The sequence below is a fragment of the Streptomyces sp. NPDC001315 genome, from assembly GCF_042896175.1.
Lineage (GTDB): Bacteria > Actinomycetota > Actinomycetes > Streptomycetales > Streptomycetaceae > Streptomyces.
In genome coordinates, this window is the sequence record NZ_JBIAWZ010000020.1 from 1 (window position 1) to 55,251 (window position 55,251).

General features: G+C 71.4%; 53 protein-coding genes and 4 pseudogenes (1 of these 57 only partly in view). 18 read left to right on the forward strand and 39 right to left on the reverse strand.

The features are described 5' to 3' along the window. Positions 1 to 92: 92 nt before the first annotated feature. A pseudogene (locus ACFY16_RS34610) lies at positions 93 to 206 on the reverse strand (IS630 family transposase); the annotation flags it as partial. Between ACFY16_RS34610 and ACFY16_RS34615 the strand changes: the two are divergent. Continuing rightward, positions 162 to 515: a hypothetical protein gene (locus tag ACFY16_RS34615; protein WP_390651191.1), complete on the forward strand. Its 354-nt coding sequence runs from the start codon at positions 162 to 164 to the stop codon at positions 513 to 515. The pseudogene ACFY16_RS34610 and the gene ACFY16_RS34615 overlap by 45 nt on opposite strands. A gap of 71 nt (positions 516 to 586) precedes the next feature. On the opposite strand, the gene ACFY16_RS34620 is transcribed toward ACFY16_RS34615, so the two are convergent. Further along, positions 587 to 1,471 carry an NAD(P)H-binding protein gene (locus ACFY16_RS34620; RefSeq protein ID WP_390651192.1) on the reverse strand — a complete coding sequence of 295 codons (885 nt, stop codon included), beginning with the start codon at positions 1,469 to 1,471 and terminating at the stop codon, positions 587 to 589. A gap of 48 nt (positions 1,472 to 1,519) precedes the next feature. Between ACFY16_RS34620 and ACFY16_RS34625 the strand changes: the two genes are divergently transcribed. Continuing rightward, positions 1,520 to 1,891 carry a MerR family transcriptional regulator gene (locus ACFY16_RS34625; protein ID WP_390651193.1) on the forward strand — a complete coding sequence of 124 codons (372 nt, stop codon included), beginning with the start codon at positions 1,520 to 1,522 and terminating at the stop codon, positions 1,889 to 1,891. 109 nt (positions 1,892 to 2,000) lie between these two features. On the opposite strand, the pseudogene ACFY16_RS34630 reads toward ACFY16_RS34625, so the two are convergent. Next, positions 2,001 to 2,435 (reverse strand): annotated as a pseudogene (locus ACFY16_RS34630) (M15 family metallopeptidase); the annotation flags it as partial. Then, entirely contained in the window at positions 2,432 to 3,265 is an 834-nt protein-coding gene (locus ACFY16_RS34635; protein ID WP_390651194.1) for an alpha/beta fold hydrolase, read from the reverse strand. The pseudogene ACFY16_RS34630 and the gene ACFY16_RS34635, both read right to left, overlap by 4 nt. Positions 3,266 to 3,463: 198 nt before the next feature. Between ACFY16_RS34635 and ACFY16_RS34640 the strand changes: the two genes are divergently transcribed. Further along, positions 3,464 to 4,492, forward strand: a complete 1,029-nt coding sequence (locus tag ACFY16_RS34640; protein WP_390651195.1) for an SDR family oxidoreductase — start codon at positions 3,464 to 3,466, stop codon at positions 4,490 to 4,492. A gap of 47 nt (positions 4,493 to 4,539) precedes the next feature. On the opposite strand, the gene nrfD is transcribed toward ACFY16_RS34640, so the two are convergent. From nrfD to ACFY16_RS34680, 8 genes are all read right to left on the reverse strand, one after another. After that, entirely contained in the window at positions 4,540 to 5,505 is a 966-nt protein-coding gene (gene nrfD / locus ACFY16_RS34645) for an NrfD/PsrC family molybdoenzyme membrane anchor subunit (protein ID WP_390651196.1), read from the reverse strand. Further along, a complete protein-coding gene (locus tag ACFY16_RS34650) occupies positions 5,502 to 6,320 on the reverse strand; it encodes a 4Fe-4S dicluster domain-containing protein (protein ID WP_390651197.1) in 819 nt (272 codons plus the stop codon). Before ACFY16_RS34650 ends, nrfD begins: the two co-directional genes overlap by 4 nt. After that, the gene (gene fdh / locus ACFY16_RS34655) at positions 6,317 to 9,562 is read right to left on the reverse strand and encodes a formate dehydrogenase (RefSeq protein ID WP_390651198.1); all 3,246 of its coding nucleotides are present in this window, start codon (positions 9,560 to 9,562) and stop codon (positions 6,317 to 6,319) included. Before fdh ends, ACFY16_RS34650 begins: the two co-directional genes overlap by 4 nt. Before the next feature lie 17 nt (positions 9,563 to 9,579). Next, positions 9,580 to 9,813 (reverse strand): hypothetical protein, encoded by a 234-nt coding sequence (locus ACFY16_RS34660; protein WP_390651199.1) that lies wholly within the window; start codon positions 9,811 to 9,813, stop codon positions 9,580 to 9,582. Positions 9,814 to 9,876: 63 nt separating this feature from the next. Then, positions 9,877 to 11,169 carry an ROK family protein gene (locus ACFY16_RS34665; RefSeq protein WP_390651200.1) on the reverse strand — a complete coding sequence of 431 codons (1,293 nt, stop codon included), beginning with the start codon at positions 11,167 to 11,169 and terminating at the stop codon, positions 9,877 to 9,879. 140 nt (positions 11,170 to 11,309) lie between these two features. Continuing rightward, positions 11,310 to 12,287 (reverse strand): phosphotransferase family protein, encoded by a 978-nt coding sequence (locus ACFY16_RS34670; protein WP_390651201.1) that lies wholly within the window; start codon positions 12,285 to 12,287, stop codon positions 11,310 to 11,312. Between the two features lie 25 nt (positions 12,288 to 12,312). Beyond that, positions 12,313 to 12,450 carry a hypothetical protein gene (locus ACFY16_RS34675; RefSeq protein WP_390651290.1) on the reverse strand — a complete coding sequence of 46 codons (138 nt, stop codon included), beginning with the start codon at positions 12,448 to 12,450 and terminating at the stop codon, positions 12,313 to 12,315. Positions 12,451 to 12,520: 70 nt separating this feature from the next. After that, positions 12,521 to 13,435 carry a DUF3626 domain-containing protein gene (locus ACFY16_RS34680; RefSeq protein ID WP_390651202.1) on the reverse strand — a complete coding sequence of 305 codons (915 nt, stop codon included), beginning with the start codon at positions 13,433 to 13,435 and terminating at the stop codon, positions 12,521 to 12,523. Between the two features lie 108 nt (positions 13,436 to 13,543). Here ACFY16_RS34680 and ACFY16_RS34685 point away from each other — a divergent pair, with 108 nt between their 5' ends. Next, positions 13,544 to 14,038: an FBP domain-containing protein gene (locus ACFY16_RS34685; RefSeq protein ID WP_390651203.1), complete on the forward strand. Its 495-nt coding sequence runs from the start codon at positions 13,544 to 13,546 to the stop codon at positions 14,036 to 14,038. An 8-nt stretch (positions 14,039 to 14,046) separates the two neighbouring features. On the opposite strand, the gene ACFY16_RS34690 is transcribed toward ACFY16_RS34685, so the two are convergent. Beyond that, positions 14,047 to 14,292 (reverse strand): hypothetical protein, encoded by a 246-nt coding sequence (locus tag ACFY16_RS34690; protein WP_390651204.1) that lies wholly within the window; start codon positions 14,290 to 14,292, stop codon positions 14,047 to 14,049. Between the two features lie 90 nt (positions 14,293 to 14,382). Next, positions 14,383 to 14,976, reverse strand: coding sequence for a TIGR03086 family metal-binding protein (locus tag ACFY16_RS34695; RefSeq protein ID WP_390651205.1), 594 nt, complete (start codon positions 14,974 to 14,976; stop codon positions 14,383 to 14,385). Positions 14,977 to 15,093: 117 nt separating this feature from the next. On the opposite strand from ACFY16_RS34695, the gene ACFY16_RS34700 reads away from it, so the two are divergent. The 3 genes from ACFY16_RS34700 (at position 15,094) to ACFY16_RS34710 (ending at position 18,922) form a co-directional block, all read left to right on the forward strand. Continuing rightward, positions 15,094 to 16,356, forward strand: coding sequence for an aromatic acid exporter family protein (locus ACFY16_RS34700; protein ID WP_390651206.1), 1,263 nt, complete (start codon positions 15,094 to 15,096; stop codon positions 16,354 to 16,356). Positions 16,357 to 16,524: 168 nt separating this feature from the next. Next, positions 16,525 to 17,574, forward strand: a complete 1,050-nt coding sequence (locus tag ACFY16_RS34705) for a hypothetical protein (protein ID WP_390651207.1) — start codon at positions 16,525 to 16,527, stop codon at positions 17,572 to 17,574. 115 nt (positions 17,575 to 17,689) lie between these two features. Next, entirely contained in the window at positions 17,690 to 18,922 is a 1,233-nt protein-coding gene (locus ACFY16_RS34710; protein WP_390651208.1) for a lactonase family protein, read from the forward strand. Here ACFY16_RS34710 and ACFY16_RS34715 read toward each other — a convergent pair. Together ACFY16_RS34715 and ACFY16_RS34720 are read right to left on the reverse strand one after the other, a co-directional pair. Then, positions 18,890 to 19,615, reverse strand: coding sequence for a DUF2470 domain-containing protein (locus ACFY16_RS34715; protein WP_390651209.1), 726 nt, complete (start codon positions 19,613 to 19,615; stop codon positions 18,890 to 18,892). The genes ACFY16_RS34710 and ACFY16_RS34715 overlap by 33 nt on opposite strands. A 194-nt stretch (positions 19,616 to 19,809) precedes the next feature. Further along, positions 19,810 to 20,424 (reverse strand): TetR/AcrR family transcriptional regulator, encoded by a 615-nt coding sequence (locus tag ACFY16_RS34720; RefSeq protein WP_390651210.1) that lies wholly within the window; start codon positions 20,422 to 20,424, stop codon positions 19,810 to 19,812. A 108-nt stretch (positions 20,425 to 20,532) separates the two neighbouring features. Here ACFY16_RS34720 and ACFY16_RS34725 point away from each other — a divergent pair, with 108 nt between their 5' ends. Next, the gene (locus tag ACFY16_RS34725; protein ID WP_390651211.1) at positions 20,533 to 22,074 is read left to right on the forward strand and encodes a cytochrome P450; all 1,542 of its coding nucleotides are present in this window, start codon (positions 20,533 to 20,535) and stop codon (positions 22,072 to 22,074) included. On the opposite strand, the gene ACFY16_RS34730 is transcribed toward ACFY16_RS34725, so the two are convergent. Then, positions 22,036 to 22,866 (reverse strand): pentapeptide repeat-containing protein, encoded by an 831-nt coding sequence (locus tag ACFY16_RS34730; RefSeq protein ID WP_390651212.1) that lies wholly within the window; start codon positions 22,864 to 22,866, stop codon positions 22,036 to 22,038. The two genes, ACFY16_RS34725 and ACFY16_RS34730, sit on opposite strands and share 39 nt — an antisense overlap. Before the next feature lie 295 nt (positions 22,867 to 23,161). Here ACFY16_RS34730 and ACFY16_RS34735 point away from each other — a divergent pair, with 295 nt between their 5' ends. After that, positions 23,162 to 23,362: a DUF5999 family protein gene (locus tag ACFY16_RS34735; protein WP_390651213.1), complete on the forward strand. Its 201-nt coding sequence runs from the start codon at positions 23,162 to 23,164 to the stop codon at positions 23,360 to 23,362. Positions 23,363 to 23,368: 6 nt separating this feature from the next. Here ACFY16_RS34735 and ACFY16_RS34740 read toward each other — a convergent pair whose 3' ends face one another. The 10 genes and pseudogenes from ACFY16_RS34740 to ACFY16_RS34785 all read right to left on the reverse strand — a co-directional run bounded on the left by ACFY16_RS34740 (position 23,369) and on the right by ACFY16_RS34785 (position 33,617). Next, complete coding sequence (locus ACFY16_RS34740) at positions 23,369 to 24,289, reverse strand: sigma-70 family RNA polymerase sigma factor (protein ID WP_390651214.1); 921 nt, start codon at positions 24,287 to 24,289, stop codon at positions 23,369 to 23,371. Between the two features lie 105 nt (positions 24,290 to 24,394). Beyond that, positions 24,395 to 24,553, reverse strand: a pseudogene (locus ACFY16_RS34745) (PIG-L family deacetylase); the annotation flags it as partial. Between the two features lie 54 nt (positions 24,554 to 24,607). Next, positions 24,608 to 25,909: an alpha/beta fold hydrolase gene (locus tag ACFY16_RS34750; RefSeq protein WP_390651215.1), complete on the reverse strand. Its 1,302-nt coding sequence runs from the start codon at positions 25,907 to 25,909 to the stop codon at positions 24,608 to 24,610. Between the two features lie 97 nt (positions 25,910 to 26,006). Continuing rightward, positions 26,007 to 27,038, reverse strand: coding sequence for a LacI family DNA-binding transcriptional regulator (locus ACFY16_RS34755; RefSeq protein WP_390651216.1), 1,032 nt, complete (start codon positions 27,036 to 27,038; stop codon positions 26,007 to 26,009). 79 nt (positions 27,039 to 27,117) lie between these two features. Next, entirely contained in the window at positions 27,118 to 28,530 is a 1,413-nt protein-coding gene (locus ACFY16_RS34760; RefSeq protein ID WP_390651217.1) for a BNR repeat-containing protein, read from the reverse strand. A gap of 12 nt (positions 28,531 to 28,542) precedes the next feature. Next, positions 28,543 to 28,863, reverse strand: coding sequence for an L-rhamnose mutarotase (locus ACFY16_RS34765; protein ID WP_390651218.1), 321 nt, complete (start codon positions 28,861 to 28,863; stop codon positions 28,543 to 28,545). 76 nt (positions 28,864 to 28,939) lie between these two features. Continuing rightward, positions 28,940 to 30,022 (reverse strand): rhamnose ABC transporter substrate-binding protein, encoded by a 1,083-nt coding sequence (gene rhaS, locus ACFY16_RS34770; RefSeq protein WP_390651219.1) that lies wholly within the window; start codon positions 30,020 to 30,022, stop codon positions 28,940 to 28,942. 58 nt (positions 30,023 to 30,080) lie between these two features. Continuing rightward, positions 30,081 to 31,070: an ABC transporter permease gene (locus ACFY16_RS34775; RefSeq protein WP_390651220.1), complete on the reverse strand. Its 990-nt coding sequence runs from the start codon at positions 31,068 to 31,070 to the stop codon at positions 30,081 to 30,083. Beyond that, the gene (locus ACFY16_RS34780) at positions 31,063 to 32,103 is read right to left on the reverse strand and encodes an ABC transporter permease (RefSeq protein ID WP_390651221.1); all 1,041 of its coding nucleotides are present in this window, start codon (positions 32,101 to 32,103) and stop codon (positions 31,063 to 31,065) included. The genes ACFY16_RS34775 and ACFY16_RS34780 overlap by 8 nt, the downstream gene beginning before the upstream one ends. Continuing rightward, positions 32,100 to 33,617: a sugar ABC transporter ATP-binding protein gene (locus ACFY16_RS34785; protein WP_390651222.1), complete on the reverse strand. Its 1,518-nt coding sequence runs from the start codon at positions 33,615 to 33,617 to the stop codon at positions 32,100 to 32,102. Before ACFY16_RS34785 ends, ACFY16_RS34780 begins: the two co-directional genes overlap by 4 nt. Positions 33,618 to 33,880: 263 nt before the next feature. Between ACFY16_RS34785 and rhaI the strand changes: the two genes are divergently transcribed. The 7 genes from rhaI (at position 33,881) to ACFY16_RS34820 (ending at position 42,986) form a co-directional block, all read left to right on the forward strand. Then, the gene (gene rhaI / locus ACFY16_RS34790; RefSeq protein WP_390651223.1) at positions 33,881 to 35,041 is read left to right on the forward strand and encodes an L-rhamnose isomerase; all 1,161 of its coding nucleotides are present in this window, start codon (positions 33,881 to 33,883) and stop codon (positions 35,039 to 35,041) included. 67 nt (positions 35,042 to 35,108) lie between these two features. Continuing rightward, positions 35,109 to 37,148, forward strand: coding sequence for a bifunctional aldolase/short-chain dehydrogenase (locus tag ACFY16_RS34795; protein ID WP_390651224.1), 2,040 nt, complete (start codon positions 35,109 to 35,111; stop codon positions 37,146 to 37,148). After that, positions 37,145 to 38,623, forward strand: coding sequence for a rhamnulokinase family protein (locus ACFY16_RS34800; protein ID WP_390651225.1), 1,479 nt, complete (start codon positions 37,145 to 37,147; stop codon positions 38,621 to 38,623). The genes ACFY16_RS34795 and ACFY16_RS34800 overlap by 4 nt, the downstream gene beginning before the upstream one ends. A gap of 72 nt (positions 38,624 to 38,695) precedes the next feature. After that, the gene (locus ACFY16_RS34805; RefSeq protein ID WP_390651226.1) at positions 38,696 to 39,451 is read left to right on the forward strand and encodes a (Fe-S)-binding protein; all 756 of its coding nucleotides are present in this window, start codon (positions 38,696 to 38,698) and stop codon (positions 39,449 to 39,451) included. Then, positions 39,448 to 40,926 (forward strand): LutB/LldF family L-lactate oxidation iron-sulfur protein, encoded by a 1,479-nt coding sequence (locus tag ACFY16_RS34810; protein ID WP_390651227.1) that lies wholly within the window; start codon positions 39,448 to 39,450, stop codon positions 40,924 to 40,926. The genes ACFY16_RS34805 and ACFY16_RS34810 overlap by 4 nt, the downstream gene beginning before the upstream one ends. Then, positions 40,923 to 41,591, forward strand: a complete 669-nt coding sequence (locus ACFY16_RS34815; RefSeq protein ID WP_390651228.1) for a lactate utilization protein C — start codon at positions 40,923 to 40,925, stop codon at positions 41,589 to 41,591. The genes ACFY16_RS34810 and ACFY16_RS34815 overlap by 4 nt, the downstream gene beginning before the upstream one ends. A gap of 240 nt (positions 41,592 to 41,831) precedes the next feature. Beyond that, positions 41,832 to 42,986 carry a betaine/proline/choline family ABC transporter ATP-binding protein gene (locus tag ACFY16_RS34820; protein ID WP_390651229.1) on the forward strand — a complete coding sequence of 385 codons (1,155 nt, stop codon included), beginning with the start codon at positions 41,832 to 41,834 and terminating at the stop codon, positions 42,984 to 42,986. A 51-nt stretch (positions 42,987 to 43,037) separates the two neighbouring features. On the opposite strand, the gene ACFY16_RS34825 is transcribed toward ACFY16_RS34820, so the two are convergent. From ACFY16_RS34825 to ACFY16_RS34840, 4 genes are all read right to left on the reverse strand, one after another. Then, positions 43,038 to 43,979 (reverse strand): ABC transporter substrate-binding protein, encoded by a 942-nt coding sequence (locus tag ACFY16_RS34825; protein WP_390651230.1) that lies wholly within the window; start codon positions 43,977 to 43,979, stop codon positions 43,038 to 43,040. Next, positions 43,976 to 44,647, reverse strand: coding sequence for an ABC transporter permease (locus tag ACFY16_RS34830; RefSeq protein ID WP_390651231.1), 672 nt, complete (start codon positions 44,645 to 44,647; stop codon positions 43,976 to 43,978). The genes ACFY16_RS34825 and ACFY16_RS34830 overlap by 4 nt, the downstream gene beginning before the upstream one ends. Then, positions 44,644 to 45,324 carry an ABC transporter permease gene (locus ACFY16_RS34835; RefSeq protein ID WP_390651232.1) on the reverse strand — a complete coding sequence of 227 codons (681 nt, stop codon included), beginning with the start codon at positions 45,322 to 45,324 and terminating at the stop codon, positions 44,644 to 44,646. The genes ACFY16_RS34830 and ACFY16_RS34835 overlap by 4 nt, the downstream gene beginning before the upstream one ends. A gap of 103 nt (positions 45,325 to 45,427) precedes the next feature. Continuing rightward, on the reverse strand, positions 45,428 to 45,997 hold the full coding sequence (locus ACFY16_RS34840; protein WP_390651233.1) for a TetR/AcrR family transcriptional regulator: 570 nt from the start codon (positions 45,995 to 45,997) through the stop codon (positions 45,428 to 45,430). A gap of 155 nt (positions 45,998 to 46,152) precedes the next feature. Between ACFY16_RS34840 and ACFY16_RS34845 the strand changes: the two genes are divergently transcribed. Further along, positions 46,153 to 47,010, forward strand: a complete 858-nt coding sequence (locus tag ACFY16_RS34845; RefSeq protein ID WP_390651284.1) for an AAA family ATPase — start codon at positions 46,153 to 46,155, stop codon at positions 47,008 to 47,010. Continuing rightward, a complete protein-coding gene (locus ACFY16_RS34850) occupies positions 47,007 to 48,365 on the forward strand; it encodes a VWA domain-containing protein (RefSeq protein ID WP_390651234.1) in 1,359 nt (452 codons plus the stop codon). The genes ACFY16_RS34845 and ACFY16_RS34850 overlap by 4 nt, the downstream gene beginning before the upstream one ends. 37 nt (positions 48,366 to 48,402) lie before the next feature. On the opposite strand, the pseudogene ACFY16_RS34855 reads toward ACFY16_RS34850, so the two are convergent. The 8 genes and pseudogenes from ACFY16_RS34855 to ACFY16_RS34890 form a co-directional block, all read right to left on the reverse strand. Then, positions 48,403 to 48,540 (reverse strand): annotated as a pseudogene (locus ACFY16_RS34855) (cupin); the annotation flags it as partial. 103 nt (positions 48,541 to 48,643) lie between these two features. Further along, positions 48,644 to 49,621, reverse strand: a complete 978-nt coding sequence (locus tag ACFY16_RS34860) for a pyridoxal-phosphate dependent enzyme (protein WP_390651235.1) — start codon at positions 49,619 to 49,621, stop codon at positions 48,644 to 48,646. Between the two features lie 232 nt (positions 49,622 to 49,853). Continuing rightward, entirely contained in the window at positions 49,854 to 50,261 is a 408-nt protein-coding gene (locus tag ACFY16_RS34865) for an SHOCT domain-containing protein (protein WP_390651236.1), read from the reverse strand. A gap of 111 nt (positions 50,262 to 50,372) precedes the next feature. Next, entirely contained in the window at positions 50,373 to 51,032 is a 660-nt protein-coding gene (locus tag ACFY16_RS34870; RefSeq protein ID WP_390651237.1) for an HdeD family acid-resistance protein, read from the reverse strand. 262 nt (positions 51,033 to 51,294) lie between these two features. Then, a complete protein-coding gene (locus tag ACFY16_RS34875; RefSeq protein WP_390651238.1) occupies positions 51,295 to 51,492 on the reverse strand; it encodes a hypothetical protein in 198 nt (65 codons plus the stop codon). A gap of 113 nt (positions 51,493 to 51,605) precedes the next feature. Further along, complete coding sequence (locus ACFY16_RS34880; RefSeq protein ID WP_390651239.1) at positions 51,606 to 52,145, reverse strand: hypothetical protein; 540 nt, start codon at positions 52,143 to 52,145, stop codon at positions 51,606 to 51,608. A 16-nt stretch (positions 52,146 to 52,161) separates the two neighbouring features. Continuing rightward, on the reverse strand, positions 52,162 to 53,070 hold the full coding sequence (locus tag ACFY16_RS34885) for an MFS transporter (RefSeq protein ID WP_390651240.1): 909 nt from the start codon (positions 53,068 to 53,070) through the stop codon (positions 52,162 to 52,164). A 127-nt stretch (positions 53,071 to 53,197) separates the two neighbouring features. Beyond that, positions 53,198 to 55,251: the 3' portion of a LuxR C-terminal-related transcriptional regulator gene (locus tag ACFY16_RS34890; RefSeq protein WP_390651241.1), read on the reverse strand. It continues 649 nt past the right edge of the window; only the last 2,054 of its 2,703 coding nucleotides appear in the window; its start codon lies off the right edge, out of view — the gene reads right to left on this strand; its stop codon occupies positions 53,198 to 53,200.

Here is a 55,251-nt window from a genome sequence, read left to right on the forward strand (position 1 = left end):
GGGCTCAGCCTGCCTCCAGCTTCGACCGGTCACTGCGATGACCGGCGGCGGGTCCTTCCTCCCGCACGGTTTCCATCAGCGCCTCGTGGCGCACGTGACCTCTCGTCCACGCAGAACACCAACGCCCGCTCGGGCGGATCGAGATACAGGCCCACCACGTCGTGGACCTTGTCGACGAAGTACGGATCCGTCGACAGCTTGAACGTCGCTCTCGCGGCCGAGGCCGGTGTTCACCGCATGGCCTCCAGAAACGCCACGCCGACCTGAAGAACGAGTTCTACGAGCGCGTCCGCGCCGAGACGAAGCAACTCCCAGAATCGGAAAGGCGACTCCGGAAAACCGTCTCCGACCTCAAAGAAGTTGCCACGCGGAAGGCTGAAATCAGAGCGCTCCGACACCAAGTCACTCAGCTCGCGCTCGCGAACGCCGTCCTCACGCATCAAGGGAAGAGGCCGGAGAAGCGCTCGGAAGAGGCACGGGACAACGTCGTACCCCTCCGCCCGACGGAAGGCTGACCTCTCGACCAGAGAGGGGAGCGTCAACGAGTACCCCTGCAAGGGTCTGGCGACGTGCCGCGGCTCTCCCGTCAGCTGAACTCAGCCGCGTGGTCGATGGCCCACCTCGCGAAGGTGCCGGCCGGTCGGCCAGTAAGGCGCTCAACATGATCGGTGGTGCGGTTCGACTCCGGTCGACACACCGAGGCAGCCAGCAGCGCCTCTACCAGTCGCTCGGGACGACCGTCTGCGAGCATTCGCGAGCGAGCGAGATCAGCGGGAAGTGACTGAAAGCTCAGACGGCGCCGGAGTGCGGCACCGAGTTGAGCGACCTGATCGGCGCGACTGAGCACCTCGGGTCCGGTCAACACGTATGGACTGGGACCCAGTTGGGCATGGTGCGGCGCGAGCAATACGGCAACCGCCGCATCGGCGACATCGCGTTCGTCGACGACGGCCGTGCGCGCGATGTCCGAGCCTGCGATCACGTTGCCCGCCCGCAACTGTGCCGCCCATCCACGAGCGTTGGAGGCCAGCGTGTCGCTGCGCAGCACCACAGGTCGCAGCCCGACATCGCGCAGCAGGACTTCCATGTCAGCGTGCACCTGAACGATGGGATCGCTCTGTCGGGCGGCTTCGTCGTCTATGGCTGTCGAGGACACGTAGACGACACGGGGCGCCGCTGCCATGAGTTCTGCGACCACTTCGTGGGCAGGGGCGGATTCGAGCAGTGGCCAGATGAAAAAGACAGCGTCGATGCCCAGGAGCGCAGTGCGGACCACCGCGGGGTCTGTGAGGTCGCCGACCACCGACTCGACTGTGGATCGGGGGCCGGTTTGATGGCGCACGAGGCGTCGCACGCGCGCGCCGTGTGTCTGGAGGCGGTCGACGACCTCACGGCCGAGGTTGCCGGCCGCGCCGGTGACCAGGATCGATGCCCTGTGTTGGGTGTCCGTGGGGCGATTGATGTCAGGCATGATCGAGACGCTAAGGGTTCAGGTCGACATGAAGGCAAGGCGTGTGTGATGCAGACGATCGGAGAAGCAGCCGCGGAACTCGGCGTCGAAGCTCACGTGCTGCGGCACTGGGAAGATGTGGGGGCACTCACCGTGGGCCGCGATGGCAACGGCTACCGCATCTACGACGACAACGCTCTGGAGCAGGCGCGCACCGTGCTGAAGCTGCGGCGCGTTGGGCTCTCGCTGCCAGAAGTCATTGCTGCCATGGCGCCGAAGAAGCGGGCAGCACAAGCGGTCGTGAGGGCGAAGATAGCCGCACTCGAAAGTGAGGTCGTCCGCACACAACAGGCCATTACCTTCCTGCAGCACACCGTTGAGTGTCGGCATCGATATCTCGATGACTGTCCGGACTGCGTGCATTTCGTCCGTGACGCCTAAGCCGACCTCCTGCTGGGAAGTTCGTGCGCCGAGTAGCCCCTTCAACCTTTCCTCATGGCACAGTCGCAGAGGGTTACCCGTGCCGCCGTCATCAATGCTGACCACCCAGAGCCGCGCTCAGCGCGGCGCCCAGCACATCGCGGTTCGTGCGGGCCGCGTCGCTGATGTTGGCGGCCCCGGTGTAGCAGGCGCCCGCGCTCTGCTCGGGGTCGGCGTTCATGGGCGTGCCCAGGTCGAGTTCACGGCCGTCGGCGTCGGCCAGGGTCAAGTCGACGGCGGCGCCCGCGCTGTGCGGGGCGGTCTCGGGCGGGGAGACGTAGCGGCCCGCCGCCGCGCGGAGTTGCTCGGCGGTCCACTCCGGGTGCTCGGCGCGCAGTTCGTCGGCGTACCGCTCGAAGTAGTGGCGCTGGAGGGACAGCGGGCGGTATCCCTCGACGAACAGCAGGCGCAGCCCCTCGGGCAGCAGCGCCTGCGCTTCGAGGAGCCGGTCGAGGACGCCCTGCCGCAGGTGGACCTGGGCGCCCACGGAGCCAAGGCGGCTCAGCCGCCGGCCATGAACTCCCTTAGATCCGTGTTGAGTTGGTCGGCGTGGGTGGCGAAGAGGCCGTGGCCGGCGTTCTCGTACACCTTCAGCGTGCCGTTCGGTACCAGCTCCGCCGTGCGGCGGCCGGTCAGTTCGTACGGACCGGAGGCGTCGTGGGTGCCGTGGACGACCAGCACGGGCAGGTCGAGCTTGGTCAGTTCGGGCGCGACGTTCAGTCCGGCGATGAGCTCGCCGAGCGCGACCCCGGCGCGCGCCGTCGCCCCGTGACAGCGCCGGACCATGGACTGCACATAGGCGTCGGAGAGTTCGTTGCCCGGCTGATCGAGGGCGAAGAAGTCACGGGCACCGTCGGCGAAGAAGGCGGCCCGGTCGCGTCGGAAGGCGTCGTTGCCCGCCTTGGCGAGCTCCGGGTCGATGCCGTCCGGGTGGTCCGCCGACCGCACGGGTCCGGGCACCATGCCGGCGACGAGCGCCGCCCGGGCGACGCGCCCGGCACCGTGCCGTGTCAGGCACCGGACGATCTCGGCGGTGCCCACGGAGTGGCCCACGAGGGTGACGTCGCGCAGATCCAGGTGCTCGATCAGGCCCTGCAGGTCATCGGCGAGGCTGTCCAGGTCGAACCCGGCCCACACGTCGTCCGACCGCCCGTGCCCGCGCCGGTCGTAACCGACGCAGCGGTAGCCCTCCTCGGCCAGCGGCAGCATCTGGTACTCCCACATCTCCGTCCCGAAGTAGGAACTGTTCACGAAGACGACCACGGGTCCGTCGGCCGGACCGTAGTCGACGTGGTGCAGCCGCGTACCGTCGACGGGGCTCTCGAAGTACGGCATGGGTTCCTCCCGGAATGCGGTGGCGGGACGGTCGGTATGCCTTTCATGCTTCCGGTCGGCGCGGAGTGCGTCGATTACCTCCGACGTCATGCCGCTCCGGCTCCTGGGCAGCGCGCACGCGTTCTCCCCAGGACGTTGCGGGTCTCCGTCGGCCGGGTACTCGGTCAGCCCGCCCCACCCCACAGGGAGGAGACCGAGGTGAGCAGCGAACCGGGCCGGAGGGTCGTCGTCACGGGCGCCACCGGCAATGTCGGCACGAGCGTGGTGCGTGTGCTGTCCGAGGATCCGGAGGTGGGTTCGGTGCTGGGTCTGGCCCGCCGGCTCCCGCACTGGTCGCCGCCGAAGACGGTCTGGGCCGCGGTCGACCTGGCGGCCGAGCGGCCCCGTCCGGTGAAGGAGTTCCAGGGGGCTGACGCCGTGATCCATCTGGCCTGGGCGTTCCAGCCGACGCACGATCCGGCGGTGACCTGGCGCACGAATGTGCTCGGCAGCATCCGCGTGTTCCAGGCGGTCGCCGAGGCCAAGGTGCCGGTGCTGGTGCACGCGTCGTCCGTGGGTGCGTACTCTCCGGGGCCGAAGGGACACACGGTGGACGAGTCGTGGCCTACGCACGGCTGGCCGGGCGCCGCTTACTGCCGGGAGAAGGCCTACCTGGAGCGCGTGCTGGACACGTTCGAACGGGAGCACCCCGAGGTGCGGGTGGTGCGGATGCGGCCCGCCTTCCTCTTCAAGCGGCAGTCGGCGAGCGAGCAGCGCCGGATCTTCGGCGGGCGTTTCCTGCCCGGCCCCGCGGCCCGGCCCGATCTGCTGCCGTTCCTGCCCTCCATCCCTGGACTACGGGTGCAGGCCCTGCACACGGACGACGCGGCGCGGGCGTACCGGCTGGCCGTGGACTCCGAGGTCCGGGGCGCCTTCAACCTGGCGGCCGAACCGCCGGTCGACGCGGAGCTGCTGGGCGAGATGTTCGGCGCCCGCCCGGTGCGGCTCCCCCGTACCGCGGCCCGCTCGGCGGTCGCCGCCGCCTGGGGTCTGCGTCTGCTGCCCGCCTCGCCCCATCTCTTCGACGCGGTCCTTCGGCTGCCCCTGATGGACTGCACGCGTGCGCACGCCGAGTTGGGCTGGCAGCCCCACCACACGGCGACCGAGGTGCTGGAGGAGTTCCTGCTGGGCCTGCGGCGTGGCGAGGGCGAGGAGACGGAGCCCATGCGGGGGCGCAAGGTGGGCTGACCTCACTGGACTTCGGAAAACTTCGGAACTTCGCAGGACTTCGGCAATCAGTCGAGCCCTTCTCGGCCTTGGCCCAGACCGTCGAGCCGCTCCCGCTGCGGCGCCACCGTGTACTTCGGGTCCTGGGCCGAGGCGATTCCCGCCGCGAACACGCCGAAGCGGGTGCACGCCGAGCCGGCGAGGAGGGCGAGGCCGGAGGCCGCCGCGACGCCACGCCGTCGTCCCGCCAGCGCGCTCGCGAGGGCGCCCGCCGCGGTGAGCGTCCGGGCGACCCGCAGCAGGGTGCCCGCCCGGCCCTCCCGCCAGGTCTCGGCGACGATGCCCAGCCGTCGCTCCGCCGCCTTCGACACCGCCACGTCGGCCAGCGCGGCGAGGCCGGCGGCGCGGCGGGCGGGCGCGTTCTCGTGCGTCGGACCCACCACCAGGGCCATGCCGGCCGCCGCGGCCGCCGCGGAGGCCGCGAAGAGGTAGGGCAACTCGCGGTGGGCGCCGTGCCAGGCAGGGACCGCGGTGTCCGCCGCCAGCACGCCGGTGTACGTGGCGATGCCCGGCCCCAGCAGCGCCGCGACGCCGGTTGCCGCGCCCCCGAGCCGCGGCAGCCGCCCCGTCACCGCGCTCGCGGCAGCGGCACCCGCCGCCGGTCCGTACGCGGACAGCAGCCATGAGCCCATGCTCATCGGCGAGGTCGGCTTGAAGACCCGCAGCATGTTGGCGAACCGGCTCGGCCGCCCCAGGTCGTGCACCAGCGCGGCCGCCGAGAGCGAGACGGCCGCGAGCGAGGACACCTTCAGGGCCGTCGCGGTGGTGGTACGGCCGGTGAGGTGGGCGCCCGCGGCGAGCACCGAGCCGGCGCCCGCGAGCCCGCCGAGGAAGAAGTATCCGGCGATGTCGGGGGCGGCCCAGGACGGCGCCTTGATGACCGGGCGCCCGTAGTACGACCGGAACTCCGCTCGCGGGACGACAGGTTGCTCGCCGCGCCGGCGCCGGTGCCCGGTGCCCGGGGTGGCCGTCATCGTCGTCCCCTTCCCGTCAGCGCGAAGGACAGCGCGAGCCCGCCCAGCAGCGACACGGCGGCCGCTCCCGCGTGCTTCCACATCGCCGGCAGGTCGCGGGTGGTCACGACGGGGTCCGGCGGCAGCCCGTACACCTCGGGCTCGTCGAGGAGCAGGAAGAACGCGCCGTCGCCGCCCACGCCGTCGTCCGGGTCGTGCCCGTACAGGCGCGCGTCGGTGACTCCCGCCTCGTGGAGCTGGTCCACGCGCAGCGCGGCTCTCTCGCGCAGTTCGTCCAGCGGACCGAACTGGATGGACTCCGTGGGGCAGGCCTTGGCGCAGGCCGGTTCCTGGCCGACGCCGAGGCGGTCGTAGCACATCGTGCACTTGAACGCCCGCCCGTCGGCCGGTCGTTGCTCGATCACGCCGTACGGACAGGCGGGCACGCAGTAGCCGCAGCCGTTGCAGATGTCCTCCTGGACGACGACCGTGCCGAACTCGGTGCGGAACAGCGATCCGGTGGGGCAGACGTCCAGGCAGGCGGCGTGGGTGCAGTGCTTGCACACGTCGGAGGACATCAGCCAGCGCATGTCGCCGTCACCGACGTCGCCGTCCGCCAACGGGAGTTGTGTGCGCCCCTCCGGCTTCGGTTGCTCGATGAACGCCACGTGCCGCCACGTCGACGCGCCGAGCGCCTGCGTGTTGTCGTAGGACATGCCGGTCAGCGACAGGCCGTCCTCCGGGATGGCGTTCCACTCCTTGCAGGCCACCTCGCACGCCTTGCAGCCGATGCAGACGGAGGTGTCGGTGAAGAAGCCGACCCGCTCTTCGCTCACTTGCGTGCCTCCGTTCCCGTGGCCGCGGTGATCCCGGCCCGCCTGCGGTACTCGGCGACCAGCTCCGGCAGCGCCGGCCCGCGCGGGCGGCGGCCGGGGCGGATGTCGGCGGTCAAGGCCTTGTCCTCCTGGATGTGGGCGTTGGGGTCGAGGGCGATGGACACGAGTTCGTTGACGGCGTCGCCCGTCGACACACCGTTGGGTCCCCAGTGGAAGGGCATGCCGATCTGGTGGACCGTGCGGCCCTGCACGCGCAGCGGCCGGATGCGGTCCGTCACCAGGACGCGCGCCTCCACGGCGTTGCGCGCGGTGACGATCGTGGCCCAGCCGCCGTGTTCCAGGCCGCGTTCGGCGGCCAGCGCCGGCGAGACCTCGCAGAAGAACTCCGGTTGCAGTTCGGAGAGGTACCCCGACCAGCGGCTCATGCCGCCCGCGGTGAAGTGCTCGGTCAGGCGGTGGGTGGTGACGACGTACGGGAAGACGTCGGCGCCCGGCTCGTCTCCGCTGGGGTGGTAGCGGTTGCCCTCGCGGGGCATCAGCTGGCGTACCGGGTTGCGCGGGGTCGACGGGTAGAGGGCGTTGGTGAACGGCGAGTCCTGGGGCTCGTAGTGGGTGGGCAGCGGGCCGTCCTCCAGTCCCGCGGGCGTGTACAGCCAGCCCTTGCCGTCGGCCTGCATGATGAACGGGTCGTCGCCGCGCAGCGCGTCGGGCCCGGTGGCCTCCTCGTCCGGTACGAAGTCCGGGGCGCGGTCGGGCACGAAGTCGGGCACGTCGTGGCCGGTCCACCTGCCGGCGTCCGCGTCCCACCAGACGTACTTCTTGCGTTCGCTCCACGGTGTGCCGTCGGGCGCCGCGGAGGCCCGGTTGTAGAGCATGCGGCGGTTGGCGGGCCAGGCCCAGGCCCATTCCGGGGCGACCCAGTCCTGTTCCCAGTGCGGTTTCCTGCGGGCGGCCTGGTTGACGCCGTCGGCGTAGACCCCGCAGTAGATCCAGCAGCCGCAGCGCGTGGAGCCGTCGTCCTTGAGTTCGGTGTACGAGCTCAGCGGGGCACCGTCCGGACCGTGGCCGTTGATCTCGGCGAGCACGGCGTCGGCGACCGGCTCGTCGTGCGGGCCGCTGACCGGGTAGTTCCAGGTGAGGTCGAGGAGCGGGCGGTCCATGGGGTCCGTGGAGCCGGCCAGCTTCTCCTTGATGCGGCGGCCCAGGTGGTACATGAACCACAGGTCGCTGCGCGCGTCGCCCTCCGGCTCGACGGCCTCGTGATGCCACTGCACATAGCGGTTGGTGTTGGTGAAGGAGCCGGACTTTTCGGTGTGGGCGGCGGCCGGGAAGAAGAACACCTCGGTGGCGATGTCCTCGGTGCGCAGTTCACCGGTCTCGGTCTCGGGGCCGTCCTTCCACCAGGTCGCCGACTCGATGAGGGAGAAGTCGCGGACGACCAGCCACTCCAGGCCGGCCATGCCCAGGCGCTGGAGGCGGGTGTTGGCCGAGCCCACGGCCGGGTTCTCGCCCAGCAGGAAGTATCCCTTGCAGACGCCGTCGAGCTGGGCCATCACCGTGTCGTAGGTGGAGTGGGAGCCGGTCATGCGTGGCAGGTGGTCGAAGCAGAAGTCGTTGTCGGGGGTGGCGGCGTCGCCGTAGTAGGCCTTGAGGAGGCTGACGAAGTAGGCCCGCATGTTCGACCAGAAGCCCTTTTCCGTGCGCGTGGCTGCGACGAAGTCGTCGAGGTGCATGTGGGCGTGGGCGTGCGGCATCGGGATGTAGCCGGGCAGCAGGTTGAACAGGGTCGGGATGTCGCTGGAGCCCTGGATGGAGGCGTGGCCGCGCAGGGCCTGGATGCCGCCGCCGGTGCGGCCGATGTTGCCGAGCAGCAGTTGCAGGATGCTGGCGGCGCGGATGAACTGGGCGCCGGTGGAGTGCTGGGTCCAGCCGACGGCGTAGGCGAAGGCGCTGGTGCGGTCGCGGCCGGAGTTGGCGGTGAGGTCCTCGCACACCGTCAGGAAGGTCGCGCGCGGGATGCCGCAGATCTCCTCGACCATCTCGGGGGTGTAGCGGGCGTAGTGGCGTTTGAGGACCTGGTAGACGCAGCGCGGGTGCTGGAGGGTCTCGTCGGTGGGGGCGCGGTGACCGGTGCGGGCGCCGCCGGAGCCGTGGGCCTCGGGGCCGGCCGTCTTGCGGGTGCGGTCCTCGTACTGTTCGTCGACCTCGCCGGTGGGCTGCTGCACCTCGACGCCCTCGTACTGCCAGCTGTGCGGGTCGTAGTGCATCCCCTCCTCGTCGAGGCCGGAGAAGACGCCGTCGAGGTCCTCGGTGTCACGGAAGTCCTCGCTGACGAGGGTGGCCGCGTTGGTGTACTTCAGGACGTACTCGCGGAAGTCCTTCTCCTCGGTGAGGACGTGGTTGATGATCCCGCCGAGGAAGGCGATGTCGGTGCCCGCGCGGATCGGCACGTACAGGTCGGCGAGCGCGCTGGTGCGGGTGAAGCGGGGGTCGACGCTGATGATGCGGGCGCCGCGCCGCTTGGCCTCCATGACCCACTGGAAGCCGACGGGGTGACACTCGGCGAAGTTGGAGCCCTCGATGACGATGCAGTCGGAGTGCTGGAGGTCCTGCATGAACGTGGTGGCGCCGCCACGGCCGAAGGAGGTGCCGAGGCCGGCGACGGTGGAGCTGTGGCAGACCCGGGCCTGGTTCTCCACCTGGACCACGCCGAGGCCGGTCAGCAGTTTCTTGATGAGGTAGTTCTCCTCGTTGTCGAGGGTGGCGCCGCCGAGGCTGGCGATGCCCATGGTGCGGGCGGTGCGTTTGCCGTCCTGCTCCCACTCCCAGCTCTCGCGCCGGGTGCGGATGACCCGGTCGGCGACCATGTCCATGGCGGTGTCCAGGTCGAGCGGCTCCCAGTCGGTGCCGTGCGGGCGCCGGTGGAGCACCCGGTACTCACGGGCGGGCCCCGTGGTGAGCTGGAGCGTCGCCGAGCCCTTGGGGCACAGGCGGCCGCGGCTGACCGGGGAGGCGGGGTCGCCCTCGATCTGGACGACCTTCTCGTCCTTGACGTAGATCTGCTGGCCGCAGCCGACCGCGCAGTACGGGCAGATGGACGGCACCACCCGGTCGGCGGTCTCGGTGCGCGGTCGCAGGCTTTCGGTGTGCGCGGACTTCGCGGCGCTGCCCCGGCCCGTGCGGTCGGCGCCGGTGAGCTGACGGTAGACGGGCCACGAGCGGACCCGGTCGGCCATACCCATGGGGGCTCCTGTGGCGGTCAGTCGGTGGGCTCGTCCGGGGTGGGGTGTTCGGGGTGGACGTTCGCCGATCGTGGCTCGCCCCGCCTGCCCGTGCCCGCCTCATCGGTGTCGGGGACATCGGGCTGCTCCGCCTGGGAACCCTCCGGGCTCGCCTCCCACGGGTCCTCGCCCTCGCGGGCCTGCTGGTCAGGCAGGTCCCGCGGCACGGGCGTACCGCTTCTTCCGCGCTCCTCGGGACGCTGGTCTGCCACGACGTACTCCCTTCGTGTCGTCCGAGCGACACGCGAGTACCTCTGCGCCGGGCCCGTGAAACGTCAGTGCGGCGCGCGTTCCTCCAGGGCCGTGCGCCAGGCCGGGGCCGGTCCCTCGGGTGCGGGTTCCGGGCGGCGGCCGCCGCGGGCGAAGAAGTCGGCGAGTGGCAGGATCGCGGCGCCGACGGTGACCGCGTCCGGGCCGAGCTTGCCCAGGTCGACGGTGACCTTCTCGGCCGGGTGGCGCAGGGCGTACGCGGTGGCGTGGCGGCGTACGGCGGGCAGGAAGCGGGCGCCGAGCTGGAGGCCGGCCCAGCCGCCGATGAGGATGCGTTCGGGCTGGAAGAGGTTGATCAGGTCGGACAGGCCGGCGCCCAGGTACTCGGCGGTCTCCTCCAGGACGGCCAGCGCGACGGGATCGGCCGGGTCGCCGCCCTCGGCCGGGTAGGCGGCGGCCAGCATCGCGGTCAGCGCCGTCTCCTCGTCGGTGCCCTCCGGCGGCTGCCCGCCCGCCTCGCGCCAGCGCTGCAGCAGCGACTCGGCACCCGCGTACGCCTCCAGGCAGCCGAGCGCGCCACAGCGGCAGCGGCGCCCCCTGACCCGTACGGTCAGGTGCCCCCACTCCACGGCCCGGCCGTGCTCCACGTCGGGGGTGACCAGGCAGGCGCCGACGCCGGAGCCGAAGAGGACGACGACCGCGTTGTCGGCGCCGCGTCCGCCGCCGAACCACATCTCGGCCTGGCCGAGGGTCCTCGCGCCGTTGTCGATGAAGTACGGCACGGAGTCGGGGAGCTGGGAGCCGGTACGGAGCAGGGCCTCCAGCGGGACCGCGTCCCAGCCGATGGTCTGGCCGTGCACGACGGCGCCGCGGTCCGGGGTGTGCTCGACGATGCCGGGGACGCCGATGCCGACGCCGAGGAGCCGCTCGGGTGCGATGCCGGCGGCGGCGAGCACCTCGGCGATGCCGTCGCGGATGTGGCCGACGATCACCTCGACCTCGTATCGCTGCTGCTCCAACGGGTGTTCCGCGCGGGCGAGTTCGGTGAGGGTCAGATCGAACAACTCGATCCGCACCCGGGTCTCGCCCACGTCGACGCCGATCATGTGGCCGCTGCCGGGTGCGACGCGCAACAGGGTGCGGGGGCGGCCGCCGTCGGAGTCGACACTGCCGGCCTCCTCCAGCAGGCCGTCGGCGACCAGGTCGGCGACGACGTTGCTGACCGAGCCGGAACTCAGACCGGTGACCGGGCCGAGCTCGAAGCGGCTGAGGGGGCCGTCGAAGTACAGCCGTTGCAGCACGACCGCGCGGTTGGCCCGCCTGAGGTCGCGCACCGTGCGCCCGTTCCGCCCCGCCATATGGCTCCTTCCGAACCCTGCCGGAACCTGTCCGGCAGCGTGCCCGACCTGCAACATACCGCCGCGGGCACGCCTGGCGCACTTTCTCTGACCCTTAATTCACGCAGCGAGCTAAGCGGGCCGCCGTTGCGCACGCGCGCCTATGCGGCGGTGGCCAGGTCCGTGATCTCCTCCAGCGCCCTGACGAGTTCGGGGGCTACCAGCTCCTGAACCCAACGGTTGCGGCCCTCGTCGAACCCCCGCGGAACCCCCTCGGTGAGCATGATCAGGTAGAGGTAGGCGCGATACAGGGCGAGGCGGAGGCGGGCGGGGGTGTCGAAGTGGACCCGGCCGTCGGCCTCCCGGTAGCCCGCAAGGAACGGCTCGTCCTTCCAGATGTCCCCCAGCAGCGCGAGGGAGACGAAGTCGGCCAGGGGGTCGCCCCAGAGCATGCGCTCGCCGTCGATGAGCCCGCCGATGCGGGGCGCCCCGGCCGAGCGGTCCACGAGGATGTTGCCCGGCCAGAGGTCGAAGTGGACGAGGCTCGGGACGGTGACCTCGGCCAGCGCCTCCCCCGCGGCCCGGGCGGTGCGGGCGATCTCGTCGACGGGGCGGGGCAGCCGGGCCCGGTAGTGGCGGGCGTCGTCGAGGACCGCGTCGAACATCCCCGTGAACGCGGTCCGCCAGTCGGAGGCGAGCGGCCCCAGGGCACCGGACGGATAGCCGAAGCCGGGCCCGGTCACCCGGTGCAGACGGGCCACCTGGCGGCCCAACTCGGTCCGCAGATCCGCCTGTTCGGCGTCCGTGAGCGAGTCGTCCCAGGGCTCGCCCGGGCAGCACGTCATCAGCAGATGGCGTACGGCCGGGTCGCCGGCGAGGGCCACCACGCGGGGCGCCGGTATGCCGGCCTCGGCAGCGCCGCGGCAGAACTCTTCCTCGGAGAGAAGGAGTTGACGTTCGTACCTCAGGCCGGGCACGGTGGGCGCGACTTTCAGCACCAGGAGGTGGCCGTCGGTGAGGCGGAGCTCCTCGACGGTGTTGTAGGTGCCGCCGCCGAGGGGGCGGAGGTGGGCGAGGCGGTCGGGCGGGATGCCCGCCGACCCCAGGACCTGCCGGGCCCGTTCCCAGGAATCTGCCACCGTGCGCCCGCCTCTCCCCCATCGGTCATGCCGCGTACACGTCCTCGACGTACCGCCCGGCGGCGATCAGCCCGTCCAGCCACTGTTCGACTGCGGCCTCGTCGGCGCCCGGCGTGCGGTCCCGGTACAGAGTACGGAACGCCTCGCGCGTACCCGGCGCCATTCGCGAACGCCGTCTGCGGCCAGTCAGCACGCTGGGCCGCGGCGAACCCTGGGGAGCTGGTCGCCCGCGCCTACGCACCGGGGCTGCTCGCGACGGGGGTGTGGCCGCCCGAGCCTGCGGTCGGGGAGCAGGCGGTGCCGGCTCCCTCGGGCGCGCCGAAGCGGGCGACGGTGTGCCACACCTTCTTGAGGTCCTGGAGTTCATGGCGTCCGGCGCGGACGGCGTCGCCGATGACGCGCGGGTCGAGCCGGCCGCCGACGGCGATGCGGGCGCCCAGGTCGGCGTACTCCTGTCCGCGGTAGTCGGCGTGGCGGTACAGCTCGGACACGGTGAGGCGGTAGCCGGGGTGCCACTCCAGGGGACAGGGCAGCAGGCGGGCGGCGGTCTCGACGGGGGTGCCGCGGTAGCTCGCGTCCAGGACCAGTGCCTCGGCGTCCCGGGCGAGGTCGACGCCTCCGTGCACCTGCGCCTCGATGTAGTCGTCGAGGGCGTCCCGCTCGTCGGCCTCGGCGAGCGGGACCAGGGACATGCCGGCGGCGACCCCGAAGTCGGTGGGCTCGGCCGCGCTGTCGGGATAGCAGAAGGTGGTGCGGGCGAGCGTCGTCGCGGTCAGCCGAAAGTGCGAGGAACCGAACCGCGGGGCGGCCCCGACCACTTGGCGACGGAAGTCCAGCGCGCCGTACACCGGCCGGTCGTGCGCGTCGGCGTCGTCGTACGCGCCGCCGAAGATCCGGCTCTCCCAGCGCCAGCGGTCACCGCCGGGGTGCGCGGTGAGGCCACCGTTGCCGGTGCCCGTGACGAACTGCGAGACGTAGGCGCCGTCCTCGGCCAGCGCCCGCAGGATGGGCAGGCCGCGGACTGATCGGTCCGGGTGGAAGTTCAGCGTGACGCGCAGGTCCGGGCCGACGGCCGGCCCGGTGGAGCGGGCCGCGACATGGCGCAGCGCCGCTCGCGCCCGCGGTGATGCGAGACCCCCGAAATCCACTGGCATCCCTTCTTCGCGACTGCTTACCCTAGGCAGAAACCTAGTATCCCTAGGTTTACCTCGCGTCAGGAACACCAGGTCCACCCAGGTATGCCAGGAGGCCCCTCCATGAGATCACTCACCGAGCCGGAGATCCGCAACTCCTTCGTCAATTGTTCGAAGGGCGAGGCAAAACGACTGACCGTGCCCCGGGATCTCGACCAACGCCCCTGGGACGACCTGGACTTCCTGGGCTGGCGAGATCCGGGCGCGCCCGACCGCAGCTGTCTGGTCACCGAGCGGGAGGGGCAGTTCATCGGCGTGACGCTGCGGTTTCCGTCCTCGCAGCGCGGCTTCCTGCATCGCAGTATGTGCTCGCTGTGCCTGACGACCCACCGGGGTGGCGGGGTCTCACTGATGACGGCCCGCAAGGCGGGGGCGGCGGGTCGCGAGGGGAACTCGGTCGGGCTGTACATGTGCACCGACCTCGCCTGTTCCCTCTATGCGCGCGGCAAGAAGGTCCCGGACTCCGGTTCCCGATTCGAGGAGAGCCTGACGGTGGAGGAGCAGATCGCCCGTACGACGGGCAATCTCTCGGCGTTCCTCGACAAGCTGTACGTCTGAGGTCGGCATCACTCCGGGACGACCGCAAGCACGATCTTGCCTCGATGGTCGCGGCTCTCCGACTGTTCGTGGGCGGCGCGCGCCACCAACGCGACGGCGGCCGGGGCGACGCCCCGGCCGCCGTGGCCCACCTCGCGCACGCTGCGCGGAAAGGACCGGCCGCCGACGGTGCCGAGGACGACATCGGCGCCGCGCCCCTCGGCCGGCCGCAGCACCTCCTCGACCTCGGCGTCATCGGGGCGCACCGCCGCCACCGGGTGAAGGTGGGCGACCGTACGCCGGACGGGCCTGCCGGAGCACTCATGGCCGGCGATCCGGACGCCCCGGATCCCGGCCCGCCCAGCTCACACGGCCGGTGGCGTCCAGCGAGGGTCGCGGCCCAGGAATGCCAGCAGGGCCTCGGCGCTGCCGTAGCCCTCGCGCAGCGGCTCGGCGGGGGCGAAAACCTGGTACGCGTCGCGGAGGTGGTTCACGAGATGGTCCGCCGCCGGGCGGATTCCCTCGGCCAGGTCGTCCGGCAGTGGCCGGTTCTGGCCCGTCGCGACGGCGATGTCCCAGGCGTGCACGGCCGCATCCATCGCGGCCGCCGCGGCGGCGAGCGGCAGGGGCAGCGGGCCCAGCGGGGTGGGCACCTGATCCGCGTCGGCGGGCAGCTGCGCGTACCCGTCCGCGACCGAGGCCAGCACCTTGTCGAGTTCGGCCACCGGGTCGCCGGCGAGCGCGTCAGCCGGCTGGAAGGGGTCGCTGTCCGGCCGGCCGCCGGTGAGGACGAGGCCGTATGCCTGCTGGTCGATGCGCGCGTGGTTGAGGACCTGCCGTGCCGTCCACGCCGAGCACGGCGTCCGCGCCGCCCAGGCTCCCTCCGGAACCGCGCCGGCCACCCCCCGCAGGTAGTCGTGCGAACGGGTGAGGACCTCGATCCGCTGGATCTGCGACATGTCCGCGTCCCTCCTGTCACCTTCGGGCTGGTGAGAACAATCTAGGCTCATTTGCGGACACCTACGGTCCTCAATGGGGACGTTCGAGCAGTCCGGTGAAAGGGAACAGGCCAAGAGATGCAAGATGCTCGTGAGTGGACAGAGTCCCTCGGACGGTTGGTGAGACGCCACCGGGACCCCGTGGTCGTACAGGCGTTGCGGTCGGCGGCCGCCGCGTCGATCGCGTACGTCATCGCGCTGCGGCTCAGCCCGGAGCCCAGACCGCTGACGGCCCCCCTGACCGCGCTGCTGGTCGTACAGGTCACCCTCTACTCCACGCTCACCACGGGCATCCGCCGGGTGAACTCCGTGGTGGCAGGCGTGCTCGTGGCCATCGCCTTCAGTCTCCTGGTCGGGCTGACCTGGTGGAGTCTCGCGCTGCTCATCGTGGCGTCGCTCGCCGTAGGCCATCTGGTGCGGGTCGACGAGTTCGTACCCGAAGTGGCGATCAGCGCCATGCTGGTGCTCGGCGTCACCAGCGTCGGCGACACCGCCTGGGCGCGGATCGTGGAAACGCTGATCGGCGCTGTCGTCGGGCTCGGCTGCAACCTGCTGCTCGCCCCGCCCGTCTGGGTGGACAAGGCGGGCGAGTCGATCGAGGGGCTGGCGCGCCGCGTGCGGCAGTTGATGCTGCGCGTCGGCGAGGAGGCCGCCGGTCGCACGCCCGCGGAGCAGGCGGCGGCACGACTGCACGAGGCGCGCCGGCTCGACCACGACATCGTCGAGGTGGACGCGGCCCTGCGGCAGGCCGAGGACAGCCTGCGGCTGAATCCGCGCGTTCGCGAGGGCCTGCTGCACCGGGTGGTGCTGCGCACCGGTCTGGACACGCTGGAGATCTGCACGGTCGTGCTGCGGGTGATCACCCGCACCCTCACCGACCTCGCCAAGGAGCGCGAGCCCGACCCGCTGTTCCCGCCCGAGACGGGCGCGGTCGTGGAGCGGCTGCTGTCCGAGGTCGCCGACGCCGTGGTCAGCTTCGCGGTCCTGGTCACCACCGACGTCAGCGTCAACGCCGAATCGGCGGAGGAGCGACTCACCGCGGAGCTGCGCCAGGCCGCCGCCACCCGCGACAAACTGGCCCAGCTGCTGCTGGAGGGGATCCAGCGCGACGCGCGGCAGTGGCAGCTGTTCGGTGCGGTCCTGACCGAGGTCAACCGCATCATCGACGAGCTCGACACCGAGCACCGCTCGCACCGGCTGCTGGAGGAGCTGGACCGCTGCTCGCGCGAGCAGCGCGAGCGCATGCCGTGGGTCACCTGGCTGCGGGAGCGACTGGGCGGCGGCCGCATGCCGCGTCTGCAGCGGCGGAACCGCGAGGCCACCCCCCGTCGTTCTCTGTGAGGACGACACATGAGCGACGACGACGCATACGCGACGAGGGCGCACGCGTGACGACGGCGCTGTGTGACGACGGCGCACGCGGGACAAGGGCGCACGCGCGACGACGGCGCATGACGCGAGGTACGGCACATGGACGATGGCGATGTACGGCGACGAGGGAGCGTCCGGATGACCGACACCACCGTGCGGATCGACGGGAACACACTGCGACTGCCGGGCGGTGTGGCGGTGCGGTTCGTCCGTACGCTGCGCCTGCCCGAGACGGGCACCCACCCACTGCCGCCCGGGCTCGGCGAGTTCCCCGTGCGCCGCGTCTCGGACCACCCGGACACCGTCCCCGAGCAGTGGCGGGCGCGTGGCGGTGTGATGCTGCCGGTGTATCTGCGTGAGGCGATGTGGCTGAGCTTCTCGGGGACGACGGAGCCCGCCGCGCTCCAGGTCGGGGTGGGCAAGGTGTGCGCGGTCTCGGGGAAGCGGTGGAGTGACCGGCTCGCCCGGCACCCGCAGAACTACCTCGTGCTGCCGCGTCAGCCCTGGCTGGACGGCATCAACTCCGGCAAGGGCACGGTCCGCCAGTTCGTGGCGGTGCCGCTGGGGCTGGGCGCGACGGTCGAGGGCCAGGTCACGGGCGAGGAGGTCTGGGGCGGCGTACAGCTGCAGTCGTTCCCGCTGAACGACCGGGCGCTGGCCGAGTGGCGTGAGGAGGAACGACGTCAGGCGGAGCGGAGACGGCTGACGATGACAGGCGGGGGCGGCTACGGTGGCCCGCCCCCGCCCGGCGCGATCCCGGCCGCCCCCATGGCCGCGGCCGCCCCCGGGGGACCGCCCCGCGCGGCCGCGGCCATGGGGCTCGGTGTCGGCGGCTCGATGCGCCAGGAGGTCTACAAGGACGACCGGCCGTTGAAGGACTGGGCGACGGAGCCCGCCGGGCGGGTCTTCGTGCATCTGGTGACGCCGCCCGAGTGGCGTCGCATCACCGGGGAGGAGCCCCCGCCGTCGCCCGTGGACCGTGCGGCGTACACCCGGGCCGGCCTGCCCTGGTACGACTACTACGACCAGGACGCCGAGGACCTCTCCCCCACGGACACGCTCGGGGGCGTGAAGCCGGTCGGCGACTGGCTGGGGGATGATCACGAGCCCTGGCAGCAGCCGTCACCCGACCAGGTGCGGCCGCTGAAGGACGCGCCGGGGAAGCCGGTGGAGGACGGCGACTGGTAGCAGACGATGCGAGCGTTGCGCCCTGCGCAACGCTCGTTGCTTTTTTTGCGCTTCAGGGGCGCCGACGTCAAGGTGGCTGTGACGACCGGGGCAATCGACGACCTGAGGTGCACACATGGGCAGTGAGGCAGAAGCGTCGCGTGGCGGCTGGAGCAGGCGCCGTTTCGTCGGCACGCTCGGCGGAGCGGCCGCGGCGACGGCTCTGGCCGCCTGCGGGACGGCCTCGGAGACCTCGAAGACGCCCGAGACAGCGGGCGCCAGGGCGCGGCAGCCGACCCCGGACGCCTCGCCGCAGACGTCGCGGAAGCCAGCGGGCTCCGGCCCACGCCCCCTCTACATCGGCACCTACACCTCCCCCGAGGACGGCGGCAAGGGCATCGGGCTCGCCACCTACGACAGCGCGACGGGCCGGATCATCGGCACCGGCACTCTCACCGACGTCGACGACCCGTCGTACCTCGCGGTGCACCCGAACGGCCGGACGCTGTACGCGGTGAACGAGCGCGAGAAGGGTGCCGTGACCGCCGTACGGCGCTCCGACCGCCGCATTCTGGGCAGCAGTGCCACGGGCGGCGCGCAGACCTGCCATCTGTCGGTCCATCCCGGCGGGCGCTGGCTGCTCACGGCCGACTACGGCTCGGGCAGCGTGGCCGTGTTCCCGATCGACGCGTCCGGGGCGCCGGGCGAGCGCACGGACATGGTGACCCACACCTCGCCCGCGCCCGGGCCCGGCCAACAAGGCCCGCATGCCCACCAGTTCATCACCAGCCCGGACGGCGGTCACGTCCTCGCCGTCGACCTCGGCACGGACACGGTGTACACCTATCGCCTGGACGAAAGGGCCGGCACGCTCACGGAGGTCGCACAGGCGCACACCCGGCCGGGCGCCGGTCCGCGCCATCTGACCTTCCACCCCGGCGGCCGGTACGCCTACCTCGCCAACGAGGTCGACGACACGGCCGCGGTCTGCGCCTACGACCCGGCCACCGGCCGCCTGACCGTCGGCAGGCCGCAGTCCACCGGGAGCGGCAAGGGCACCAACTACCCGGCGCAGTTCCTGGTGACGGCGAACGGCTCGTACGCGTATCTCGCCAACCGGGGCCACAACAGCCTCGCGCGCTACGCGGTGGAGGCGGACGGCGCGCGGCTGAGGCTTCTCGGCACGGTGCCGGTGGCCGGTGACTTTCCGCGACAGATCGCGTTCTCGCCGGACGGTCGGCTGCTGTTCGCGGCGAACCAGCGGTCGGGTACGGTCAGCGTCTTCCACGTGGACGAGAAGAGCGGTGAACTGCGGCTCGCGGGCGAGCCGTTCGCCTCACCCGTCGCGGTCTGTGCGCTGCCGCTGTAGGGCGCGCGGGCAGGAGGCGGCGCTCGCCTGCGTGAGCAGGGCGTGCATGCGCTCGGTGAGCTGCGCGACGTCGTCGGCGGGTGCGTGGAAGGGCAGTCGTACCTCGCCGTGGGTGCGGGCACGTTCGATGCGCAGGGTCAGGCCGTGCCGGTCGACTGCGAGCGGCTGGACACGCACGGCGCCGTGCAGACTGTCGGGCCGGACGAGCCGGGTGAGCCGCTCGACGGCGTCCGGGTGGGCGTCGGCGAGGTGGGTGAGGAGTTGGGCTTCGGCGCCGGCCAGGGGGTCGGGTGCGGCGGCGGCGAACTCGTCGAGGGCGATGACGACCGCGCCGGAGGGCTGTTTCAGTACGACACGGGTGGCCTGCAAGACGAGATGGTCGCCCTCGGGGGCGAACCAGCCGGCGAGCCAGAGCCGGGCGCGGATCCGGTTGCGCACGGGGACGGGTGCGACGTCGGCGCACTCCAGCACGGCGGTCGGCTCGCCCCGGGGCGCGCAGATCGCGGCCGTGAGCAGGGTGCTGTCCTCGGGCACGCGCACACGCACCCGGCCGTCCTCGTCGACGGTGTGCGCACCGACGAACTCCTCGCGTCCGCCGTCCGCGATCACCGCGCAGGACCATGCGGCGGCCAGCACCGAGCGGGCCCGTTCGGCCGCGGAAGGCGCGGCCGTCCAGGTCTGGCTGTCACCCATCCCCTAACCTCCTTAGGTAAGCCTTGCCTAACCTATCGGAGATCCGGGCTTGCGCCAACCGTGGGGGCCGCACCCGTCGGCCTCGGGCATCAGCCGCCCCCCTCGGGGTGAAGGTGAAGGCGAGGAAGACGTGGATGTCTTCCGCGGGCGTGAGTGAGCGGGGAGTCGTCATGCGCCATTGCCCCCACCGGCGATCAGGCCGGGGGCGCGATGACCCCCAACAGTGCCCGCGCGCACAGGTCCCGAACCTGCTCCCGCGACAACTCGTCCCCCCGCAGCCATTCCAGACAGACGGCCGTGGTGAACGCCAGCCAGCCGCGTACCGCCAGCCGTACGTCGGGGCGCTCCTCGAAGAGCGGGCCGAACTCGGGGTCGGCGCCGAGGGCGGCCAGGATCTGCTTCTCCTGCGCCGCCAGCGCGCGCTGGTAGACCCGGCGCACGCTCTGGTCGCCGGCCGCGTCCGCGCGGTGGAAGGCGCGGTAGCCGTGCGCATGGGTCTCGACATACTCCAGGTAGGCGTCGAGCCCCGCGGCGAGCTGCTCGCGCGCCGGGACGCCGGGCACGGCGGACGTCATGCGCAACATCCGCTCGCTCTCGCGCTCCACGACCGCCGCGAAGAAGTCCCGCTTGGTCGGGAAGTAGTGGTAGAGCAGGCCTCGGGAGACGCCCGCTATCTCGGCGACCTGCTCGATCCAGACCTCGTCGTACGGGCTCTCCGAGAACAGTCGCGCCCCGACGGACAGGAGCTGCTCCCGGCGCTCCCCGGTGCTGAGTCGGCGCCGGGTGCGCTGCCCCTCGTTCGCGGCCATGGCGGCACTTTACTTGACGTCTGTTCAATTGCGGGACCAGACTGGACGCCGCTATTGAACCCACGTACAACACGCTCGACGTGCCGCTGGATCAAGGGAGATCGCGCCATGGCGGAGATGACGGAGATGACGGCGCCGTCGGCGGGCAACGACCTGCCGAAAGGGTTCCGCAGCGCCGAGCAGGGCTGGCCCGAGCTGCACCGCATCCCGCATCCACCGCACCGGCTGCCCCTGGTCGGCGACATCCTCGGCGCGAGCCGGCGCACTCCCCTCCAGGACTCGATGCGGTTCGCCCGGCAGCTGGGGCCGATCTTCCGGCGCCGGGCGTTCGACAGGGAGTTCGTGTTCGTGTGGGGGGCCGAGCTCGCGGCCGACATGGCGGACGAGGCCCGCTTCGCCAAGCATGTCGGGCTGGGGGTGGCCAATCTGCGGCCGGTTGTCGGGGACGCCCTGTTCACCGCGTACAACCACGAGCCCAACTGGCAGCGGGCGCACGACGTCCTGGCCCCGGGCTTCAGCCGGGAGGCGATGGCGGCCTACCACCCGATGATGCTCGACGTGGCCGGGCGGCTCACCGACCACTGGGACCGCGCGCTGGTGGCGGGACGGGCGGTGGACGTGCCCGGCGACATGACCCGGCTGACCCTGGAGACGATCGCGCGCACCGGTTTCGGGCACGACTTCGGCTCCTTCGAACGCTCCCGGCCGCATCCCTTCGTCACCGCCATGGTGGGCACGCTCAGCTACGCACAGCGACTCAACACGGTGCCCGCGCCGCTCACATCGCTGCTGCTGCGGCGGGCGGGCCGACGCAACGCCGCCGACATCGCCTACCTCAACCGCACGGTCGACGACCTCGTACGGGCCCGGCGCTCGGCGAGCGGGGACGGGAACGGGGACCTGCTTGACCGGATGCTCCAGACCGCCCACCCGGAGACCGGGGAGCGGCTGTCGCCGGAGAACGTGCGCCGCCAGGTCATCACGTTCCTCGTCGCGGGCCACGAGACGACCTCGGGGGCGCTCTCCTTCGCCCTGCACTACCTCTCCCGGCACCCCGACGTCGCGGCCCGCGCCCGCGCCGAGGTGGACCGCGTGTGGGGCGACACGGCGGTGCCCGGGTACGAGCAGGTGGCCAGGCTTCGATACGTACGCCGGGTGCTCGACGAGGCGCTGCGGCTGTGGCCGACGGCGCCCGCCTTCGCCCGGGAGGCCCGGCGGGACACGGTGCTCGCCGGGGAGCACCCCGTCCGGCGGGGCGCGTGGGCGCTGGTGCTGACGGCGATGCTGCACCGTGATCCCGAGGTGTGGGGCCCGGACGCCGAGCGGTTCGACCCCGACCGCTTCGACGCCAAGGCCGTACGCGCCCGTGCCCCGCACTCCTTCAAGCCGTTCGGAACCGGGGCGCGGGCCTGCATCGGGCGCCAGTTCGCGCTGCACGAGGCCACGCTCGTGCTCGGGCTGCTGCTGCGCCGCTACGAGCTGCGGCCCGACCCGGACTACCGGCTGCGGGTGGCCGAACGGCTGACGCTGATGCCGGAGGGGCTGCGGCTGCACCTGGAGCGGCGCACCACCGCCCCGGCGAAGGCCGATTCGCTTACGGAAGAGGCTCCGTCAGAGCCGCGCTGTCCAGTGCACGGGGCGGGCGACTGAGTCCGGCAGCCGGGTGCCGGCGCTGCCGCGGGCCGCGTTGAGCTGCGGCTGGGTCAGGAAGAACGCGCCGGTCAGATCGGCGTCCGAGAGGTCGGCGTCGCGCAGGTCCGCGCCGATGAGGTCCGCACCCCGCAGGTCGGCGCCGGTGAGGTCGGCGGCGATCAGATAGGCGCCGCGCAGATTCGCGCCGCGCAGGTCCGCGCCCTTGAGGCGGGCGCCCATCAGATCCGCGCCCCGCCGGTCCTTCTTGCGGCCGCGCGTGCCCGCCCGGACCAGTTCACTGGTCTTGAGGAGGAGCACATTGACCTCCTGCCGGTGGGCGCCCACGTCCAGCGCGGCCAGTTCCCCGGGGGTCTGCCGGGTGAGTTGTTCCGTCTCGGCGAGGGTCCGGCGCAGATCCGCGTGGAGGGGGCGGGCCGCGGGCAGGGTGAGCGCCTCGGTCAGGTACCAGAGCAACTCGTGCAGCTGCCGGACGACCGGGAAGACGTCGAGCATACGGCGGGCGTGCTGCGGCGGCCCGTCGCGCCAGTCCTGTCCGGCGAAGGTGATCTGCGAGACCTTCTGTCCCGCACCGAAGCAGTCGTAGACCGTGCAGCCGTTGAAGCCCTTCTGGCGCAGCCGCGCGTGGATGCCGCAGCGGTGGTCGCCCTGGAGGTTCGGGCAGGGCTTCCCCGCGTCCTTGTCGATGGCGAAGTCGGCCGAGGCCGCGAAGGGCAGGGCGACACAGCACAGCCCGAAGCACTGCTCGCAGTCCCCGCGCAGGTCGGCCCGGTCGGCTTTCTGATCTGGCATGACGCCCAGACTATGACGCCCGGTCCACCGACGCGGCGACCCGCCCCCAGACCATGGACGAAACGATCGGTGCCGTCTCCCGCACCCCGCGTCCGAGGGACCCTAGGACCGCCGCCCTGGAGGTCCCGCACGACGCGTCACGGCACTCGACCGGCCGCGCCCTCACCGGGACGGGAAAACTCACCGATGAGTTTCCGGCTCTGTGGGTGTCTCCTCATCCAACGGAAAACAAGCTCGGCTACCAAGGAGACAGGAGCCGGCCGCGGCAGGGGCCGACGGATCGAGGAGAGACGTCATGTGCAGTCACCAGACCCCGTGTCCCACCGCGGACAGCCCGCACCACCACGCCGCCGTGATCGTGTCGGCCCACCCCGAGCAGGGCTGGAGCCTGCTGTGCAACGGCACCATCGTCTTCGACGACACCGGTGAACTCCTGCCCGACGGAAGGGTCGTGGGCCCGCACCGCACCCTCGGCCCACTCGCCGTGGCCGCCTGAGGCCGGTCAGTCCGCCAGGTCGTCGAGGCCGAGGCGGTCGAGCCGCTCCGGGTCGGACAGGATGTACATGCCGGTGATCAGGCCGTCGGAGACGGTCACGGCCATGACCGCCAGCGGCGCGCCCTGCGGCACCGTGACGACCCCCACCGAGCCGTTGACCAGCACGAGCCGGGCGAAGCCCGCGAACTGCCCGAACATCGCCGCCTGTTCGGCCACCGGCTTCGCCCCGTGGACCACCTTGGACGCGGCCGCGCCGCGCACCAGCGCACCCGAGTCCGCGCGCAGCACCACGTCCGGGTGCAGGAGGGCGAGCAGCCCTTCGAAGTCCCCGCCGCGCGAGGCAGCGAGGAAGGCCTCCAGGACCTCGCGCTGCCGTCCGAGATCGGGCTCGGTGGACGGCGTGGCGCCCTTCACCCGGCGCCGGGCGCGGCTGGCCAGTTGCCGGGTCGCGGCCGGGCTGCGTTCCACGATCAGCGCGATGTCGTCGAACGGCACCGCGAACATGTCGTGCAGTACGAACGCGAGCCGCTCGGCGGGTTCCAGGGTCTCCAGCACCACGAGGAGCGCGAGGCCCACCGAGTCGGCCTGGAGCACCTCCGCCTCCGGGTCGATCTGTGCCAGGGGACTGATCACGGGGTCGGGCACAAAGGTGTCGAGGGCGTCGAACCCGCCCGCGCCGGTCTCCATCGGCTGCTCGCGGCGCGCGGTGCGCGAGCGCAGCATGTCCAGGCAGACCCGGCCGATCACGGTGGTCAGCCAGCCGCCGAGGTTGCGGATGCCGCTCGCGTCGGTGCGGCCCAGCTTCAGCCAGGTCTCCTGCACGGCGTCCTCGGCCTCGGCGAGTGAGCCGAGCATCCTGTAGGCCACGGCCTTCAGGTGCCCGCGCTGCTCCTCGAACCGGTCCGCCAGCAGTTCCGTGTCGTTCATCGCGTCCCCCTATCTGCTGAACAGTTCGAACGCCACGGCCGGCGTTGCCGCCGAAGCGCTCCCCCATGGACTTCGACACGCCGGTCAGGAAGCCCCGTGCGTACAACTCGGGCTCCAGGGTGTCATGCCCGCCTCGCCTCGGATCGCCAGGACATGGGCGACCTCGCGGCCCGCGTCGGTCCAGGCGACGACGGCCGAGCAGCCGTACTCCAGGTCGTCCGGGTGCGCCACGACGGCCAGGGCGCGCCGCCGGTCGTCGGGCATCGGCAGGAGCTCGTCGGCTCGGTCATGCCCGCAGACTAGCTGGCACCTCCGACATCAGACCTCGTCGCGCGTCAGAGCCAGCAGCCGGTCCAGTACCCGGGGGCCGCCGGCCCGGACGCCGTCGTGCTCGAACTCGTCGGTGACCCAGGTGCGCAGGCCCCGGACGGAGCGGGCGGTCTCGAGGGAGTGGGCCGTGTCGACGTACATGTCGTCGTGGTAGACGGCCGCCGCGACCGGCACCTCGTTGGCGGCCAGGCGCGCCGGGTCGTACAGGGGCTGCCAGTCGGTGCGGGCGGCGAGCAGTTCGGCGGTCTCTCGCAGGGGACGCAGTGCCGGGTCGCAGTCGAACATCCAGGGGTGGACGGACTCGCCGGTGAACAGCAGCGGCCCGTCGCCCGTGAGCGTCTTCGCCGCGTCGAACTGCGGAAACTCGCCGCGGACGCGTTCGGCCGACCAGGCGGTGGGGCGGCCGTCCTGGCCGTAGATCGCCTCGTGGACCAGGGCGTACAGGGGGTGACCGGCGTACGAGAGCAGGCCCTGGACCTCCTCCTGGAAGGCGTCGGACAGCTCCAGGCCCCGCGGGGTGCGGACGAAGGCCTGTTCCAGGAGGAAGTGCAGGCGGTGGCTGCCCTCGCTGCCGCCGAGGAGGATGCCCAGGGACTGGAAGGCCTCGACGGTGAGCCGGTAGCCGCCCGGGAGGACCACCTCGTGCTGGAGGAGGTGGTCGGCGATGCGGCGGGCGCGTTCGACGTCCTGCGGGTAGCGGGTGTAGTGCGCGGTGACCTTGCGCTCGATGCGCGGGTAGGCGGCCCGGTAGACGTCGTCGGCATGGGCGTTGAGGGAGGGCAGGCCGCCGGTCAGCACGGCTGCCGCGAGGCCTTCGGGGGCCGTGGACAGATACGTCACCGTGCAGAAGCCGCCGAAGCTCTGGCCGAGGACGGTCCAGGGGTCGCCGCCGGTGACCTGTGGGCGGATCGCCTCGCAGTCCCGGACGATCGAGTCGGCGCGGAAGCGGGCGAGGTAGTCGGCCTGCTCTGCGGGCCCGCCGCGCAGCGGGAGCGTCTGGCGGTTGGCGGGCGTGGAGTGGCCGGTGCCGCGCTGGTCCAGGAGGAGGACGCGGTACTCCTTCAGGGCACGGCCGAGCCAGGCCTGCCTGCCGACGAAGCGGTTGGCGCCGAAGCCGGGGCCGCCCTGGAGGTAGACCAGCCACGGCAGGTCCTGGCGAGCCTTGTCGCTCGCGACGACCTCACGGCCGTAGAGCCGGATGGTTTCTCCGGCCGGGTCGTCGTGGTCGAGGGGCACGGTGAACTGGCGGTCGGTGAGGACGACACCGGGCTGGCGGTAGCTGACGGTCAACTGGGCTCCCCCTACGGACGGACTGTGCCGTCCCAGTTCAGCACACCCGCGGCTGCCTGACCCGACCGGGGATCATCAACAGCTACTGAACGGCGGCTCAGCGCCCGGGCAGGCTTGAGCTGCGCACGACCAGCTCGGGCTGGAGCACCACGCGCCGGTGCTCGTGGGCCTTGCATCCGCCCTCCGTCTCCGTCTCCGTCTCCTCGAGGAGCAGCTCGGCCGCGAGCGCGCCCAGGGTGACGGCGGGCTGCCGTACGGAGGTGAGCGGGACGGCCGCGGCGGCCGCGAACTCGATGTCGTCGTAGCCGACGATGGCGAGGTCGTCGGGGACGCCGACGCCTGCCGCGTACATGGCCTGGAGGACACCGAGGGCGAGCAGGTCGTTGGCGCAGAACACGGCGGTCGGCCGGTCGGCGAGGCCGAGGAGGCGGGCGCCCGCGTCCCGCCCGGCGGCGACGTCGAGCCGCTCGGTGGGCAGCTCGCGCAGGCACTCCGAGCTGAGGCCCGCCTCGGTGAGGGCGTTCAGGGCGCCGGTGCGGCGGTCGCGCACCTGGTTCAGGCCGGGCGGGCCGCTGACGTAGGCGATGGAGCGGTGCCCGGCGTCGACGAGATGGCGTACGGCCAGCGCGCCGCCCGCCACGTCGTCGACGGAGACCGAGCACTCGGTGGTGCCCTCCGCCACCCGGTCGACCAGGACGAAGGGGATGTTGTGCCGGCGGAAGGTCTCGATGTTGCGTCCGGTGGCGTCGGCCGGGGTGAGCAGCACGCCCCGCACGCGCTGCTCGGCGAAGAGCGAAAGGTACTCGGCCTCCTCGCTCGGGTTCTGCGCGCTGTTGCAGACCATCACGCCGAGCCCCGCGTCGCGGGCGGCCCGCTCGGCACCGCGCGCGACGTCCACGAAGAAGGGGTTGCCCATGTCGAGGACGAGCAGCCCCATGATCCGGCTGCGCCCCGCGCGCAACTGGCGGGCGGACTCGCTGCGGACGTAGCCGAGCCGGTCGATCGCGGACAGCACGCGTGCCCGGGTCTCGCCGGCGACCGTCTCCGGACGGTTGATGACGTTCGAGACCGTGCCGACGGAGACTCCGGCGGCGCGGGCGACGTCCTTGATACCCACCGTATGGGCCATCTGGCGGGGACCTCCAGGGGAACGAGGGGCGGCGGGAAGGCCTTCACATTACCGTCATGACCGGGGCGGACGTGTCCGGTCAGGCCGGCAGCGCGAAGTCGACGACGTGGAGCGCCGAGGGGGTCGTACCGGTCGACTTCTCCTGGTACATGAACGACAGGACGTTGTCCTCCTTGACGCGCGACTCGTCGATGACGACCTCGCCGAAGGCGTTCAGACCGCTGCCGTCGTACAGCAGCGCCCAGTCGGTGTACCCGGACGCCTTCGAGGCGCCGGCGATCCGGCCGTAGGGGAGGACCGCGTAGGCGTTGTCGTACTTGTCCAGGACCAGTTTGGTGCGCTGGCTGGAGTTCAGTACGACGGGGATCTCCGTCTTCTGCCAGGTGCCCGAGGAGTTCTTGCGGAGGTGGAAGGCGCGGCCGTTGGCGGTGCGGTCGGTGACGTAGTTCGTGGTGCACTGGCCGAAGCGGCCGGGGACGTAGCTGATGATCGCGTGCGGGAGGCCGGCGGAGTCGGTGGACTGGCTCTCCTGGTTCATCAGGGAGTGGTCGGGGTCGAGCGGGTCGACCACCAGGCCGCTGTCGGTGACCGTGACCTTGTCCGAGCCGCCGGTGGTGGCGACGACGGTGCCCGCGTCGGTGCGCCAGGTGCGCCCCCGGTCGGTGGAGTACACGTATCCGGTGTCGTGGTTGGTGATGCCGCCGCTGCTGCACATCACGGCGCCGTTCTGCTCGCGCCAGGTGAAGAAGGCGTGCAGTCGGCCGTTGACGTCGTAGTCGATGCCGTGGAGGTACATGTTGCGGGCCGTGCTGGAGCCGTGCTCGCTGGTGTAGGTGCCGGTGGAGCTGGTCCACTCCCCCAGCGCCGTCCAGGTCGAGCCGTCGTACTCCGCGAGGGCGTTGCGGCCGTTGCCGGAGATGCCGACGCGGTAGCTCAGTTGGAGCTTGCCCTCGGGGGTGGCGACGAACTGCGGGTAGGTGAACTGCGAGGTGAGCGTCAGCCCGTCGAGGGTCGTCTGTACGGCGCCGAAGGCCGAGGCGGTCCAGGGCGTGGACGCCGGGTTGTCGAGGAGGCCCGCGGCCGACTTCACGTAGAAGAAGCCGTCGCTGTGCGAGTCCATGTCGAGGTGCAGCCGGCCGTCCACCTTGGAGACGCCCATGGAGATGACGTTGTGCGAGTCGTCGCTCTTGAGCTGGTGGGAGAGGGTGACCGTGGACCAGTTGGTGGCGCCGAGGGCCCGGCGCGCGACGACCGCGTTGCGGGTCGAGGCGTACCAGGCCGCGTACTGGTAGCCCTTGTAGGTGAGCAGGCCGTTCTTCTGGAACGCGTTGTTGTTGACCAGGCCGTCGTAGGAGACGAAGAAGACCGCCTGGGCGTCGAGTCGGGTCGTGCTCTTCTCGGTGACCGAGGGACCGGGCGTGGCCGCCCGTGCCGTGCCCGGGGCGGCCACGGCGGCGGCCAGGGCGGTCGCCGGAACCGTGCGTCTTCTCATGGGGGCTCCGGATCAGGAGAGATGGAAGACTTCCGTCAGGGGTTTCATCGCCTCGTCGGGTCTGGCGCCGTCCAGCGACTCGAAGAACGGCGCCATCTCCGCCTGCCAACGGGCGTTGACGTCGGTGGCCTCCATGCCGGCCTGGGCGGCGGCGAAGTCCTCGGTCTCCAGGTAGCCGACGAGCAGGCCGTCGTCACGCAGGAAGAGCGAGTAGTTGTGCCAGCCGGTGGCGGAGAGCGCCTCGAGCATCTCCGGCCACACGGCGGCGTGCCGCTCGCGGTACTCGTCGAGGCGGTCCGCCCGGACCTTCAGCAGGAAGCACACGCGCTGCATCGACAGCCCTCCGGTGTCAGGGGATTCGGGATCAGGAGTTCGGGGTCAGGGGCGTCGGGATCAGGGGTTCGGGGGATCAGAAGTCGAACTGGTCGATGTTCTTCGCGTCGAACACGGTCGGCTTGCCGAGGCTGATCACGCCGTCCTTGCCGATGGTGTACGAGCCCATGTCGCCGGCCTTGAAGGTCTCGCCCTCCTTGCCGGTGATCTGCCCGGAGGACAGGGCGACGGCGGTGCGCGCGGCGAGCTCGCCCAGCTTGGCCGGGTCCCACAGCTCGAAGCCCTCGACGGTGCCGTTCTTGACGTAGGTGCGCATGTCGTTGGGGGTGCCGAGGCCCGTCAGCTTGACCTTGCCCTTGTACTTGGAGCCGGAGAGGTACTGGGCGGCGGCCTTGATGCCGACGGTGGTCGGGGAGATGATCCCCTTCAGGTTCGGGTACTGCTGGAGGAGGCCCTGGGTCTGCTGGAAGGACTGCTGGGCGTCGTCGTTGCCGTAGGCGACCTTGACCAGCTTCATGTCCTTGTACTTCGGGTCCTTCAGCTCCTCCTTCATGTAGTCGATCCAGGTGTTCTGGTTCGTCGCGGTCTGCGCGGCGGAGAGGATCGCGATCTCGCCCTTGTAGTCGAGCTGTTCGGCGAGCAGCTGCACCTCGGTGCGGCCCAGGTCCTCGGCGCTCGCCTGGGAGACGAATGCGTTGCGGCAGTCGGTCTTGGTGTCGGAGTCGTAGGTGACGACCTTGATCTTGTTGCTCATGGCCTGCTTGAGCGCGGTGCACAGGGCGCCGGGGTCCTGCGCGGAGACGGCGATCGCGTCGACCTGCTGCTGCGTGAGGGTGTTGACGTAGGAGACCTGGCCGGAGGTGTCGGTGGCGCTGGACGGGCCGACCTCCTTGTAGCTGGAGCCCAGCTCCTTCAGAGCCGCCTCGCCGCCCTTGTCGGCGGAGGTGAAGTAGGGGTTGTTGACCTGCTTGGGCAGGAAGCCGACCGTCAGGCCCTTCTTGGTGGCCGCGTTCGGATCGGCCGTACCGCCCGTGGCGGCCGAGCCGCTGTCACTGCTGACGTCGTTCTTGGTGGTGCCGCCGCAGGCGGTGGCGGCCAGAGCGAGGGAGGTGACGGCGGCGAGGGCCGCACAGGTACGGCGGATCGACGACTTGCGCATGGCGACAGTCCTTTACGAGGGTGAGCGGAGCGGATGACGGGGCGGACGCGGGTGAGAGTTACGACGTCGGAGTCGAGGCGGCTCTGCGTCCGGCCCTGGCGTCGGAGATCTGGCGCGCGACCCGGGGGCCGAGCACGGAGACGACGAGCAGGACGCCGGTGACGACGATCTGGGACTGGGCGGAAACGTTCAGCAGGCTCATGACGTTCTGCAGGGCGCCGAGCAGGAAGACGCCGGCGATGGCGCCGCCGAGGGTGCCCTTGCCGCCGTCGAAGTCGATGCCGCCGAGCAACACCGCGGCGACGACGGACAGTTCGAGTCCGGTGGCGTTGTCGTAGCGGGCGCTGGCGTAGTGCAGGGCCCAGAAGATGCCGGTGAGGGAGGCCATCAGGCCGGTCACCGTGAACAGGACCAGCTTCTCGCGCTTGACGCGGATGCCGGCGAACCGGGCGGCCTCCTCGCTGGCGCCGATGGCGAACAGCGAGCGTCCGAACGGGGTGGCGTGCAGTGCCACGACGGCGATCGCCAGCAGGACGAGGAAGGGCAGGAAGGCCTGCGGGAGGAAGGTGTCCCCCAGGCGTCCGGCCGCGAAGTCCAGGTACTGGGTGGGGAAGTCGGTGACCGCGTCGGAGCCGAGCACGATCTGTGCGATGCCCCGGTAGGCGGCGAGCGTGCCGATGGTGACGGCGAGAGAGGGCAGCCCGAGCCGGGTCACGAGGAGGCCGTTGATCAGTCCGCAGACCACGCCGAGCAGCAGGCACAGCGGGATGATCGTCTCGATGGCCATGCCCTGGTTCCACAGGGCACCCATCACCGAGCCGGACAGCCCGGCCGTGGACGCCACCGACAGGTCGATCTCGCCGGCGACGACGAGCAGGGTCATGGGCAGCGCGATCAGCGCGATCGGCAGGGTGTTGCCGATCAGGAACGACAGGTTCAGCGCGTTGCCGAAGCCGTCGACGAAGCCGAAGGAGAACAGCAGGACAACGATGAGCAGGGCGCCGACGACCGTGTCCCAGCGGACGGCGCGCGTCAAGGACTCAGGCATGACGGGCGTTCCTCTTCTTCAGGGCCAGGGCCACGCGCAGCGCGACGATCCGGTCGACCGCGATGGCGAGGAGGAGCAGGATGCCGTTGATGGCGAGCACCCAGACGGAGCTGACGCCGAGGGCGGGCAGCACGCTGTTGATGGAGGTCAGCAGCAGCGCGCCGAGCGCGGCGCCGTAGACGCTGCCGGAGCCGCCGGTGAAGACCACGCCGCCGACCACGACCGCGCTGACGACGGTGAGTTCGTAGCCGTTGCCGGTGCCCGAGTCGACGTTGCCGAACCGCGCCAGATACATCGCCCCCGCAAGGCCCGCGAGGCCACCGCAGAAGGTGTACGCGGCCAGGATCCGCTTACGGACCGGGATGCCGGCGAGGCGGGCGGCCTCCGGGTTGGAGCCGAGGGCATACAGCTCGCGTCCGCTGCCGAAGTGCTTGAGGTAGTACGCCGTGCCCACGAGGACGGCGAGGGCGATCAGCGCGAGATAGGGCACGGCGGAGATGCCGCCGGAGCCGAAGTCGACGAAGGAGCCGGGCAGGTCGGCCGCGGTGATCTGGCGGGAGCCGACCCAGATGGAGTCGATGCCGCGGATGATGTACAGCGTGCCGAGGGTGACCACCAGGGCCGGCACCTGCCCGAGGCTGACCAGCAGCCCGTTCAGCAGGCCGAAGCCGATGCCGAGCAGAACCGCCAGGACGACCGCCACGACCGGGTTTCCGCCGCCCTGGAGATAGATACCGGCGGCGAAGGCGCTGATGCCGAGGGTGGAGCCGACCGACAGGTCGACGTTGCGGGTGATGACCACCAGCGACTGGCCGGTGGCGACCAGCACCAGGATCGTCGCGTTCAGCAGCAGGTCCTTGATGCCCTGCTCGGACAGGAACTCGCTGTTGCCCGCCTGGGTGACAGCGATCATCACCAGGAAGACGACCAGGATGGCCAGTTCACGCATCTTGAAGACGCGGTCGACCAGCCGGGTGCCGCTGGACTTGGGTACCTCGCCGGCGGGGGCGGGGTTGGGCGCGATCACCGTCATGCGGCGGCCCTCCCCGTGGCTGCGGCCATCACGGTTTCCTCGGTGGCGTCGGTGCGGGGGATCTCGGCGGTGAGCCGGCCCTCGTGCATCACCAGCACGCGGTCGGCCATGCCGAGGATCTCGGGCAGGTCGGAAGAGATCATCAGGACGGCCACCCCGTCGGCGGCCAGCTCGCTCAGCAGCCGGTGAACCTCGGCCTTGGTACCGACGTCGATACCACGGGTCGGCTCGTCGACGATGAGCACCTTCGGACCGGTGGCCAGCCACTTGGCCAGGACGACCTTCTGCTGGTTGCCACCGGACAACGTGTTGACCGTGTCGGCGATGCGGGCGTACTTCACCTGGAGCCTGACCGCCCAGTCCAGCGACCGGCTGCGCTCGGCGCCCCGGTCCACGAGACCGGCCTTCACCGTGGTCCGCAGCCCGGTCAGGCCGATGTTGCGCTCGATGGACATGTCCATCACCAGGCCCTGGGCCCGCCGGTCCTCCGGAACCAGCGCCAGCCCCGCCGACATCGCGGTCGAGGGCGCGCCGCTGGTCAGCGGACGGCCGTCCACGGAGACCTCGCCGGCGTCCCAGCGGTCGATGCCGAACACCGCCCGCGCCACCTCCGTACGCCCGGCCCCGACCAGCCCGGCCAGCCCGACGATCTCGCCGCGCCGCACCTCGAAGGAGACATCCGTGAAGACACCCTCGCGCGTCAGCCGGCGGACGCTGAGAGCCACCTCGCCCGGCTCGACGTCCTGCTTGGGGTAGAGCTCGTCGAGATCGCGCCCGACCATCCGCCGTACGAGATCGTCCTCGGTCATGCCCTCGATCGGCTCGCTGGCGATCCAGGCGCCGTCGCGCAACGTGGTCACCCGCCGGCAGATCTGGAAGATCTCCTCCAGCCGGTGCGAGATGAACAGCACCGCCGCGCCCTGTTCGCGCAGGGTACGCACGACGCCGAAGAGACGGGCGACCTCGCTGCCGGTGAGGGCCGCGGTCGGCTCGTCCATGATCAGGACCCGGGCGTCGAAGGAGAGCGCCTTGGCGATCTCCACGATCTGCTGGTCGGCGATGGACAGGCCGCGCGCCGGGCGGTCGGGGTCGAGGTCGACGCCCAGGCGCTTCATCAGGGCGGCGGTCGCCGCATGGGTGGCCTTGTGGTCGATCCGGCCCAGCGCCCGCCGCGGCTGGCGGCCCATGAAAATGTTCTCCGCTATCGACAGATCGGGAAAGAGCGTGGGCTCCTGGTAGATCACGGCGATGCCGGCGTCACGCGCGTCGCCGGGCCCGTGGAAGACCACGGGCCCGCCGTCGAGCAGCACCTGGCCGGCGTCCGGTCGGTGCACCCCGGCGAGTGTCTTGATGAGGGTCGACTTGCCCGCGCCGTTCTCACCGGCGAGAGCGTGCACCTCACCGGGGAACAGCTCCAGGGAGACGCCCCGCAGAGCGCGTACGGCGCCGAAGGACTTGGCGATGTCCTTCAGTGCCAGCACCGGGGCCGGTCCCGTGTCGGACGGGTGGGTCATTGGGGGCTCCTCGACAACGCCGACGGGGCGTACCTCACGGCGTCGTGAAAGGTTTCAACTGGGTTGCCGGGACGGTAGACAGGTACGCCATGTCACGTCAATGGGTCTGTGTCGAAAAAATTTCGATAATCAAAGGTCACATCCGAGTCACGGACAGGCGGCCCCGCCGCAGGGGTTGACACCCGTTCAGAGGCCTCATAGCTTCCCTGTCTGAATCGTTTCATTGAGAAGTCATTCCATCCCGACGTCACAGGAGCCCTGCAGTGACCGACCTTGCCGCGGTGAAGGCCGCGCTCAAGACCCAGGCCGTCGAGACGCCGTCGTGGGCGTACGGGAACTCGGGGACCCGTTTCAAGGTGTTCGCCCAGCAGGGCGTGCCGCGCGATCCGTGGGAGAAGCTGGACGACGCGGCGCAGGTGCACGCCTTCACCGGTGTGGCCCCGACCGTGGCGCTGCACATTCCGTGGGACAGGGTGGAGGACTACGCCGCCCTGGCCAAGCATGCCGAGGAGCGGGGGGTGAAGCTGGGGGCGATCAACTCCAACACCTTCCAGGACGATGACTACAAGCTGGGCAGCATCTGCCACCCGGATGCGGCGGTGCGGCGCAAGGCCGTCGATCATCTGCTGGAGTGCGTCCGCATCATGGACGCCACCGGCTCGCAGGACCTGAAGCTGTGGTTCGCGGACGGCACGAACTACCCCGGTCAGGACGACATCCGCGAGCGGCAGGACCGGCTGGCCGAGGGGCTCGCCGAGGTGTACGAGCGACTCGGGGACGGGCAGCGGATGCTGCTGGAGTACAAGTTCTTCGAGCCGGCCTTCTACACGACCGACGTGCCGGACTGGGGCACGGCCTACGCGCACTGCCTCAAGCTGGGGCCGAAGGCGCAGGTCGTGGTCGACACCGGGCACCACGCGCCGGGCACCAACATCGAGTTCATCGTCGCCACGCTGCTGCGGGAGGGCAAGCTCGGCGGGTTCGACTTCAACTCGCGCTTCTACGCCGACGACGACCTGATGGTGGGCGCGGCGGATCCGTTCCAGCTGTTCCGGATCATGTACGAGGTGGTGCGCGGGGGCGGGTTCACCTCCGACGTCGCGTTCATGCTCGACCAGTGCCACAACATCGAGGCGAAGATCCCGGCGATCATCCGCTCCGTGATGAACGTGCAGGAGGCGACCGCGAAGGCGCTGCTGGTCGACCGGGAGGCGCTGGCCGTCGCGCAGGCCTCCGGCGATGTGCTCGGCGCGAACGCGGTGGTGATGGATGCATACAACACCGACGTGCGGCCGTTGCTGCGAGAGGTGCGGGAAGAGATCGGGATCGACCCGGATCCGATCGCCGCGTATGCCCGGTCCGGGTGGGCTCAGAAGATCGTCACTGAGCGGGTCGGCGGGGAGCAGGCCGGCTGGGGGGCGTAAGCGCCTGCCGGCTCCTCTTCTCTCTTTCTGTACTCACCCACGTTCAAGAAGTTAGGAAAAGACAGTCATGGCACCGCATCCCGAAGCCGCCGCGCTCCTGGCCCGCTCCCGTCGGCTCGGCGCTGATCCTCGTAACACCAACTACGCCGGTGGCAACGCGTCCGCGAAGGGCACCGACACCGATCCCGTCACCGGTGGCGACGTCGAGCTGATGTGGGTGAAGGGATCCGGTGGCGACCTGGGCACGCTCACCGAGGCCGGGCTGGCCGTGCTGCGGCTGGACCGCATGCGGGCGCTCACCGACGTCTACCCGGGTGTCGAGCACGAGGACGAGATGGTCGCCGCGTTCGACTACTGCCTGCACGGCAAGGGCGGCGCGGCGCCCTCCATCGACACCGCCATGCACGGCCTCGTCGACGCCGCCCACGTCGACCATCTGCACCCCGACTCCGGCATCGCGCTCGCCTGCGCCGCCGACGGGGAGAAGCTGACCGCCGAATGCTTCGGGAACCGTGTGGTGTGGGTGCCCTGGCGGCGCCCCGGCTTCCAGCTCGGCCTGGACATCGCCGCCGTCAAGGCCGCCAACCCCCAGGCCATCGGCTGCGTCCTGGGCGGACACGGCATCACCGCCTGGGGCGACACCTCCGAGGAGTGCGAACGCAACTCGCTGCACATCATCCGCACCGCCGAGCAGTTCCTCGCCGAGCGCGGCAGGCCGGAACCCTTCGGCCCCGCCATCGCCGGCTACGAGGCGCTGCCCGAGGCCGAGCGGCGCGAACGGGCCGCCGCGCTCGCACCGTACGTGCGTGCCGTCGCCTCCCAGGACAAGCCGCAGGTCGGACACTTCACCGACTCCGAACCCGTCCTGGACTTCCTCGCGCGTGCCGAGCACCCCCGCCTCGCCGCACTGGGCACCTCCTGCCCCGACCACTTCCTGCGCACCAAGGTGCGGCCCCTGGTCCTGGACCTGCCGCCCACCGCCCCGCTCGAGGAAGCGGTCGCACGGCTGAAGGAACTGCACGCCGCCTACCGCGAGGAGTACGCCGCCTACTACCAGCGGCACGCCCAGCCCGACTCCCCCGCCATGCGCGGCGCCGACCCGGCCATCGTGCTCGTCCCGGGCGTCGGCATGTTCTCCTTCGGCAAGGACAAGCAGACCGCCCGCGTCGCCGGCGAGTTCTACATCAACGCGATCAACGTCATGCACGGCGCCGAGGCGGTCTCCACCTACGCACCGATCGAGGAGTCGGAGAAGTTCCGCATCGAGTACTGGGCCCTGGAAGAGGCCAAGCTCCAGCGGATGCCGAAGCCGAAGCCGCTCGCGACCCGGGTGGCCCTGGTCACCGGCGCCGGCAGCGGGATCGGCAAGGCCATCGCCCACCGGCTGGTCGCCGAGGGTGCCTGCGTCGTCGTCGCCGACCTCAACACCGACAACGCCGCCGCCGTCGCCGAGGAACTGGGCGGGCCGGACAAGGCCGTCGCCGTGACCGTCGACGTCACCTCCGAGGAGCAGATCGCCGACGCCTTCAAGGCCGCCGCGCTCGCCTTCGGCGGGGTCGACCTCGTCGTCAACAACGCCGGAATCTCCATCTCCAAGCCGCTCCTGGAGACCTCCGCGAAGGACTGGGACCTCCAGCACGACATCATGGCCCGCGGCTCCTTCCTCGTCTCCCGCGAGGCGGCCCGGGTGATGATCGCCCAGGAACTGGGCGGCGACATCGTCTACATCGCGTCCAAGAACGCCGTCTTCGCCGGCCCCAACAACATCGCCTACTCCGCCACCAAGGCCGACCAGGCCCACCAGGTGCGGCTCCTGGCCGCCGAGCTCGGCGAACACGGCATCCGCGTCAACGGCGTCAACCCCGACGGAGTCGTACGCGGATCCGGGATCTTCGCGGCCGGCTGGGGTGCCCAGCGGGCGGCCGTGTACGGCGTGGAGGAGGAGAAGCTGGGCGAGTTCTACGCGCAGCGGACGATCCTCAAGCGGGAGGTGCTCCCCGAGCACGTCGCGAACGCCGTCTTCGCCCTCACCGGCGGCGAGCTCACCCACACCACCGGGCTGCACGTCCCCGTCGACGCGGGTGTCGCGGCCGCCTTCCTGCGATGAGCGCCGCCGTGAAATCTTCCACCCTGAAGTCGTACGCCGCGGTCGACCTCGGCGCGTCCAGCGGGCGCGTCATGGTCGGCCGCGTGAGCCCCGACAGCCTCGAGCTGGCCGAGGCGCACCGCTTCCCCAACCGGCCGGTCCGGGTTCCGGAGGGGCTGCGCTGGGACGTCCTCACGCTGTACGCGGGAGTGCTGGACGGACTACGGGCGGCCGGCGCCCACTGCGGTGGCCGGCTCGACTCCGTCGGCATCGACAGCTGGGCCGTGGACTACGGCCTGCTCGACACCGACGGAGCACTGCTCGGCAATCCGGTGCACTACCGCGACACCCGCACCGAGGGCATCGCGGAAAAGGTCTGGGCGACCCTCCCGGCCACCGAGCTGTACGCGGCGACCGGATTGCAGTACGCGCCCTTCAACACCCTGTACCAGCTGACGGCAGCCCGCGGGACGGCCCAGCTCGCCTCGGCGAAACGCCTGTTGCTCATCCCCGATCTGCTGACGTACTGGCTCACCGGCGAGCAGGGCACCGAGCTGACCAACGCCTCCACCACCCAGCTCATCGACCCCCGCACACGCGACTGGTCCTACGACGTCGCCGCCCGGCTTGGCATCGACCTGAGCCTGTTCGCACCGCTGCGCCGGCCAGGCGACCCGGCGGGCCTGCTGCGGCCGGACGTGCTGGAGGAAACGGGCCTGACCGGTCCCGTGCCGGTCACTGCGGTCGGCTCGCACGACACGGCCTCCGCCGTGGCCGGCGTCCCCGCCACCGGCGAACGGTTCGCGTACATCTGCACCGGCACCTGGTCCCTGGCCGGCCTCGAACTGGACGCGCCCGTCCTCAGCGAGGAGAGCCGCACCGCCAACTTCACCAACGAACTCGGCCTGGACGGCACGGTCCGCTATCTCCGCAACATCATGGGCCTGTGGCTGCTCCAGGAGTGCGTACGCGCCTGGGGCAACCCGGACCTCGGCGTACTGCTGCGCGAGGCAGCCGCGATCCCGACGCTGCGGTCCGTGGTGGACGCGGGAGACCCGGCGTTCCTCGCGCCCGGCCGGATGCCGGAACGGATCGCCGAGGCATGCCGCGACTCCGGCCAGCCCGTGCCTGAAACCCGGGCCGAGATCACACGCTGCATCCTCGACTCCCTCGCCCTCGCCCACCGCCGCGCCGTCGAGGACGCCCAGCGGCTGGCCGACCATCCCGTCGACGTCGTCCACATCGTCGGCGGCGGCACCCGCAACGCACTGCTCTGCCAGCTCACCGCCGACGCCTGCGGACTGCCCGTGATGGTCGGCCCTACGGAGGCCGCCGCCCTCGGCAACGTACTCGTCCAGGCCCGGGCGCACGAGCTCGTCGGTGACCTCACCGACATGCGGCGTCTTCTGGTTCGTACGCAGCCGCTGACGCGGTACGAGCCGCGGGGCGACACGGCACGGTGGCAGGAGGCGGAGGCCCGGCTCGTCGCGCGGTGAGCCGGGGGCTCCCCAAGGGCCAGCGCTGCCACTACCCTGCATTCATCCGATGATCAATGACTAGGAGCCGCGATGCGTGTCGCACTGTTCCTGACCTGTGTCAACGACACGCTCTATCCGGACACCGGTCGCGCCGTCGTGAAACTCCTGACCAGGCTGGGCGTCGACGTCGACTTCCCGATGGACCAGACGTGCTGCGGCCAGGCCCACTACAACACCGGCTACCGGCACGAGGCCGAGCCGCTCGCCCGTCACTTCTCCGATGTCTTCGGGGAGTACGAGGCGATCGTGACCCCGTCGGGGTCGTGCGGGGCGATGGTGCGGGAGCTGTATCCGCGGATGGGTGAACGGGCCCGGGCCGAGGGCCGCGGGGACGCCCTCGCCGCCGCCCTGGCGCCGGTGGTCCCGAAGACGTACGAGCTCACCGAGTTCCTGGTGGACGTGCTCGGGGTGACGGACGTCGGCGCGTACTACCCGCACACGGTGACGTACCACCCGACCTGCCACGGGCTGCGGAGCCTCGGGCTGGGCGATCGTCCCCGGCGGCTGCTCCAGGCCGTCAAGGGGCTGGAACTCGTCGAACTGCCGGGGGCGGAGGAGTGCTGCGGGTTCGGCGGCACCTTCGCGCTGAAGAACTCCGACGTCTCGGCGGCGATGGGCACGGACAAGGTGCGCAACGCCGAGTCGACGGGCGCCGAGGTGCTGTGCGCGGCCGACAACTCCTGCCTCATGCACATCGGCGGAACCATGACCCGCCTCAAGGTGGGGATGCGGCCGCTGCACATCGCGGAGATCCTGGCCGGCACGGAGGAGGAGTCGGCGGCATGAGCGGCACGTTCGTAGGAATGCCGGCCTTCCCGAAGGCCGCGCACGAGGCGGTCGACAACCAGACCCTGCGCGGCAATCTGCGGCACGCCACCCACACCATCCGCGCCAAGCGGGCGAAGGCCGTGGCCGAGGTGTCCGACTGGGCGGAGCTGCGGGAGGCCGGGAAGCAGATCAAGGACCACACGCTGCGTCATCTCGACCGGTACCTGGTCCAGTTGGAGGAGTCGGTCACGGCGGCCGGCGGCATCGTTCACTGGGCCACCGACGCCGACGAGGCCAACCGGATCGTCACCCAACTGGTGAAGGCCACGGGCGAGTCGGAGGTCGTCAAGGTCAAGTCGATGGCCACGCAGGAGATCGGGCTCAACGAGGCGCTGGAGGCGGAGGGCATCCGGGCGTACGAGACCGATCTCGCCGAACTCATCGTGCAGTTGGGCAAGGACCGCCCCTCGCACATCCTCGTCCCCGCCATTCACCGCAACCGGGGCGAGATCCGCGACATCTTCGCCCGTGAGATGAGCGAGTGGGGCCGTCCCGCCCCCGAGGACCTGACCGACACGCCCGCCGAACTCGCCGAGGCGGCCCGCCTCCACCTCCGCGAGAAGTTCCTGCGCGCCAAGGTCGGCATCTCCGGCGCCAACTTCATGGTCGCCGAGACCGGCACGCTCGTGGTCGTCGAGTCCGAGGGCAACGGGCGGATGTGCCTGACCCTGCCCGAGACGCTGATCTCGGTCGTCGGCATCGAGAAGATCGTGCCGACCTGGCGGGACCTGGAGGTCTTTCTCCAGACCCTCCCCCGCTCCTCGACCGCCGAGCGCATGAACCCGTACACGTCGACGTGGACCGGTACGACGGACGGCGACGGGCCGAAGACCTTCCACCTGGTGCTGCTGGACAACGGCCGCACCGACACCCTCGCCGACGAGGTCGGCCGCCAGGCACTGCGCTGCATCCGCTGCTCGGCCTGCCTCAACGTGTGCCCGGTGTACGAGCGCGCGGGCGGCCACGCCTACGGATCGGTCTACCCGGGGCCGATCGGCGCCATCCTCAGCCCCCAGCTCCGGGGCACACAGAGCGAGATCGACGCCTCCCTCCCGTACGCCTCCTCGCTGTGCGGCGCCTGCTACGAGGTCTGCCCGGTCGCCATCGACATCCCCGAAGTCCTCGTGCACCTGCGGGAACGGGTCGTCGAGGGCGGCCAGGTGACGCGGGAGGGCAACAAGGTCGTACTGAAGCCGGCCAAGGGGCATGCCGCCGAGCGGGCGGCCATGCGGGCGGCGCGCTGGGCGTTCGACCGTCCGGGTGTCCTGCGTACCGGGCAGCGGCTCGCGTCACGCACCCGCCGTCTGCATCCGCGCTCCTTGCCGGGCCCCGGCAAGGCCTGGAGCGCGACCCGCGACCTCCCGCCGGTGCCCGCGGAACCGTTCCGTGACTGGTGGCAGCGCACGAACGGCGGAAAGGACAGTGCCAAGTGAGCAGCAGGGAACGGATCCTGGGCCGGGTGCGGCGCGCGCTCGCGGACGTACCACGGGATGACACCCCGTACGAGGACGCCGTAGCGCGCGACTATCTGCGGGAGCACGACGACCGCGGCGTCGAGGCGACGATGGACCTGCTGGCGGAGAACCTGGCGGACTATCGGGCGGTCGTGCATCGCGCCACCGACGAGGAGCTGCCGTACGTCATCATGCGGCTGCTCGCTGAGCGTGGGCCCCAGTACGTGCTCGTGCCTCCGGGACTCCCGCCGGAGTGGATGTCGGCCGCCGACCCCACCCGGGTCCACGACCGTGCCGTGAGCACGCCCCACGAACTGGACAAGGTGGCGAGCGTGGTCACCGGCTGCGCCGTCGCCATCGCCGAGACCGGCACGATCGTCCTCGACGGCGGACCGGACCAGGGGCGCCGCCGGATCACCCTGATCCCCGACCACCACATCTGCGTCGTCCGCGTCCCAGACCAGGTGGTCTCCTCCGTGCCCCAGGCCCTGGAGCGCCTCGACCCGGCCCGTCCGCTGACCTGGATCTCCGGGCCGTCGGCGACCAGCGACATCGAGCTGGACCGGGTCGAGGGGGTGCACGGTCCGCGCACCCTGGAGGTGGTACTGGTGAGCGGTCAGCCGAGGGCCGAGGCCACCTCGTAGGGACCGGACGGGAGCCGATAGGAGGCGACCCCGTTCTCGAAGCCCAGGTACTCGACGCCGGGTACCTGGGCCAGGGGTGTCGGAATCCAACAGAACTAACCGCCGGACGGTGGTCATCGAATAACCGCGACCCGCTTTCCCTTCATGCAAATTGAAACTTTTCAAAAGTGGAACTCGTAGTTCATGCACAGGGGGCGCAGCTGGTGAGCGGGCATCGGACGGCCCGGCTAGCGTGAGGGAATGATCCGGTTCGATCAGGTCACCAAGCGTTACCCGGACGGAACGACGGCCGTGGACGACCTCTCCTTCGAGGTGTCCGAGGGTGAACTCGTCACGCTCGTGGGACCGTCCGGCTGCGGCAAGACGACGACCATGATGATGGTCAACCGGCTGATCGAGCCGACGTCGGGCCGGATCTTCGTGGACGGTGAGGACGTCGCCGCGGTCGACCCGGTGCGGCTGCGCCGCCGGATCGGCTACGTCATCCAGCAGGTGGGCCTCTTCCCGCACCGCACCGTGCTGGACAACACGGCCACCGTACCGGCGCTGGTCGGCTGGAAGAGGGCGAAGGCGCGGGCGCGGGCGGCCGAGCTGCTGTCGCTGGTCGGTCTGGATCCGAAGACGTACGGACCGCGCTATCCGCACCAGCTGTCGGGCGGTCAGCGGCAGCGGGTCGGCGTGGCACGGGCGCTCGCCGCCGACCCGCCGGTGCTGCTGATGGACGAGCCGTTCGGCGCGGTCGACCCGGTGGTGCGGGAGCAGTTGCAGGACGAGTTCCTGCGGATGCAGGCCACGGTGCGCAAGACGGTGCTGCTGGTCACGCACGACATCGAGGAGGCGGTCCGGCTCGGCGACCGTATCGCCGTGTACGGGCAGGGGCGCATCGAGCAGTTCGACACGCCGGGTGCGGTGCTCGGGGCACCCGCCACGCCGTACGTCGCCGAGTTCGTGGGCGCCGACCGGGGGCTGAAACGCCTGTCGGTGACCGAGATCGAGCCCGACGACCTCCAGCAGCCGCCCGTCGCCCGCCCCGACGAGCCGGCCGAGCGGGCGGCGCACCGGCTACGCACGGAGGGCACCCGCTGGGCCGTCGTCCTGGACGCACACGGCGACCTGCACGGCTGGGTCGGTATCGACGATCTCGCGGCGGGCGGCTCGGTCGGTGACCACGCTCACCGCATGAACGCCTGGGTGCCGGTGGGCGCGCCGCTGAAGCAGGCGTTCGGCGTGCTGCTCCAGCACGACGCCGGCTGGGTCGCGGTCCTGGACGGCGCCCGCCTCCTGGGCGTCCTCACCCCGGCGAAACTGCACGAGGCACTGCGCCGCTCGGTGGACGCGGACGCGCGGGGCGTGTCGCGGGGACAGGTGGCGTTCGACTCGGTCGCCGACGCATAGTTCGCCGACGCGGTACCGGTGTGACCGCCCCCGCCCCCCGCGGTCGGGCGCTCACTTCAGCAGCCCCTTGTCCTCCAGATAGGTCCGCGCCACGTCCTTGGGCAGCCGGCGCCAGCTGTCCACCTGCTGGTTCATGGACGCCAGGTCCCGTGTGGTGAGGACGTCGTTGAGTTTGCCCAACGCCTGGGTGACCTTGGCGCCGCCCGCCCGGGAGCGGTTGACGACGGGGACGACGTAGTCCGCGTTCTGGAGGTGCTTGTCGTCGGCGAGGAGGACCAGGCCGAAGCCGTCGAGCGTGGCGTCCGTCGTCGTGGTCAGCACCATCTGGTCCTGGCCGCTCTGCACGGCCCGTTTCGCCTGGGTCGTGCCGACCCCCTTGGGGTCGACGGCGGTGATGTCGATGCCGTAGGTCTTCTTCAACCCCGGTGCGCAGTACGGTCGTTGGACGCATTCGTCGCCTGCCGCGAGCCGGACCTTCAGGCCCGAGGCGCCGAGGTCGCTGAGGGTCTTCAGGTGGTGCTGCCGCGCGTAGGCGGCGCTGACGGCGAACGCGTTCTGGTCGACGGCCTTTCCGGCGTCCAGGACGGTGAGCCCACGGGGGGTGGCCAGTGCTCGCAGCGCCTTCATCGTGGCAGGGAGGTCGGGTGAGCCCACCGGGGGTGCTTGGGGGCCGTTGGTCTTGGCGTTGAGCCAGTCGGCGAAGGTCGCCGCGTATTCGGGTACGACGTCGATCTGCCCGGACTCCAGGGCGGGTTCGTACAGTTCGCGGTTGGCGACGGTGAGGATCGACGTCTTGTATCCGGCCTGGTTCAGCAGCAGCGCGTACATCTGGGCGAGCAGGTCGCTCTCGGTGAATCCGGCCGAGCCGATGATCAGGTTGTGGCTGTCGCCGGGCGGTGCGGTGACCTCGCCGCGGTTCTCCAGTGACGGGCCGGTCGAGCAGCCCGGCAGCGCGAGCAGAAGCAGTGCCGGCAGGGCCGTACGGCCTCTCACCGCGTGCCCTTGGTCCAGGCCGGCGCCACCCGTTCGGCGACTTCGAACAGCCCCTCCACGATCAGCGCGAACACGGCGACGAGCACGGCACCCGCCACCACCTGGGGCGTACTGGCGAGGTTGAAGCCCGCCGTGATGATCCGGCCCAGCCCGCCGCCGCCCGCCAGCGCTGCGATGGTGGCGGTGGCGACGAGCTGGACGGCCGCGATACGCACTCCGTTGAGGATCAGCGGGTGCGCGAGGGGCAGTTCCACCCGGAACATCATCTGCCGGCCCGTCATCCCCATCCCGCGTGCCGCCTGGACGATGCCCCGGTCGACCTCGCGCATGCCGACGTAGGCGTTGGTGAGCAGGGGCGGGACGGCGAACAGCACCAGCGCGACGACCGTCGGGCCCTCGCCCCAGGTGCCGACCGGGGTCAGGAGCAGCAGGACCAGGACGGCGAAGGTGGGTACGGCACGGCCGACGTTGGAGATGTTGACGGCCAGCGCGCCGCCCTTGCCGAGGTGGCCGAGGACGACGGCGACCGGCAGGGCGATCAGACAGCTGATGACCAGGCAGACGACGGTGAGGAGGAAGTGCTGGAGCAGCCGGTGCCAGATGCCGTCGGCGCCCGACCAGTGCACGGGGTCGGCGAGCCAGTCCCAGGCGTCGGTCAGGGTCGTCATCCGCGGGCCGTCCTGGTCCAGGGGGTGATGAGCCACTGCACGCCGAGCAGCAGCAGGTCGGCGGCGACCGCGATCACCACGCACAGCACGGACGCGGTCAGCACCTGTGCCTTGAAGTACGTGTTCATGCCCGCGTAGATCAGATTGCCGAGGCCGCCGTAACCGACGATCGCGCCCACCGTGACCAGGGAGACCGCCGAGACGGTGGCGATGCGCAGCCCGGCCATCGAGGCGGGCAGGGCGAGCGGCAGTTCGACGGTGAGCAGGAGGCGGATCGGGCCGTAGCCCAGGCCGCGCGCGGCCTGCCTGGTCTCCTCGGGGACGGCGCGCAGGCCCGCGAGGATGTTCCGGACCAGCAGGGTGAGGGAGTACAGGACGAGACCGGCGACGACCAGGGTCGCCGAGAGGCCGTAGACGGGCAGCAGCAGCGAGAACATCGCCAGGGACGGGATCGTGTAGAGGATCGTCGTCACGCCCAGCACGGGTCCGGCCGCCCAGCCCCAGCGGCGGGCCAGCACCGCGAGCGGCACGGCGATCGCCAGGCCGATGAGTACCGACACCACGGTCAGTTGCAGGTGCTGGAGCACCGCGTCGACGAGGATCTCACTGCGGCTGGTCAGGTACGCGCCGCAGATCCACTCGTTGCGCGCGAGGCAGTCGTCCGGGGGCGCGGTCACGCGTCCATTGCACCGGCTGGGGCGCGGGGTCGGCTCGTTGTGGTGACCCGTACGGGCGGGTTGTCTGGAGCCGCTCGGACGGCCGCCCCCGTTCGTGCGTGCGTTACTTCACGCCCGCCGCGTCGAGCAGCGCCTCGGCGGTCGTCGTCACCAGCCCGTCCAGGGTCTCGATGCGGGCGCCGGCGCGGGCGCTCGCCCCGTCGAAGAGCAGCATCAGCTGCCGGGCGAGCAGGTCCGGGTCGCGGGCGCCGCCCAGCTCGGCCTGACTGCGGAAGGAGCCTTCCAGGCGGTCCTTCGCCGCGCGGGCGACCGCGCTCGCCGGGTGCGCCGGGTCCTTGAGCTCCACCAGCACGGCCAGGTAGGGGCAGCCGCGGTAGTCGGGGTCGGCGGAGGCCTGCTCCAGCCGGCGGAACACGTGCAGGATGCGCTCGCGCGGGGTGGTGGCCTCCTCCGGGTCAGGCGCGAACAGGGCCTCGTACCGGGCCCTACGGCGCTCCAGACTGGCGGCCAGCACCTCGTCCTTGCTGTCGAAGAGCTGGTACATCGACCGCTTCGAGACCCCGGCCGTCCGGCACAGCGCCTCGACTCCGATGGAGACGCCGTCGCGGTAGAAGAGCTCGGCCGCCGCGTCGAGGAGCCGGTCACGGGTGGAGGTCTTGTCGGTCGTGGTCATGCGGCGAGGGTACCGCGCCGACGGCAGCGAGGAAACCGATCGGTGTCTCATCTCGGCCGAATCCCTGCTCCGTCGGGAGGCGGATGACAGCAGCGGTGAACAAGCGCTTAGATAGTGCCTGGATGCCGATTCGCCCGCGACCGCCGGAGGCCCTGTTGTTCACGTCCGTCGACGATGTCTCCGCCCGCCTGGCCGAAACCGGCTATCTGGCCTCCCCCTCCGTGGCGACCACCGTCTTCCTCGCCGACCGCCTCGGCAAGCCGCTCCTGGTCGAGGGCCCCGCGGGCGTCGGCAAGACCGAGCTGGCCAAGGCCGTGGCGCAGGTGGCCGAGGCACGGCTCGTACGGCTGCAGTGCTACGAGGGCGTCGACGAGTCACGCGCGCTGTACGAGTGGAACCACGCCAAACAGCTGCTGCGCATCAGCGCCGGGCGCGACGAGACGTGGGACGAGACGCGCACGGACATCTTCAGCGAGGAGTTCCTGCTTCCGCGGCCGCTGCTGACCGCCATCCGTGGCGACGAGCCGACGGTGCTGCTGATCGACGAGACCGACAAGGCCGACGTCGAGGTGGAGGGCCTGCTGCTCGAAGTGCTCAGCGACTTCCAGGTCACCGTCCCCGAGCTCGGGACCATCACGGCGACACGCCGCCCGTTCGTCGTGCTCACCTCCAACGCCAGCCGCGAGCTGTCCGAGGCGCTGCGCCGCCGCTGTCTGTTCCTGCACATCGGCTTCCCCGAGGAGGAGCTGGAGCGGCGGATCGTACGGCTGAAGGTGCCGGGGCTGGGCGAGGCGCTGACGGAGTCGGTGGTGCGGGTGGTCGGCGCGCTGCGGGCGATGGACCTGCGGAAGGTGCCGTCGGTCGCCGAGACCATCGACTGGGCGCGTACGCTGCTCGCGCTCGGCGCCGACACGCTCGACGAGACCGTCGTACGCGACAGCCTGGGCGTGCTCCTCAAGCACCAGGACGACGTCCTCAAGGCGGCCGCCAAGCTCGACCTGGACGCCGTATGACCGCGCCGACGGATGTGGCGACGCGGCTGACGGGCTTCGTCGCCGCGCTCCGCGTCCACGGTCTGCGCGTCGGCACCGGCGAGACCGTGGACGCGGCGCAGGCCGTGGCGGCGCTGGGCCTGGCGGACCGTGAGCTGCTGCGGGAGGGACTGGCCGCGACGCTGCTGCACACGACGGATCAACGGCGGGTGTTCGACCCGGTCTTCGACCTCTACTTCCCGAAGAGCGTCGGCGCGCCCGACGCGGGCTCCGCGGACCGGGACGACCTGCGCGACCGGCTCGCGGCGGCCCTCGCCGCCAACGATGTGGCCATGATGGGGCGGTTGGCCGTCGAGGCGGTCGACGGCTTCGGCGGATACGGGAGTTCGCCGGGGTCGGACGGCTGGTCGTCGTACCAGGCCCTCGACCGGCTCCGCCCGCAGACCCTGCTCGCGCGCGTCCGGGACAGCGTCCGCGCGCAGGACGGCGGCTCCGGGTTCGCCGGCCGACTGCTGGAGGACGAGATCCGGCGGCGGATCGAGGTCTTCCGCGGGCAGGTGGCGGCGGAGGCGCGGCGCCGGGTGGCCGAGCGGCGCGGCCGGGACGAGATCGCCCGTCGGGCGGTGGCCCCGACCGCCGACCGGGTCGACTTCCTCTACGCCGGGAAGGACCGGGTCGCCGAGCTGCGCCGGACCGTGCAGCCGCTCGCCCGCAAGCTGGCCACCAGGCTGGCCGCTCGCCGCCGCCGTGCCGCCCGCGGCACCATCGATCTACGGCGCACCCTGCGCGGATCACTGTCCACGGGCGGGGTGCCGATGCGGCCGGTGCTGCGCCGCCGCCGGCCCGTCCGTCCCGAACTGGTGCTGCTGTGCGACGTGTCGGGCTCGGTGTCCGGCTTCTCGGACTTCACGATGCTGCTGGTGCAGGCGCTGCACGACCAGTTCAGCAAGGTGCGGGTGTTCGCCTTCGTCAACCGGATCGACGAGGTGACCGGGCTGCTTGTGCGGGGCGCGGCCGACGCCGAGGGACTGAGCGCCCGCATCCGGGCGGAGGCGACGCTGACCGGCTGGCACGGCAGCAGTGACTACGGTGTCGCGCTGGGCGAGTTCGCGGAGCGGTACGAGGCCGCGGTCGGCCCGCGCACGACCGTCTTCGTGCTCGGTGACGCCCGTACGAACATGAGCGACCCGAACCTGCCGGCCGTACGGCAGGTCGCCGCGCGCGCCCGCCGCCTCTACTGGCTCAACCCCGAACCCCGCGCCCAATGGGGCACCGGCGACTCGGCCGCGCCCGCCTACGCCGAGCTGGTCGAGATGCACGAGTGCCGCAACGCCCGGCAGTTGGGCACCATCGTGGGCCGGCTGCTGCCGGTCTGAACGCGGAACCGGCCCCCCCGGGCCGACCCTCCTGTGCCTACGCGTACCGCTTCGCCATGGATCCCGCGAAGTCGTGGACCACGACCTGTTCGTCGCGGACGACCCAGGCGCCGTGTCCGGGCGGAAGCACGAAGACGTCGCCGGGGCCGACCGCGCCCTCGCCGCCGTCGTCCATCCCCGCGGGCGCAGGGCAACCGGCGGGGGCCAGGCCCCACCACTTCATCGTCCGCCTGCCGAACGGGCGACGCCATTCGGGTGACCGCCGCTCGCCCGGTTCGTCAGTCCGTCTTCCCGCACAGGCTCGCGAAGCGCTCGGCGTCGATGTTGCCGCCGGAGACGATCACGCCGACCCGTCCCGGGAGGCGGCCGGCGCGGCCCGCCAGGAGGGCGGCCAGCGGCGTGGCGCCGCTCGGCTCGACGACGGTCTTCAGCCGCTCGAACGCGAACCTCATCGCGTCACGGATGTCGTCGTCGGAGACCAGGGCGATGTGGTCGACGAGGTGTCGGTTGACGGAGAAGGTCAGTTCGCCGGGCGTGTGCAGTGCCTGGCCGTCGGCGATGGTGTGCGGCACCGGGATGGTGACGCGGTGGCCCGCCTCCAGCGACCGCTTGGTGTCGTCCCCGGTCTCCGGTTCGACGCCGATCACCCGGATGTCCGGGCGCAGCCCCTTGGCCGCGGTGGCGCTGCCGGCGATCAGCCCACCGCCGCCGACCGGCGTGATCAGGAGGTCCAATTCGCCTGTTTCCTCGAGGAGTTCAAGGGCCGCAGTGCCCTGACCTGCCATGACGTGCGGATGCTCGTAGGGCGGGATGAGTGTGAGGCCGCGCTCGGCGGCCAGGGCCTCGGCGATGGCGACCCGGTCACCGGTGTAGCGGTCGTACGTGACGATCTCGGCGCCGTAGGCGGCGGTGGCGTCCCGTTTGGAGCGCGGGGCGTCCTCGGGCATCACGATGACGGCGGTGGTGCCGAGTTCCCGGGCGGCGAGGGCGACCGCCTGGGCGTGGTTGCCGGAGGAGTAGGCGGCGATGCCCCGGGCGAGCTGCTCGGGGGTGAGCCGGGAGGCCGCGTTGTAGGCGCCACGGAACTTGAAGGCCCCCACGCGCTGGAAGTTCTCACACTTGAGGAACACCTCGGCGCCGACAAGGCCGTCGAGGATCCGTGAGCGCAGCACCGGCGTGCGGTGGGCGACGCCCTTGAGCCGCGCGGCGGCATCGAGGACGTCGTCGAGCGTGATCGGCAGGGGTGGGGTGGTCACGGCTGTGCTCCCTCGTCGGTCCGGTCGGTGGTGGGCGCGGTCGTGCCGGCTCTCGCTCGGGAGAGGCAGGGAGAGGTAGGTGCAGGCGGAGGCCCAGGGTCGAGCCCCCCTCTAGATTTTCAGTCCACAACTTGCACGAAAAATCCAATAAGAGAGCATACGAAAACGGCAAGAGCAGGACCCGTCCGGCCCTGCCCTCGCCGCGGTTCACCCACCCCGGCTGTACCCCCGGTCAGCTCAGGACCTTCTCCTTCGCACGGCGGAACTCCTCGTCCGTGATGTCGCCCTTGGCGCGGATCTCGGAGAGCTTGGCGAGCTGGTCGACGCTGCTGGGCGTGGTGGCGGTCTGTCGGATGTAGCTGTCGAACTCCTCCTTCTGCGCCTGCATCTGCGCCATCTCGCGGTGACCCATGTCCTTGCCGCGCGCGACGACGTAGACGAAGACGCCGAGGAAGGGCAGCACCACGACGAAGACGAGCCAGCCCGCCTTGGCCCAGCCGCCGAGATCGTCGTCACGGAAGATGTCGACGATGATCTTGAAGAGCAGGACGAACCACAGGATCCACAGGAAGAACCACAGCATCGTCCAGAAGGCGCTCAGCAGCGGAAAGTCGTAGGCGAGGTAGGTGTGTCCGTCCACTTCTGTCCTCCTCCGTACCGGGCGGGTCGCCCGTCGGTTTGTCCGTGCTCCTCCAGCGTGGGCGGCGTTCCACTCGGCCGCCTCACCCGAGGGGGGTGAGCGCGACGGTGCTCAGGAGGCGGGCCGGCTGTCCTTGCCGGCCCTGCGCAGCGCGGCCCGCAGGGCAAGCGCCACCGCCAGCTCCACCAGGCCCAGCAGGACGAGCCACAGGCCGAGCAGCCGGGTCAGGGCGACCGCTGACTGGGTGGGCAGGGCCAGCACCACGATCCCCGCGGCGACCCCGAGCGCACCCGCACCGAACAGGACGCCGCGGTGCGGCAGGCCCGTGGCGGCGATGGCCGTGTAGAGGGTCAGCATGCCGGACACCAGCCAGGTCACACCGACGATCAGGGAGAGCGCGGCGATCGTCTGGAGCGGATGGCGCAGGCACAGCACACCGGCCAGCACGAACAGCACCGCGAGCAGGACCCGGGTGAGCCGTTCGCCGTGACTCTCCCGGGCGAAGGCCGCGACGAACCTGAAGGCCCCGGTGAGCAGCAGGTACAGGCCGATGATGACCGCCAGGACGTGCAGGGTCTCACCAGGCCACACCAGGATCAGGATGCCGGGCACCAGGGTCGCGAGCGCCGAGCCCAGGGCCCAGAGCCAGGACGAGCCCAGTGCGGCGAGCACCTGCGCGGGGTCGTCGGCGGGGCCGGGGCCCGCTCCGGCAGTGCCCTGCGCAGGGCGCTGCTCCGGGCCGACCGGGGGTGTCGGAGGCGGTACGGTCATGACTCCTCCTTGCGTGCCGTTCGCCGATCGGGCGCGAACCCCCGCCACAACGGCGTGACGAACCCGTCCAGCCCACCCTCCGCCGTCCCACAGCCCTCCGAAATCACCCGCCCCGGGTGACAGGGAGCCCGGAAGGCCAGGCCGCCGGAAGCCGGGAGGCCGAGCCTCCGGAAGGCCGGGCCTCCGGAAAGCCGAGCCTCCGGAAGGCCGGAAGGCCAACAGGCCGGGAGCCCAGCCACCGGGCCTCCGGGAGACTGGCGGCTCATTCCGCCAGTCTCCGCATCTCCGCGACGCGCAGGCCCAGCGACTGGAACCGGGCCAGCAGCCCGTACAGGTGCGCCTCGTCGACGACCGGGCCGAAGAGCAGGGTCTGGTCGGCCGCGACGACGTACTCCAGCTCCGGAAACGCCTTGGCCAGCGTCTTCGACATGTGTCCGTCGACGCGGAACTCGTAGCGCATGAGCGGCCCTCCCCGTAGGTGGCGTGCGCTCTGTCCCCTGCTCAACGATCGTCCGCCGTACGGCGGCGCACGGCCTCACCCGGCACAGGTGACCCGGCACCGAACGGCTCGCGTCAGTGCGTCAGCGCCACCTTCAGGACGACGATCAGCAGTCCGATCACGAGGTTGACCGCACCCGTGGAGGCGGCCAGCCCCCAGGAGGCGCGGGCGTGCAGGGCGGCCGCCATCGACCATGCCACCTGCCCGGCCACCGCGACGGCCAGGGCCAGCCAGACCGTGCCGGGCAGGTCCAGGCCGAGCAGCGGGCTGACGGCCACGGCGACCGCGGGCGGCACGGCGGCCTTGACGATCGGCCACTCCTCCTGGCACACGTGCAGGACGGTGCCACGGTCCAGGGGCTGCCGGGCCAGACGGGCACCGAACAGCTGGGCGTACACGTGCGTGATCCAGAAGACGACGCCGGTGGCCAGGAGCAGGAGCGTCAGTTCGAGCCTCGGGAGCGGGCCGAGCGTACCGGCGCCCGCCACGACGGAGGCGGCGAGCAGTGATCCGTAGACGCCTCCCGTGTAGTCGGCATGCGCTCGGCGTCGCGCCCGCCGTGCAACGCGCCCCTCCCGGGCTTCGTTCCCTGTCCTGGCCCTGGCCTTGGCCATGCTGTCCCCCGGATGCTCAGGAGGCCAGTCCGGTCTGCGGGTGCGCCGCTCCGCGCACCTGTCGGCCGGCCGGCAGGTGCGCGGTCGCGAGGAAGCTGACGAGGGTGACCCCGCCCGCGGCCAGGATCGCCACCTTCAGGCCGTCCAACTGCGCCGCGGCGTACGACTCGGTGACGGCCTCGGCGTCGGCCGGGGTCAGTCCGGCCCGCTCGGCGGCCGTGTGCACCTGTTGGGTGCTGACGAAGCTGATGCCCGCCTCCAGCGCGATGCCGGTCTGTTGCCGGGCCTGGTCCGAGATCCGCGGATCGAGTCCGAGCCCGGACGCCGAGAGCGTGGCGCCGACTCCGTCCAGCGCGTGCCGGGGGCCGGTCCGGGCGGTCTTCGCGATCACCCGGTTGCAGCAGAGGACGATCAGCACCACCACCACCTCGCCGGCGAAGACGAGACGCCAGGTCAGGTACGTGGTCACCCAGCCACCCAGCAGCGGCCCGACCGCGATGCCGGCCCCGGCGAGGCCGCCGATGACACCGTAGGCGACTGCCCGGTCCGGAGCGCGGTAGGTCTCCGCGACGAGTGCGGCCATGGCGGGCAGCACCATCGCCGCGCCGAGTCCCTCGATGATCGACCAGCCCAAGGCGAGGACCCACAGACTCGGGGCCACGGCGGTCAGGGCCGAGCCGACGCCGTAGACGACGAGGCCGAGGAAGAACAGGCGCCGACGTCCCAGGATGTCCCCCAGCTTGCCCCCGACGGTCATGAAGGCCGCCATGACCAGGGCGTAGAGCGTGATGACCGCCTGGATGGCCGTGACCTCGGTGTCGAAGTCCTCGACCAGCCGGCTGATGGACACGTTCATGACGGACGTGTCGAGGACCATCAGAAACTGGGCCGTGCCGAGGACGGCCAGAGCGCGCCAGTGTGCCACGGTGTCCACCTCGCTGGTTCGGCAGTGAAGGGGGCTTGTGGGGCTTGCGCTGTCCCCTGTCCATGCCACCCTACGGATCCGGCGAGCGCCTCACCCGCTACGGGGGAGGCGCCACCGCGGGCCCGGGTCACAGCAGTCCGAGCTCGCGGGCCCGGCGCAGGGCGTCGCCTCGCCGGTTCACCGAGAGCTTCCGGTAGAGGCTCTTGAGGTGGGTCTTCACCGTGTTGACCGACACGTACAGGTCGAGGGCGATCTCCTCGGTCGACATCACCTGCGCCAGCCGTTGCAGGACGTCGCGTTCGCGGGTGCTCAGCCGCTCGACGACGGGCGCTGCCTGCCGCGTCCCGTCGTGCGCCGGGACGGCGTGCGGGCCCGGGTGGACGCTGAGCCAGCCCCGGGCCAGTTCCCGGTTCGGACCGGTGCCGAGCAGGGGGCGGATCCAGGGTCCGGCCTCGATGAACGGCCTCCGCAGGCACTCGCGCCGGGCATCGCGCAGCGCCTGGGCGACCAGGCGCTGGGCGGTGGCGGCGTCCCCTGCCCGGTCGGCGGCCTGGGCCCGGACCAGCGTGGCCCGCACGGTCAGCGCGGGCCCGCCCGCACGAGCGGGCAGCCGGTCCAGGATGTCCAACGCCTGCGTGGTGTTCCCCGCGGCGAGTTCGGCCCGCGCGGCCGCCACCGCGCAGGCCGGCCGGTGGCCGGCCTGGGGCTCCAGCAGCTTCGCGGCCGCCTTCGGGCGGCCCTCGGCGAGGAGGGCGGCCGCTGTGACGAGAGCCGCCTCGGTCTCGGCCCAGGGGGAGAACACCGCGGCGGTGACGGCCGGTGCACCGGCTTCCGCGGCCTTGCGTGCGTCTCCGCGGGCCAGCAGCAGCCGTGCCCCGGTGATGCCGCCGGCCGCGGCCATGACCGGGTCCTGCGGACCGCTGTGGGCCTCGGCGACCTGGTCGAGCAACGCCTGGGCCTCGTCCAGTTCGTCGCGTTCGACGGCCACGGCCGCCAGGACCAGTCGCCCGATCCCCAACCGGGACGAGGGCGGCAGGCCGTAGCGTTCTGCCTCCTTCATCGCGGCGACGGCCCCCTTCTCCGCCCTGCCGGGTCGGCCGTCCAAGTAGTCGATCAGCGCCAGGTGCGCGAGGGCGTCGTGCCGGGCCGGCGCCGTGGCAACCCCGCCTGCGCAGCCGACCGCCTGGGACAGTGCGGCGCGCGCTTCGTCGAAGCGCCCGGCCCACAGGCGGGTCGCGCCGAGGTGGGCCAGCAGGAGTGCGGTGAGTTCCGGATGCCGCTCCAGCCGGTCGGCGGGAAGGGCCCGGCGCAGTTCCCGGGCGGCTTCGGCGGCCCGTTCGGCTCTGGCCGGGGAACCCGTCAGCCGCCCGACAAGGGCCTCCAGGAGTGCCGCGCTCAGCCGCGCCGGAGCGAGGTCGGCCCTGTCGACCGTATCTGCCGTGTCCGCACCCAGATCCTGCTCGGCGTGCCGCAGATGGGCCAGACCGCGATCGAGGTCATGTCCGGCCAGTTCACGGGCCGCGCGGACCAGGTTCACCGCCGGGCCGCCGGCGTCCGCGGTCATCCGGGAGAACAGCTCGGCCAGGTCGTCGGTGTAGAGGCCGCTGAAGAGCTGTCCGATCGCCAGGTCGTCGACGAAGGTCCGGGAGGTGAACTGCCAGTCCCCCGCGGCCGAGCCGTGGGCGAGCGTCTCGCCGAGCGAACCCCACCGGCTCAGCCAGCTCGCGGCCCGACGGTGCAACCGGGTCTCAAGACCGGGGTGGCGCTCCCGCAGATGCGCGCGGAGGATCTCCGCGAACAGCGGGTGCAGCCGGTACCACTCGTGGCCGAGGGGCTCCACGAACGCGTTCTCCCGGCGCAAGCGCGCCAGGATGGTCCCGGCGTCGGTCCGGCCGGTCAGCGTGTCGGCCAGTCCGGCGCGGAACCGCTCCACCACGCTCACCCTCAGCAGGAGATCCTGCGTCTCGGGCCGCTGCCTCTTGAGCACCTCCGCCAGCAGGAAGTCGGCGATCGTGCTCCGGCCGGCCTCGAACTCCTTCAGGTAGCGCTCGGGATCGGGGCTCTGCTGCGCGGCCAGGGCGCACAGTCGCAGACCGGCGGCCCACCCCTGGGTACGGCGGACCAGTCCGCGCACGCTCGCATCGGTCAGCCGCAGACCGTGGATCTCCAGCACGGCGGCCG

Excerpts from the sequence above, each read along its gene's own strand:
- ACFY16_RS34620 (WP_390651192.1), bottom strand. The coding sequence starts at position 1,471 with ATGCCTGACATCAATCGCCCCACGGACACCCAACACAGGGCATCGATC.
- ACFY16_RS34625 (WP_390651193.1), top strand. The coding sequence starts at position 1,520 with ATGCAGACGATCGGAGAAGCAGCCGCGGAACTCGGCGTCGAAGCTCAC.
- ACFY16_RS34635 (WP_390651194.1), bottom strand. The coding sequence starts at position 3,265 with ATGCCGTACTTCGAGAGCCCCGTCGACGGTACGCGGCTGCACCACGTC.
- nrfD (WP_390651196.1), bottom strand. The coding sequence starts at position 5,505 with ATGACGGCCACCCCGGGCACCGGGCACCGGCGCCGGCGCGGCGAGCAA.
- fdh (WP_390651198.1), bottom strand. The coding sequence starts at position 9,562 with ATGGGTATGGCCGACCGGGTCCGCTCGTGGCCCGTCTACCGTCAGCTC.
- ACFY16_RS34665 (WP_390651200.1), bottom strand. The coding sequence starts at position 11,169 with ATGGCGGGGCGGAACGGGCGCACGGTGCGCGACCTCAGGCGGGCCAAC.
- ACFY16_RS34675 (WP_390651290.1), bottom strand. The coding sequence starts at position 12,450 with ATGGCGCCGGGTACGCGCGAGGCGTTCCGTACTCTGTACCGGGACCGC.
- ACFY16_RS34685 (WP_390651203.1), top strand. The coding sequence starts at position 13,544 with ATGAGATCACTCACCGAGCCGGAGATCCGCAACTCCTTCGTCAATTGT.
- ACFY16_RS34695 (WP_390651205.1), bottom strand. The coding sequence starts at position 14,976 with ATGTCGCAGATCCAGCGGATCGAGGTCCTCACCCGTTCGCACGACTAC.
- ACFY16_RS34700 (WP_390651206.1), top strand. The coding sequence starts at position 15,094 with ATGCAAGATGCTCGTGAGTGGACAGAGTCCCTCGGACGGTTGGTGAGA.
- ACFY16_RS34705 (WP_390651207.1), top strand. The coding sequence starts at position 16,525 with ATGACCGACACCACCGTGCGGATCGACGGGAACACACTGCGACTGCCG.
- ACFY16_RS34710 (WP_390651208.1), top strand. The coding sequence starts at position 17,690 with ATGGGCAGTGAGGCAGAAGCGTCGCGTGGCGGCTGGAGCAGGCGCCGT.
- ACFY16_RS34715 (WP_390651209.1), bottom strand. The coding sequence starts at position 19,615 with ATGGGTGACAGCCAGACCTGGACGGCCGCGCCTTCCGCGGCCGAACGG.
- ACFY16_RS34720 (WP_390651210.1), bottom strand. The coding sequence starts at position 20,424 with ATGGCCGCGAACGAGGGGCAGCGCACCCGGCGCCGACTCAGCACCGGG.
- ACFY16_RS34725 (WP_390651211.1), top strand. The coding sequence starts at position 20,533 with ATGGCGGAGATGACGGAGATGACGGCGCCGTCGGCGGGCAACGACCTG.
- ACFY16_RS34730 (WP_390651212.1), bottom strand. The coding sequence starts at position 22,866 with ATGCCAGATCAGAAAGCCGACCGGGCCGACCTGCGCGGGGACTGCGAG.
- ACFY16_RS34735 (WP_390651213.1), top strand. The coding sequence starts at position 23,162 with ATGTGCAGTCACCAGACCCCGTGTCCCACCGCGGACAGCCCGCACCAC.
- ACFY16_RS34740 (WP_390651214.1), bottom strand. The coding sequence starts at position 24,289 with ATGAACGACACGGAACTGCTGGCGGACCGGTTCGAGGAGCAGCGCGGG.
- ACFY16_RS34755 (WP_390651216.1), bottom strand. The coding sequence starts at position 27,038 with ATGGCCCATACGGTGGGTATCAAGGACGTCGCCCGCGCCGCCGGAGTC.
- ACFY16_RS34760 (WP_390651217.1), bottom strand. The coding sequence starts at position 28,530 with ATGAGAAGACGCACGGTTCCGGCGACCGCCCTGGCCGCCGCCGTGGCC.
- ACFY16_RS34765 (WP_390651218.1), bottom strand. The coding sequence starts at position 28,863 with ATGCAGCGCGTGTGCTTCCTGCTGAAGGTCCGGGCGGACCGCCTCGAC.
- rhaS (WP_390651219.1), bottom strand. The coding sequence starts at position 30,022 with ATGCGCAAGTCGTCGATCCGCCGTACCTGTGCGGCCCTCGCCGCCGTC.
- ACFY16_RS34775 (WP_390651220.1), bottom strand. The coding sequence starts at position 31,070 with ATGCCTGAGTCCTTGACGCGCGCCGTCCGCTGGGACACGGTCGTCGGC.
- ACFY16_RS34780 (WP_390651221.1), bottom strand. The coding sequence starts at position 32,103 with ATGACGGTGATCGCGCCCAACCCCGCCCCCGCCGGCGAGGTACCCAAG.
- ACFY16_RS34785 (WP_390651222.1), bottom strand. The coding sequence starts at position 33,617 with ATGACCCACCCGTCCGACACGGGACCGGCCCCGGTGCTGGCACTGAAG.
- ACFY16_RS34795 (WP_390651224.1), top strand. The coding sequence starts at position 35,109 with ATGGCACCGCATCCCGAAGCCGCCGCGCTCCTGGCCCGCTCCCGTCGG.
- ACFY16_RS34800 (WP_390651225.1), top strand. The coding sequence starts at position 37,145 with ATGAGCGCCGCCGTGAAATCTTCCACCCTGAAGTCGTACGCCGCGGTC.
- ACFY16_RS34805 (WP_390651226.1), top strand. The coding sequence starts at position 38,696 with ATGCGTGTCGCACTGTTCCTGACCTGTGTCAACGACACGCTCTATCCG.
- ACFY16_RS34810 (WP_390651227.1), top strand. The coding sequence starts at position 39,448 with ATGAGCGGCACGTTCGTAGGAATGCCGGCCTTCCCGAAGGCCGCGCAC.
- ACFY16_RS34820 (WP_390651229.1), top strand. The coding sequence starts at position 41,832 with ATGATCCGGTTCGATCAGGTCACCAAGCGTTACCCGGACGGAACGACG.
- ACFY16_RS34830 (WP_390651231.1), bottom strand. The coding sequence starts at position 44,647 with ATGACGACCCTGACCGACGCCTGGGACTGGCTCGCCGACCCCGTGCAC.
- ACFY16_RS34840 (WP_390651233.1), bottom strand. The coding sequence starts at position 45,997 with ATGACCACGACCGACAAGACCTCCACCCGTGACCGGCTCCTCGACGCG.
- ACFY16_RS34850 (WP_390651234.1), top strand. The coding sequence starts at position 47,007 with ATGACCGCGCCGACGGATGTGGCGACGCGGCTGACGGGCTTCGTCGCC.
- ACFY16_RS34870 (WP_390651237.1), bottom strand. The coding sequence starts at position 51,032 with ATGACCGTACCGCCTCCGACACCCCCGGTCGGCCCGGAGCAGCGCCCT.
- ACFY16_RS34875 (WP_390651238.1), bottom strand. The coding sequence starts at position 51,492 with ATGCGCTACGAGTTCCGCGTCGACGGACACATGTCGAAGACGCTGGCC.
- ACFY16_RS34880 (WP_390651239.1), bottom strand. The coding sequence starts at position 52,145 with ATGGCCAAGGCCAGGGCCAGGACAGGGAACGAAGCCCGGGAGGGGCGC.